The 55,874-nt window shown below is 74.4% G+C and carries 49 protein-coding genes, 1 pseudogene and 1 riboswitch (1 of these 51 running past the window's edge); of the genes and pseudogenes, 30 read left to right on the top strand and 20 right to left on the bottom strand.

The window, feature by feature from the left end; translation table 11 throughout:
* Both BM242_RS15605 and BM242_RS15600 read left to right on the top strand, forming a co-directional pair.
* Positions 1 to 1,028, top strand: partial view of a helix-turn-helix domain-containing protein gene (locus BM242_RS15605; protein WP_093839442.1) — the 3' portion only. Its footprint begins 223 nt before the window's first position; the window shows 1,028 of its 1,251 coding nt (coding positions 224-1,251); its start codon lies off the left edge, out of view; it ends in the stop codon at positions 1,026 to 1,028.
* Positions 1,029 to 1,127: 99 nt separating this feature from the next.
* Complete coding sequence (locus BM242_RS15600; RefSeq protein WP_093839441.1) at positions 1,128 to 1,730, top strand: hypothetical protein; 603 nt, start codon at positions 1,128 to 1,130, stop codon at positions 1,728 to 1,730.
* A 51-nt stretch (positions 1,731 to 1,781) separates the two neighbouring features.
* On the opposite strand, the gene BM242_RS15595 is transcribed toward BM242_RS15600, so the two are convergent.
* Together BM242_RS15595 and BM242_RS15590 are read right to left on the bottom strand one after the other, a co-directional pair.
* A complete protein-coding gene (locus BM242_RS15595; RefSeq protein ID WP_093839440.1) occupies positions 1,782 to 2,255 on the bottom strand; it encodes a Dps family protein in 474 nt (157 codons plus the stop codon).
* 127 nt (positions 2,256 to 2,382) lie between these two features.
* Positions 2,383 to 3,243 carry an NAD-dependent epimerase/dehydratase family protein gene (locus tag BM242_RS15590; protein WP_093839439.1) on the bottom strand — a complete coding sequence of 287 codons (861 nt, stop codon included), beginning with the start codon at positions 3,241 to 3,243 and terminating at the stop codon, positions 2,383 to 2,385.
* Positions 3,244 to 3,390: 147 nt separating this feature from the next.
* Here BM242_RS15590 and BM242_RS15585 point away from each other — a divergent pair, with 147 nt between their 5' ends.
* On the top strand, positions 3,391 to 4,275 hold the full coding sequence (locus BM242_RS15585; RefSeq protein WP_093839438.1) for a helix-turn-helix transcriptional regulator: 885 nt from the start codon (positions 3,391 to 3,393) through the stop codon (positions 4,273 to 4,275).
* Between the two features lie 35 nt (positions 4,276 to 4,310).
* On the opposite strand, the gene BM242_RS15580 is transcribed toward BM242_RS15585, so the two are convergent.
* The 4 genes from BM242_RS15580 to BM242_RS15565 all read right to left on the bottom strand — a co-directional run bounded on the left by BM242_RS15580 (position 4,311) and on the right by BM242_RS15565 (position 7,869).
* Positions 4,311 to 5,189 (bottom strand): thioesterase family protein, encoded by an 879-nt coding sequence (locus BM242_RS15580; protein ID WP_093839627.1) that lies wholly within the window; start codon positions 5,187 to 5,189, stop codon positions 4,311 to 4,313.
* A 130-nt stretch (positions 5,190 to 5,319) separates the two neighbouring features.
* Positions 5,320 to 5,988, bottom strand: coding sequence for a trimeric intracellular cation channel family protein (locus BM242_RS15575; RefSeq protein WP_245834125.1), 669 nt, complete (start codon positions 5,986 to 5,988; stop codon positions 5,320 to 5,322).
* A gap of 46 nt (positions 5,989 to 6,034) precedes the next feature.
* Entirely contained in the window at positions 6,035 to 6,877 is an 843-nt protein-coding gene (locus tag BM242_RS15570; RefSeq protein WP_425443866.1) for an enhanced serine sensitivity protein SseB C-terminal domain-containing protein, read from the bottom strand.
* Between the two features lie 221 nt (positions 6,878 to 7,098).
* On the bottom strand, positions 7,099 to 7,869 hold the full coding sequence (locus tag BM242_RS15565; protein ID WP_093839436.1) for an enhanced serine sensitivity protein SseB C-terminal domain-containing protein: 771 nt from the start codon (positions 7,867 to 7,869) through the stop codon (positions 7,099 to 7,101).
* 220 nt (positions 7,870 to 8,089) lie between these two features.
* On the opposite strand from BM242_RS15565, the gene BM242_RS15560 reads away from it, so the two are divergent.
* The 8 genes from BM242_RS15560 to BM242_RS15530 all read left to right on the top strand — a co-directional run bounded on the left by BM242_RS15560 (position 8,090) and on the right by BM242_RS15530 (position 16,117).
* A complete protein-coding gene (locus tag BM242_RS15560; protein ID WP_093839435.1) occupies positions 8,090 to 9,076 on the top strand; it encodes a hypothetical protein in 987 nt (328 codons plus the stop codon).
* A 147-nt stretch (positions 9,077 to 9,223) separates the two neighbouring features.
* Positions 9,224 to 9,359: riboswitch (glycine riboswitch) on the top strand.
* Between the two features lie 193 nt (positions 9,360 to 9,552).
* Positions 9,553 to 10,716, top strand: a complete 1,164-nt coding sequence (gene gcvT, locus BM242_RS15555; RefSeq protein ID WP_093839434.1) for a glycine cleavage system aminomethyltransferase GcvT — start codon at positions 9,553 to 9,555, stop codon at positions 10,714 to 10,716.
* A 100-nt stretch (positions 10,717 to 10,816) separates the two neighbouring features.
* Positions 10,817 to 11,200: a glycine cleavage system protein GcvH gene (gcvH, locus tag BM242_RS15550; RefSeq protein WP_093839433.1), complete on the top strand. Its 384-nt coding sequence runs from the start codon at positions 10,817 to 10,819 to the stop codon at positions 11,198 to 11,200.
* 119 nt (positions 11,201 to 11,319) lie between these two features.
* On the top strand, positions 11,320 to 12,702 hold the full coding sequence (locus BM242_RS15545; protein WP_093839432.1) for an L-serine ammonia-lyase: 1,383 nt from the start codon (positions 11,320 to 11,322) through the stop codon (positions 12,700 to 12,702).
* A 656-nt stretch (positions 12,703 to 13,358) separates the two neighbouring features.
* On the top strand, positions 13,359 to 13,469 hold the full coding sequence (locus BM242_RS28555; RefSeq protein ID WP_107365135.1) for a keywimysin-related RiPP: 111 nt from the start codon (positions 13,359 to 13,361) through the stop codon (positions 13,467 to 13,469).
* Between the two features lie 28 nt (positions 13,470 to 13,497).
* On the top strand, positions 13,498 to 15,435 hold the full coding sequence (locus BM242_RS15540) for a lasso peptide isopeptide bond-forming cyclase (protein ID WP_093839431.1): 1,938 nt from the start codon (positions 13,498 to 13,500) through the stop codon (positions 15,433 to 15,435).
* A complete protein-coding gene (locus BM242_RS15535) occupies positions 15,432 to 15,686 on the top strand; it encodes a lasso peptide biosynthesis PqqD family chaperone (RefSeq protein WP_093839430.1) in 255 nt (84 codons plus the stop codon). The genes BM242_RS15540 and BM242_RS15535 overlap by 4 nt, the downstream gene beginning before the upstream one ends.
* A complete protein-coding gene (locus BM242_RS15530; protein ID WP_093839429.1) occupies positions 15,683 to 16,117 on the top strand; it encodes a lasso peptide biosynthesis B2 protein in 435 nt (144 codons plus the stop codon). The genes BM242_RS15535 and BM242_RS15530 overlap by 4 nt, the downstream gene beginning before the upstream one ends.
* Positions 16,118 to 16,183: 66 nt before the next feature.
* Here BM242_RS15530 and BM242_RS15525 read toward each other — a convergent pair whose 3' ends face one another.
* Positions 16,184 to 16,843, bottom strand: coding sequence for a type III effector protein (locus tag BM242_RS15525; protein ID WP_093839428.1), 660 nt, complete (start codon positions 16,841 to 16,843; stop codon positions 16,184 to 16,186).
* Between the two features lie 128 nt (positions 16,844 to 16,971).
* On the opposite strand from BM242_RS15525, the gene BM242_RS15520 reads away from it, so the two are divergent.
* Both BM242_RS15520 and BM242_RS15515 read left to right on the top strand, forming a co-directional pair.
* The gene (locus tag BM242_RS15520; RefSeq protein ID WP_093839427.1) at positions 16,972 to 17,403 is read left to right on the top strand and encodes an Hsp20/alpha crystallin family protein; all 432 of its coding nucleotides are present in this window, start codon (positions 16,972 to 16,974) and stop codon (positions 17,401 to 17,403) included.
* A 138-nt stretch (positions 17,404 to 17,541) separates the two neighbouring features.
* The gene (locus BM242_RS15515) at positions 17,542 to 17,979 is read left to right on the top strand and encodes a DUF2267 domain-containing protein (protein WP_425443865.1); all 438 of its coding nucleotides are present in this window, start codon (positions 17,542 to 17,544) and stop codon (positions 17,977 to 17,979) included.
* A 28-nt stretch (positions 17,980 to 18,007) separates the two neighbouring features.
* Here the strand turns inward: BM242_RS15515 and BM242_RS15510 are convergent, their stop codons facing one another.
* Positions 18,008 to 18,406 (bottom strand): hypothetical protein, encoded by a 399-nt coding sequence (locus BM242_RS15510; protein ID WP_093839425.1) that lies wholly within the window; start codon positions 18,404 to 18,406, stop codon positions 18,008 to 18,010.
* 162 nt (positions 18,407 to 18,568) lie between these two features.
* Here BM242_RS15510 and BM242_RS15505 point away from each other — a divergent pair, with 162 nt between their 5' ends.
* A complete protein-coding gene (locus tag BM242_RS15505; protein WP_093839424.1) occupies positions 18,569 to 18,868 on the top strand; it encodes a Thoeris anti-defense Tad2 family protein in 300 nt (99 codons plus the stop codon).
* A gap of 64 nt (positions 18,869 to 18,932) precedes the next feature.
* Here the strand turns inward: BM242_RS15505 and BM242_RS15500 are convergent, their stop codons facing one another.
* The 3 genes from BM242_RS15500 to BM242_RS15490 form a co-directional block, all read right to left on the bottom strand.
* Positions 18,933 to 21,152, bottom strand: a complete 2,220-nt coding sequence (locus BM242_RS15500; RefSeq protein WP_093839423.1) for an NADP-dependent isocitrate dehydrogenase — start codon at positions 21,150 to 21,152, stop codon at positions 18,933 to 18,935.
* A gap of 83 nt (positions 21,153 to 21,235) precedes the next feature.
* Positions 21,236 to 22,435 (bottom strand): sialidase family protein, encoded by a 1,200-nt coding sequence (locus BM242_RS15495; RefSeq protein ID WP_245834123.1) that lies wholly within the window; start codon positions 22,433 to 22,435, stop codon positions 21,236 to 21,238.
* 227 nt (positions 22,436 to 22,662) lie between these two features.
* A complete protein-coding gene (locus tag BM242_RS15490; protein WP_425443864.1) occupies positions 22,663 to 23,673 on the bottom strand; it encodes a S1 family peptidase in 1,011 nt (336 codons plus the stop codon).
* Between the two features lie 340 nt (positions 23,674 to 24,013).
* Here BM242_RS15490 and BM242_RS15485 point away from each other — a divergent pair, with 340 nt between their 5' ends.
* Positions 24,014 to 27,289, top strand: coding sequence for a UvrD-helicase domain-containing protein (locus tag BM242_RS15485; protein WP_217652506.1), 3,276 nt, complete (start codon positions 24,014 to 24,016; stop codon positions 27,287 to 27,289).
* Here the strand turns inward: BM242_RS15485 and BM242_RS15480 are convergent.
* The 3 genes from BM242_RS15480 to BM242_RS15470 all read right to left on the bottom strand — a co-directional run bounded on the left by BM242_RS15480 (position 27,286) and on the right by BM242_RS15470 (position 29,691).
* Positions 27,286 to 28,440: an LLM class flavin-dependent oxidoreductase gene (locus BM242_RS15480; RefSeq protein WP_093839624.1), complete on the bottom strand. Its 1,155-nt coding sequence runs from the start codon at positions 28,438 to 28,440 to the stop codon at positions 27,286 to 27,288. The genes BM242_RS15485 and BM242_RS15480 overlap by 4 nt on opposite strands.
* A gap of 242 nt (positions 28,441 to 28,682) precedes the next feature.
* The gene (locus BM242_RS15475; protein WP_093839420.1) at positions 28,683 to 28,892 is read right to left on the bottom strand and encodes a hypothetical protein; all 210 of its coding nucleotides are present in this window, start codon (positions 28,890 to 28,892) and stop codon (positions 28,683 to 28,685) included.
* 4 nt (positions 28,893 to 28,896) lie between these two features.
* Entirely contained in the window at positions 28,897 to 29,691 is a 795-nt protein-coding gene (locus BM242_RS15470; protein ID WP_139238343.1) for a hypothetical protein, read from the bottom strand.
* Positions 29,692 to 29,909: 218 nt separating this feature from the next.
* On the opposite strand from BM242_RS15470, the gene BM242_RS15465 reads away from it, so the two are divergent.
* Complete coding sequence (locus tag BM242_RS15465; protein WP_093839623.1) at positions 29,910 to 30,242, top strand: DUF2087 domain-containing protein; 333 nt, start codon at positions 29,910 to 29,912, stop codon at positions 30,240 to 30,242.
* A 67-nt stretch (positions 30,243 to 30,309) separates the two neighbouring features.
* Here the strand turns inward: BM242_RS15465 and BM242_RS15460 are convergent, their stop codons facing one another.
* Positions 30,310 to 32,001, bottom strand: coding sequence for a SpoIIE family protein phosphatase (locus tag BM242_RS15460; protein WP_175541437.1), 1,692 nt, complete (start codon positions 31,999 to 32,001; stop codon positions 30,310 to 30,312).
* Between the two features lie 258 nt (positions 32,002 to 32,259).
* Here BM242_RS15460 and BM242_RS15455 point away from each other — a divergent pair, with 258 nt between their 5' ends.
* The 7 genes from BM242_RS15455 to cas6 are packed head-to-tail and all read left to right on the top strand — an operon-like array spanning position 32,260 to position 40,662.
* Complete coding sequence (locus BM242_RS15455) at positions 32,260 to 34,587, top strand: RAMP superfamily CRISPR-associated protein (RefSeq protein ID WP_093839417.1); 2,328 nt, start codon at positions 32,260 to 32,262, stop codon at positions 34,585 to 34,587.
* Positions 34,584 to 36,092 (top strand): Cas10/Cmr2 second palm domain-containing protein, encoded by a 1,509-nt coding sequence (locus tag BM242_RS15450; RefSeq protein ID WP_093839416.1) that lies wholly within the window; start codon positions 34,584 to 34,586, stop codon positions 36,090 to 36,092. The genes BM242_RS15455 and BM242_RS15450 overlap by 4 nt, the downstream gene beginning before the upstream one ends.
* Positions 36,089 to 36,712, top strand: coding sequence for an RAMP superfamily CRISPR-associated protein (locus BM242_RS15445; RefSeq protein WP_093839415.1), 624 nt, complete (start codon positions 36,089 to 36,091; stop codon positions 36,710 to 36,712). The genes BM242_RS15450 and BM242_RS15445 overlap by 4 nt, the downstream gene beginning before the upstream one ends.
* Positions 36,709 to 38,112, top strand: coding sequence for a type III-B CRISPR module-associated Cmr3 family protein (locus tag BM242_RS15440; protein ID WP_093839414.1), 1,404 nt, complete (start codon positions 36,709 to 36,711; stop codon positions 38,110 to 38,112). Before BM242_RS15445 ends, BM242_RS15440 begins: the two co-directional genes overlap by 4 nt.
* Positions 38,109 to 39,455 carry an RAMP superfamily CRISPR-associated protein gene (locus BM242_RS30840; protein ID WP_093839413.1) on the top strand — a complete coding sequence of 449 codons (1,347 nt, stop codon included), beginning with the start codon at positions 38,109 to 38,111 and terminating at the stop codon, positions 39,453 to 39,455. The genes BM242_RS15440 and BM242_RS30840 overlap by 4 nt, the downstream gene beginning before the upstream one ends.
* Positions 39,452 to 39,934 (top strand): hypothetical protein, encoded by a 483-nt coding sequence (locus tag BM242_RS15430; RefSeq protein WP_093839412.1) that lies wholly within the window; start codon positions 39,452 to 39,454, stop codon positions 39,932 to 39,934. Before BM242_RS30840 ends, BM242_RS15430 begins: the two co-directional genes overlap by 4 nt.
* Positions 39,934 to 40,662 (top strand): CRISPR system precrRNA processing endoribonuclease RAMP protein Cas6, encoded by a 729-nt coding sequence (cas6, locus tag BM242_RS15425; RefSeq protein ID WP_093839411.1) that lies wholly within the window; start codon positions 39,934 to 39,936, stop codon positions 40,660 to 40,662. Before BM242_RS15430 ends, cas6 begins: the two co-directional genes overlap by 1 nt.
* A 76-nt stretch (positions 40,663 to 40,738) precedes the next feature.
* Here the strand turns inward: cas6 and BM242_RS15420 are convergent, their stop codons facing one another.
* Both BM242_RS15420 and BM242_RS28930 read right to left on the bottom strand, forming a co-directional pair.
* On the bottom strand, positions 40,739 to 42,157 hold the full coding sequence (locus BM242_RS15420) for an ATP-binding protein (RefSeq protein WP_093839410.1): 1,419 nt from the start codon (positions 42,155 to 42,157) through the stop codon (positions 40,739 to 40,741).
* Positions 42,158 to 43,010: 853 nt separating this feature from the next.
* Positions 43,011 to 43,193, bottom strand: a complete 183-nt coding sequence (locus tag BM242_RS28930) for a nuclear transport factor 2-like protein (protein WP_139238340.1) — start codon at positions 43,191 to 43,193, stop codon at positions 43,011 to 43,013.
* Positions 43,194 to 43,328: 135 nt separating this feature from the next.
* Between BM242_RS28930 and BM242_RS31190 the strand changes: the two are divergent.
* Positions 43,329 to 43,577: pseudogene (locus BM242_RS31190) on the top strand (Scr1 family TA system antitoxin-like transcriptional regulator); the annotation flags it as partial.
* Positions 43,578 to 44,019: 442 nt separating this feature from the next.
* Here BM242_RS31190 and glgX read toward each other — a convergent pair.
* Positions 44,020 to 46,320, bottom strand: coding sequence for a glycogen debranching protein GlgX (gene glgX, locus BM242_RS15410; RefSeq protein WP_425443863.1), 2,301 nt, complete (start codon positions 46,318 to 46,320; stop codon positions 44,020 to 44,022).
* A 371-nt stretch (positions 46,321 to 46,691) separates the two neighbouring features.
* Here glgX and BM242_RS15405 point away from each other — a divergent pair, with 371 nt between their 5' ends.
* From BM242_RS15405 to BM242_RS15395, 3 genes are all read left to right on the top strand, one after another.
* Entirely contained in the window at positions 46,692 to 47,933 is a 1,242-nt protein-coding gene (locus BM242_RS15405) for a L,D-transpeptidase (protein WP_245834121.1), read from the top strand.
* A gap of 95 nt (positions 47,934 to 48,028) precedes the next feature.
* Positions 48,029 to 48,799, top strand: coding sequence for an enoyl-CoA hydratase/isomerase family protein (locus BM242_RS15400; RefSeq protein ID WP_093839406.1), 771 nt, complete (start codon positions 48,029 to 48,031; stop codon positions 48,797 to 48,799).
* Positions 48,800 to 49,149: 350 nt separating this feature from the next.
* A complete protein-coding gene (locus BM242_RS15395) occupies positions 49,150 to 49,629 on the top strand; it encodes an ATP-binding protein (RefSeq protein ID WP_093839622.1) in 480 nt (159 codons plus the stop codon).
* A 25-nt stretch (positions 49,630 to 49,654) separates the two neighbouring features.
* Here BM242_RS15395 and BM242_RS15390 read toward each other — a convergent pair whose 3' ends face one another.
* Positions 49,655 to 49,960, bottom strand: a complete 306-nt coding sequence (locus tag BM242_RS15390) for a hypothetical protein (RefSeq protein ID WP_093839405.1) — start codon at positions 49,958 to 49,960, stop codon at positions 49,655 to 49,657.
* A 152-nt stretch (positions 49,961 to 50,112) separates the two neighbouring features.
* Between BM242_RS15390 and BM242_RS15385 the strand changes: the two genes are divergently transcribed.
* Complete coding sequence (locus BM242_RS15385) at positions 50,113 to 51,945, top strand: ABC transporter ATP-binding protein (RefSeq protein WP_093839621.1); 1,833 nt, start codon at positions 50,113 to 50,115, stop codon at positions 51,943 to 51,945.
* On the top strand, positions 51,942 to 53,867 hold the full coding sequence (locus BM242_RS15380) for an ABC transporter ATP-binding protein (RefSeq protein WP_093839404.1): 1,926 nt from the start codon (positions 51,942 to 51,944) through the stop codon (positions 53,865 to 53,867). Before BM242_RS15385 ends, BM242_RS15380 begins: the two co-directional genes overlap by 4 nt.
* 117 nt (positions 53,868 to 53,984) lie before the next feature.
* On the opposite strand, the gene BM242_RS15375 is transcribed toward BM242_RS15380, so the two are convergent.
* Entirely contained in the window at positions 53,985 to 54,572 is a 588-nt protein-coding gene (locus BM242_RS15375; protein ID WP_093839403.1) for a TetR/AcrR family transcriptional regulator, read from the bottom strand.
* 72 nt (positions 54,573 to 54,644) lie between these two features.
* Here BM242_RS15375 and BM242_RS15370 point away from each other — a divergent pair, with 72 nt between their 5' ends.
* Complete coding sequence (locus tag BM242_RS15370) at positions 54,645 to 55,532, top strand: NAD(P)-dependent oxidoreductase (RefSeq protein ID WP_093839402.1); 888 nt, start codon at positions 54,645 to 54,647, stop codon at positions 55,530 to 55,532.
* Positions 55,533 to 55,874 lie beyond the last annotated feature (342 nt).

The following is a 55,874-nucleotide window of genomic DNA, read 5'->3' as shown; positions in this document are numbered from 1 at the left end:
CAGGCGATCAGTCCATGCCTGCCACCGCACTGTTCATTGGCCCCGGCCACCAGCGACTGCCCGCCGTCCGCGCCGCCGTCAACGCTTTCCCCGTTCCGGCCACCGGTCGGGAAGCGCCCCCTGTGGCGCACCTGCGTCACCGACTGGCCCGTGCCTGGTCCTCCCGCCACGCCTCGCCCGCGCACCGCGATGTCGTCGGTGCGCTGTTGCCGGACCTGATCCGGGACGGGCAACTCGCGGTGCGGCAGGCCGCCACGGTGGCCGGTCGACAGGCCGCCCAGGCGATCCTGTCCGAGACGTACTGCCTGGCTCAGTTCTTTCTGGCCTATCAGCCTGAGTCCGCGCTGCTGTGGCGGGTCGCCGAGCGTGGCATGGTTGCCGCGCAGGAATCCGAGGATCCACATGCGATCGCCGTCTCCGCCTGGCTGCTGGCCGAAGCGCACCGCGATGCCGGCCAGGCGCACCTGGAGGCCGCCGACCGCCTGACGTCCGAGACGCTGCGCTACTTGGCGCCGCTGCTGCCGGACGCCGCCGATGACCTCCTGGCGATGGCCGGCGCGCTGCGGGCAGCGGCCGGCTACACGGCTGCTCGCCGAGGCGACACCGGCAGCGCATGGGGCCACTGGGACGCCGCCCGCCGCACAGCCCGACGCCTGCCGGCCGGCTACTACCATCCGGTCACGTCCTTCGGCAGGGCCATCATGGGCGCGCATGCCGTGACGATCGCGGTGGAGCTGCACGCCGGGGGCGAGGGCGTGCGACAGGCCGCGGCGGCCGACGCCGAGGTGATCCCGTCGCGTCCACGCCGTGCCCGGCATCGGATTGAGGAGGCGCGAGCGCATCAGCTCGCCGGTGAGGCGGAGACGGCGCTGGCGGCTCTGGAGCGGGCGCACGAAGCGGCGCCGGAGACGGTGCAGTACAACGGCTACGCCAGGCGGATCTTGCTGGAGGAGACGGAGTCGCGGCGGCCGGTGCTGCGGCAGCGAGCGGCGGCGCTGGCGGTGAAGGTCGGCGTACTGGCTGCATAGTTGTGCGAAGGCACGTACGAGGGGCAGATTCTCTGCCCCTCGATTTCACGGCCCAGTCCTACGGTCGGTGATCACGTACTCACTGGAACGGAGGCCGTGATGCCCGATTCCCAGGACCGGCCCGCGGAGGCGGACTCGCCCGTCATCGCGGCAACCACCGCGCCGCGGCGGATGTGTGCGCACTGCCGGCAGTGGACCGGCGAGCCGGTCGTCGTCGGCGGGGTGGAGCGGGACTCCGGGCCGGGCTGGTTGGTCTACGCCTGTCCGGAGCATGCGCACCGTTACCGCGGCAAGGGGGAGCTCTGGGCGGCGTTGCTGGATCACGCGCTGGGCTGCGCGAGTTGCAGGATCGACGGGGCGGACTGTGCGGTGGCCGGGGCGCTGCGGCGGGCGCATGCCGCGGCGGCCAGGGCCCGGGAGTCCGGTGCCGCGCCGTTGCCTCCGGCCGCACCGCCGCTGCCGGAGGGTGTCGATCCCCGGCGGATGAGCCTGGTGCAGCTCCGGGGGCTGGTGTGCGCGCTGTGCCGGCAGGGGCTGTGGGAGGACCGGCTGCTGGGCGTGTGGAACGAGCCGCTGCTGGGCGGCCGGGTCAGCGAGCTGCGGGCGTGCGCCGACATCGGGGCCTGCATGGAACGGTGCGCGGAACGCGGACTCCCGTGGCCGGGCGCCGCCGCCCCGTCCCACCCGGCCACGGACCAATGAGCCGCCTCCCCCGGCCGGGAGCGGCACCGGCCGAGGGGACCGCCTGCGGCCTCAGCCGTTGTTCTCGGCCTGGAACATCCAGTGGTGCTTTTCGAGGTCCTTCACGAACTGGATGAAGATGTCCTCGGTGACGCTGTCCACCTTGCCGACCGCGTCCATGCGTTCGCGGTTGCGCTCGACGACCGCGCCGAGTGCGTCCACCAGGGTCTGCACCGCCTGGTCGTCCTTCTGCCAGCTCTCCGGTGCGGTCTTGATGCTGGTGGTGTGGGCCACGGTGGCCGCCCGGCCGTCGGGCGACAGGCCCAGCGCGGCGGCCCGTTCGGCGACGGTGTCGGAGTGGGCGCGGGCGCTGTTCACGACGTCGTCGAGCTGGAGGTGGACGGAGCGGAACCGGGGGCCGATCACATTCCAGTGGGTCTGCTTGGCGACCAGGGACAGGTCGATCAGATCGGCCAGCGCGCCCTGCAGTGCCTCGCCCACGACCTTGAGGGTGTCATCCGGCAGCGTGCTCTTCACGGCATACATGCAATGCCCTCTTTCGTACGCTTTTGCGGCCTTCTCGTTGGCCAGCGTACCGCCGGGTCCGCACGGCCGCCTGCGAGGACGGGACGCGTGGTCACCCCTCCGGTTCCGTCCGCGACGGCCCGGCGGTTCACAGCGCACCGGCGTCCATGGCGCTGCGCAGCGAGGGATGGCGGGGGCGCCACCCGAGGTGGTCGCGGGCCAGATCGTTGGCGGCGATGCCGTGCCAGGGGTCGGGGTCGGTGCGTCCGGCCATGCCCTCCGGCACCGGCAGCGCGAGCAGGGTGAGCAGCTCCACGGCGCTGACCGGCGCGTCGTCGGCGAAGTTGTAGGCCGGTCCGGGGGCGGCGGGGGCACGCAGCAGGCGCCACAGCCCGCGCGCGGCATCGGCCTGGTGCACCAGCTGCAGCCGCTTGTGGGCCGGCCAGGCGGTGATCCAGCGCGGCGCCGCCGCCAGATGGCCGTCGCCCTCGCCGTAGACGAAGGCCAGCCGCCCGATGCGGACGTCCAGCCCGTCCAGCTCCCGCAGGTCCTGCTCGGCGGCCCATTTCGACTGCGGATACGCGCCCCACAGCGGTCCGGCGACGGGCACCGGCCGGTCGCTCTCCAGATGCGGACGCCCGCGCCCGGCGCCATAGACCAGATTGGTGCTGACCTGCACGAAGCGGGTGACGCCCGCCGCGCGGGCGGCCCGGCCGAGGGCCACGGCCGCGCGGTGGTTCACCGCCCATGCCGCGTCGTCCGGCACGTCCCGGAAGGCGGCGGCCAGGTTGAGCACGGCGTCCATGCCCGCCACCGCCGCCGGCAGGCCGTCCTCGCGGGTGAGATCGCCGGGCACCACGCGGGCGCCCCGGGCGGCGAACGCGGCGCCGCGCGCCTCGTCCCTGACCAGGACGCGCACCTCGGCGCCGGGTGCGTCGTTCCAGGACAGCAGCCGGGGCAGCAGCCGCCGCCCCACGCTGCCGGTCGCGCCGGTGACCAGAATCCGCATGGCTCGCTCCTTCGTCCGACGGGCAGGGGCCGGGCCGGGTCCCCGGGGGCCCAGCCTGGGCGGTGGGCCGGCGGCGGGGAAGGGACACCCGATCCTGGTACCGGCCGTCCCTGGCCACGGGTGCGGTGCGGGGGCGAGACTGGCCGGATGGACCGCGCCGCGCTCGCCGACTTCCTGCGCCGCTCCCGTGCCCGGCTCAACCCGGCCGAGGCCGGCCCCGCCCTGCCGGCGACCGGCGGGCGGCGGCGCCGCACGCCGGGTCTGCGGCGGGAGGAGGCCAGCGCACTGGCCGGCATCTCGGTGGACTACTGGATCCGGCTGGAGCAGGCCCGCGGCCCACGCCCGTCACCGCAGGTGCTGTCGGCGCTGGCCCGCGCGCTGCGGCTGCGCCCGGACGAGCGCGACCATCTCTTCCGGCTGGCCGGCCAGGCGCCGCCGCCCCGGCCCGCGCCGCCGGAGACGGTGGCTCCCGGGCCGGCCCTGGTGCTGGCGCAACTGACCGACCTGCCGGGCGTGATCCTCACCGACTACGGGCAGGTGCTGGCGCAGAACGCCCTGTCCGTGGCGCTGGGCGGGGATCTGCTCGCCGGGCCGCCGGGCTTCGGGCGGAATCTGGTGCACCGGTTCTTCACCCGGCCTCCGGCCCGGGAGATCCTCCCGGCCGAGGACCGCCCGCGCCACGCGGCGGCCATGGCGGCCGAGCTGCGGGCGGTGTGCGCGGCGCGGCCGGACGACCCGCGGCCGGCCGCGCTGGTGCGGGAACTGCTGGCGGTCAGCGAGGAGTTCGCGGCGTTGTGGCGGGAGCACCGGGTCGGCGTCCGGCGCGGGGACCGCAAGCGGTTCCGCCACCCGGCGGCCGGGCTGCTGGAGCTGGACTGCGAGACGCTGCTGGCGCCGGACGGCGAGCAGCGGCTGGTGATCCATTCGGCCCGGCCGGGGACGGACAGCCACCGGCGGCTGCGGGCCCTGGCCGCCGCGGCGGCGGAGGCGGGGGCAGCGGCAGCCGCCGGGGCGGGGGCCGGGGCGGGCTGAGCGCGGGGCGGGCCGGGGTCCGGCGGCGCGGCCGTTCAGCCGCGCGGTGCGCGGGCGAGCTGGCGGGACTGGGCGACCAGCCGGTCGGCGCTGTCCCATATCTCGGCGTCCTCCTCCAGGAAGCCGCCGGCCAGATTGCGGGTGCTGATGGCCACCCGGACCGGCCCGGGCGCGGGCAGCGCCCGCACATGGGTGGTGTATTCGATGGTCGGCACCCAGCCGCCGGCCAGCCCCAGATCGAAGGCGGTGGGCGGCAGCGCGTCACCGACCAGCAGCAGGGCGAGCGGATCCAGCTCCCGGCCGTCGGCCAGAGCGAACCAGCCGCGCACCTCGCCCCGCCCGGAGGGCCGGCCCAGGGCCCAGCCGACGGTGTCCGGGTCGAGCCGGGCGGCCAGCCGGTCCAGCATGGTGAGGTCGCCGGGCAGGGCGCCGTCGGGCGCGTCGGCGACCGGGACGCACTGCTCGGGCGGGGGCAGGACGGGCGGCTTGGCGCTGGTCCGCACGGAGTCGCTGAGCCGGGTGAGGTCGCCGTAGGTGCCCAGCAGCCGGATGCGCTCGGTTTCCCGGCCGTGCTCGTCGGTCTGGTGGAGCGAGGCGGAACCGGTGGAGAGGGTGGTGCCGGTGCGGGCCACCGAGGTGCGGATGACGGCCGGGCCCGGGCGGGTCGCGGTCAGGAAGTGGGCGGTGACGGTGAAGGGGTGCGGATGCGGAAGGGTGCCGGCCAGGGCACGGCCGAGCATGGCGGTGAGATAACCGCCGTTGACCGCGCTGACGATGGACCACCCGCCGGAGACCTCGGCGTGGTAGACGCCGGGTTCCTTGAGCGTCAGCGCGGTGTCGCGGTCGAACTCGGACTCGAACTCGGACTCGCGCTCGCGCTCCCCCGGGCCGGCCGCGGCGGACGCGGCGGGCATCTGCTCCTCACCCATGGCGGCACCCTATCACCGGACCTTACTAAGCGGTAGCTTTTCGATGCACGGCAGGCCGCCCCCGGACGAAGCCCGGGTTGCCGGGCGCGAGCGGGAAGGACCGGCGGGCGGGCGCTCAGCGCTCCCGGCCGCCGTCCCCCTCGGCGGTGGCGCTGCGGCGGTGCCAGGCACGCGGCGCCCGCCAGCCGTAGTGCAGCGCGGCCAGCCGCAGCCCGAAGGCGAGCAGCACGCACAGCGCCATGGTCAGATCGCCGAACGCGTCGTAGTGCAGCAGCAGGGCCACCGAACCGGCGCCCACCATCGCCGGAACGGCATAGATCTCCCGGTCCCAGCGCAGCAGCAGCGGCACCTCGTTCGCCAGCACATCACGCACCACACCGCCGCCGGCGGCGGTCGCCACGCCCAGCGCGGCGGCGGCGAAGGAACCGAGCCCGTACTCGTGCGCCTTGATCGTCCCGACCACGCAGAAGAAGCCGAGTCCGGCGGCGTCGAAGATCTGCACCGCCCGGTTGATCCGCTCCACCTGGGGGTGGAGGAAGATCACCAGCACGCTGGTGAGCAGCGGCGTGAGGAAATACCCGAGATCGCGGAAGGCGGCCGGCGGCACCGCGCCGATCACCAGGTCACGGAAGATGCCGCCGCCCAGTCCGGTGGCGAAGGCCAGCACGGCGATGCCGATGACGTCGAAGTTCTTCCGCACCGCCAGCAGGGCGCCGGAGATGGCGAACACGAAGATCCCGGCCAGATCGAGCCAGCGCTGGAGGTCGGGAGTGAAAAGCTGCACCCCGCGATTCTCACCTCCCGGCCGGCACCGGCCGGCGCCGGCCGCCTCAGGGGCCGGGCAGCGGGTGCGGGTAGCCGTAGCCCTGGCGGGCGGCCGGGCCGGCAAGCGGCGGGTAGGCGCCATGGCGGGGCGCGGGCGCGGGGGCGTCCCGGTCGTAGAACGGCCGGGTGTTGGCGCGCAGCCACATCGCCACCGGGTCATAGGCGTCGGCCATCGCGACCGTGCCCACGGCCAGCCCTTCGGGCACGGCCGCGATCGCCCGGCGCATCATGCCCCGCACGGACTCGGCCGCCTCCGCGCCGCCGGACTCGTCCACCTCCAGGCCGATGACCAGGTACGGCGCCCCCACCGCCGGCTGCACCCAGGCCCGGCGCAGGCTGCGCAGCGCCCGGGTGCGCAGCGCCTGACGGACCAGCTCGTCGTAGAAGGGCTGCGCGGCCACGCTCGGCTCGCCGATGCGCAGCGGACCGGCCGGCAGCCGCTCCAGGCCGCCCGCGATGCGGCGCAGATCGAGCCAGGGCACGCCCAGCCCGCCGCCCGCGGCGTGCGGATTCAGCCACAGCCCCCAGTGGTCGCGGTAGAGCGCCGCCGCGATGTCCCGCCCCCGGACGACCTCGACCGCCCGGTTCCAGCCGCTGGCGGCGAGTTCCCGTTCCGAGGTCACGCACGGCGCGTAGCCGTGCCCGGCCACCTCCAGGCTGCCGTACTGGGCGTCCTCCGCGCCGGGCCGGCCGTGCCAGAGCAGCATCCACACCTCGCCCTCGGCCAGGGCGGCGAGCAGTGCTTCGTAGACGTGCAGATGCTCGGTGGTGACATGGGGCAGCAGTTCCTCGACGCCATGCCCCGGGCCGTCCCCGCCCGCCGCGCCGTCCCCGCTCGCCGTGCTCACCCGCTCCGTCCTCCTCGCCGCCCGTGCGGGGCCCGCTCCGCCCCCGCCGCCGTCCGCCGTCGCCGCTCCACGCGTCCGTGCATCCCCGCGCCTCCGCGTCCCCGTGCCTCCGCGTCCCCGCGCCTCGGCGCGGCCTCAGGCGCCTGCCCCTCCCCGCCGGCGGGGCAAGGGCCGCGCCGCGCCCGCGCCGCCCGCGTTGCGGGCCGGGACTCCCGCGGAACTCACCGGTCGCGGTCGTAGAAAGGCGTGATGCACTGGCGCATCCAGTGCACCACCGGGTCCTCGGCGGCGTCCAGCAGCAGCAACTGCACCGGCCAGCGCACCGGCTGCCGGGCCAGCGCCCGGCCCAGCGCACCCTGCACCATCACCCGGATCTGCGGCTCCAGCAGGTCGGTCTCCACCCCGAGGTACAGGGCCGGCGGCCCGCCCTCCGCGCTGGCCAGCCCCCGGCGGGCGGTACGGACCCAGCCCAGCGCCGCCAGTTCACCGGCCGCCGCGCCCAGGAAGTCGACCGGTTCCTCCTGCCAGTCGGGCTCGAACAGCCGCATCCGGGCGCCGCTGGACCGGCCGGGCAGCCGCTGCCCCGGCGTGGCCCGGCACAGTTCGGCGACGGCCTTGGGCGGCACCGGCGCGCCGATGGTGCCGCCCGGGTTGACCACGATGCCGGCCTGCGGCGGCAGGCCGCGGGCGAACTCCCAGCCCGGGGCGATGGCGTAGGACAGATGCGGACCGGCGCCGATCATGAACTGCTCGGCGGAGCTGAAGACCGGCACATACACCCCGCCGTCGATGGCCAGGGTGGGCAGGCTGAGGGAAGGGCTGTCCGGGCCGCCGCCCTCCGGCAGCGGCACCCACAGCGGGCTGCGGGCCAGCACCTGGAGCAGCCGCAGACCGGCGTCCGGCAGGCCGACCGCCTGGTCGAGGGTCTGCTCCAGCTCGTTGCAGGGCCACGAGGTGGCCTGTGTGCCCGCTCCCGGCGCCAGATCTGTCATGGCTCGCACCTTAGACGAGCAAGGACGGGTGACGCACCGGCCGTTCACCGGCGGCACGGTCCCGGGCCGGGACGCCGGCCGGCCGCCGGACCCCGCCCACCCGAATGGCCACGCTGTGCAGCGCTCCGATTGCGAGGCGTGCGCACGGGCCGCACGCTGACGGAATGCGGGACCCCCGCACCCCTTCCGTTCCCCGACCAGGACCAGACGGAGGCTCCTGATGCGCGCTCACCGCAGAAAACCGGCCACCACGACGACGGCGCTGATCGGAACCGCCGTGGCCGCCGCCGCGACGGCCGGCGCCGTGCTCCTCGGCTTCGCCGGACCGGCCATGGCCGCGGCCACCGGAGGTGATGCCACACAAGTGGCCGCACCGGCAGTGGCCGCACCGGCAGTGGCCGCACCGGCCCCGGCCGCCGGGGCGGAGGACCGGGCCGGGGACGCCGCCCGGGAGGCCGTCAGCGCCGAAGCGGCGCAGGCGGTCCGGGAGGTCGAGCAGACCCGGGAGCGGGTGCTGGGATCGCTCCGGCCGCTGCTGGAGCGGCAGGCCGCGAAGGCCGGCGGGGATTCCCCGCGGAATGCGGAGCAGCTGACCGCGCCGCTGGAGGAGGACTTCGCGGCGCTCTCGGCCGCGGTGGCCGTCGCCGACCCGAACACCACGCTCGACCTGATCGACGAGATGCTGCGCACCCTGTTCGATCTGCTGACGGCCATGCTGGACGGCATCCTCGCCGGGCTGCCGGTCGACCTGGACCTGCCGGATCTGGGCAGCCTGCTGCCGGATGTGGACACGCTGCTGCCCGACCTGCCGGAGCTGCCGGGGCTTCCCGGAATCCCGGAGACTCCCGGGGTGCCCGAGATCCCCGGGATTCCGGGGCTGCCCGAGATCCCCCTCCCGGACGCACCGGTCACCGCACCCGAGCTGGACGGGCTGACCGGTGCGGAACGGCCCGGCACCGCCGGGCTCCAGGACCCGGCCATGCTGCCGGCGCCGGCGCTCCCGGGGCCGGACCCGGCGGAACCGGCCGGCACGGACGTGCCGGTCACCGCGCTGCCGGCACCGGACCGCGGCACCCTGGACCGGCCCGCCCCCGCCCGGCCCGCGGCAGAACGCCCCGCGGAGGAACGCCCCGCCGGGGAGCGGCCGGGCACCGACCGGCCCGTGCCGGAGATGCCCGACGGGCTGCCGCTGTCCCGCCCGCCCTGACGCCGACGGCCCGCCGCACGCCGCCCGCGGCGTCCGCCCCTCCCGCGCCGGACGGCCCGTCGTCCCCGGACCCGCCGGATGACGGGCCCGCGGCATGGAGCGGCGCGCACCGTGCGATGATGAGCACACAACCGAACACCGGCCGCTCGACCGCGCGCGGGAGAGTCCCCGGCCCCGGACACCCCTCGGACCGCCATGGCCCGGCGGACGTCCGGCACCGCCGGGGCGCCGAAGGAGCAAGTCCTCCCTTGAATCTCTCAGGCCCACCCACCGCGTACGGAAGGCAGATCTGAAAAGCGGACCGCGCCCGGCTCGTCGCGGACGGTCCCACCCACGGTGCAAGCCACCGCCCGCAGCGCGGCACCACGCGGGATGTGGCGAACCTCTCAGGTGCTGATGACAGATGGGGAGGACGAGAAGACGGGTGCGTCCGCGCACCCCTCGCCCCGTCCCCGACCACCCCTGGGAGCCGTCCCATGACCGCCGCCCCCGTTCCCGCCCCCGAGCCCCGGCCGACGGCGGCCCCGCGCGCCACCCCGCTGGACGCCGTGCACCGTTCCCTCGGCGCCACCATGACCGACTTCGCGGGCTGGCTGATGCCGCTGCGCTACGGCAGCGAGCGCGAGGAGCACCAGGCGGTGCGCACCCGGGCGGGCCTGTTCGACCTCTCCCACATGGGCGAGATCACGGTCACCGGCCCGGCCGCCGGCGCCCTGCTGGACTACGCCCTGGTCGGTCACCTCTCCGCGCTCTCCCCCGGCCGCGCCCGGTACACCATGATCTGCGACGCCGACGGCGGCATCCTGGACGACCTGATCGTCTACCGCACGGGCGGCACGGAATACCTGGTCGTCGCCAACGCCGCCAACGCGGGGACCGTGCTGGAGGCGCTGCGCGAACGGCAGGCCGGCTTCGACGCCGCGGTGCGCGACGACCGCGACGCCTTCGCGCTGCTCGCCGTCCAGGGCCCGGCCGCCCAGGGCATTCTGGCCCGGCTCACCGACGCCCCGCTGGACAGTCTGAAGTACTACGCCGGGCTGCCCGGCACCGTGGCCGGGGCCGGGGCGATGATCGCCCGCACCGGGTACACCGGCGAGGACGGCTTCGAACTCTTCACCGCCCCCGAGGACGCCGAGCCGCTGTGGCGGGCGCTGACCGGGGCCGGTGCCGGGGACGGGCCGGTGCCGTGCGGTCTGTCCTGCCGCGACACCCTGCGGCTGGAGGCCGGCATGCCGCTGTACGGGCACGAACTGACCCGCCGGACCACGCCGTTCGACGCCGGGCTCGGCCGGGTGGTGAAGTTCGGCAAGCCCGGCGACTTCGTGGGGCGGGCCGCCCTGGAGGAAGCCGCCGCCAGGGCCGGGTCCGCTCCGCCGCGCAAGCTGGTCGGCCTGGTCACCGAGGGCGGCCGGGTGCCGCGGGCCGGCCACCCGGTCACCGGACCGGACGGCACGGTGATCGGCGAGGTGACCTCCGGCGCGCCCTCGCCCACCCTCGGGGTGCCGATCGCCATGGCCTATGTGGAGGCCCGGTACGCGGCTCCCGCGCCGGCCGACGCCTCGGGCGTGGCCGTGGACATCCGCGGCACCCGCCGGCCCGCCGCGGTGACCCGGCTGCCCTTCTACCGGCGCGGGCGCTGAGCCCGGCCGGCCCGCCCATGCGCCCGCGTGCGCCCGTTGATTTCCCCCACCTGCGTATTCACCCCCTTTCGCACCTTCTTCATCCGGGAGAATCCACCTCATGAGCAACCCCGAGCAGCTCCGCTACAGCAAGGAGCACGAGTGGCTGTCCCCCGCCGAGAACGGCGTGGCGACGGTCGGCATCACCGCCCACGCCGCCGAGGCGCTGGGCGATGTGGTCTTCCTCGAGCTTCCCCGGGCCGGCAGCACCGTGCGGGCCGGCCAGACCTGCGGCGAGCTGGAGTCCACCAAGTCGGTCAGCGACCTCTACTCCCCCGTCAGCGGCGAGGTCACCGAGGTCAACCAGAACGCGGTGACCGACCCGTCGCTGGTGAACTCCTCGCCGTTCGAGGGGGGCTGGCTGTTCAAGGTGCGGGTGGACGCCTCCGCCGGCGATCCCGAACTGCTCACCGCCGAGGAGTACACCGAGTTCCTCAGCGAGTGACCCGCGCGCCGACGCCCCGCCGCCGGACCCACCCCCGTCCGGCGGCGGCCCGGCCGTAGCCGGCACCCCGGCACGCACCCAGGCACGCACCCCGGCAACCGGACAAAGGAGTCCGTCCCATGGCCCTCTCCGCCTTCGACCTGTTCTCCATCGGCATCGGGCCGTCCAGCTCGCACACGGTCGGCCCGATGCGCGCGGCCCGGATGTTCGCCCGCCGGCTGAAGGAGGAAGGGCTGCTGGCCGTCACCGGCGCGCTGCGCGCCGAGCTGTACGGCTCGCTCGGCGCCACCGGGCACGGGCACGGCACGCCCAGGGCCGTGCTGCTCGGCCTGGCGGGTCATGCCCCGGACACCGTGGACATCGCGCACGCCGACACCGCCCTGGAGCGCACCCGCTCCGCCGGCGTCCTTCCCCTCCTGGGCGCCGAGCTGGGCGACGCCCATCCGGTCCCCTTCTCCCCGGACCGGGACATCGTGCTGCACCGCCGCCGCTCCCTGCCCCAGCACGCCAACGGCATGGTGCTCACCGCCTTCGACGCCGCCGGCGCCCCGCTGCTCGCCAGGACCTACTACTCGGTCGGCGGCGGCTTCGTGGTCGGCCAGGACGCCATCGGTGCGGGCCGCATCACGCTGGACGACACCCGGTTGCCCCACCCCTTCCGCACCGGAGACGAACTGCTGCGCCTGACCCGGGAGACCGGGCTGTCCGTCTCCGCCCTGATGCTGGAGAACGAGAAGGCCTGGCGCACCGAGGCGGAGATCCGCGCCCGGCTCCTCCGTATCTGGCACACCATGCGGGACTGCGTGGACCGCGGACTGTCCCGGGAGGGCATCCTGCCCGGCGGCCTGAAGGTCCGCCGGCGGGCCGCGCACTCCGCCCGCCAGTTGCGCGCCGAGGGCGAGCGCGCGGAGAGCGCCATGGAGTGGGTGACCCTCTACGCGATGGCGGTCAACGAGGAGAACGCGGCCGGCGGCCGGGTGGTGACCGCCCCCACCAATGGCGCGGCCGGCATCATCCCGGCGGTGCTGCACTACTACACCCGCTTCGTGCCGGGCGCGGACGACGACGGCGTGATCCGCTTCCTGCTCGCCGCCGCGGCCATCGGCATGCTGTTCAAGGAGAACGCCTCCATCTCGGGCGCCGAGGTGGGCTGCCAGGGCGAGGTCGGCTCGGCCTGCTCCATGGCGGCCGGCGGCCTGGCCGAGGTGCTGGGCGGCACCCCGGAACAGGTGGAGAACGCCGCCGAGATCGGCATCGAGCACAATCTCGGCCTGACCTGCGACCCGGTCGGCGGCCTGGTCCAGATCCCGTGCATCGAGCGCAACGGCATGGCCGCGGTCAAGGCCATCACCGCCGCCCGCCTCTCCCTCCGCGGCGACGGCCGCCACCACGTCTCCCTCGACAAGGCCATCAAGACCATGAAGGAGACCGGCGCCGACATGAAGATCAAATACAAGGAGACCGCCCGCGGCGGCCTCGCCGTCAACGTCGTCGAATGCTGACCGGCCGGCCCGGGGAGGGAAGCGCGCGGCGACGGTGCCGAGCGGCTGCACGGCGTGGCGCGGACGGCCGGAGTCAGGATGCGGCACGGACCGTTCGGCGGCCTCGCGCGGTTCCCTGATGACGGTCGGCGCACGCGAGTGAACCACTTGCGGCACAGGTGCCGCTGCCGGTGTGCCTCCGGATGGCCGGGGGCGCGCCGCACCGCCGCCTCGAAGCGGTACCGGCCTGTTCCGGCGGCGCCCGCAGGCGGCGGGACGGGTGCGGGCCTCCCGGGCGTACGCGACCTGGCGGGCCCCGGCCAGTCCGGGCGCTCCCCGGTTCCGCTCCGCGTGCGCCTCCGTGGTGAGAAAGCGCGGACCCCGGGCCGAATGCGCGGAGCGGGATGGCCGCAACCGGCGCGCACCGGACGCGCGTCCGGCCGGGAAGGGATGTTCTCCCACGTCAAGGGCGCTTGCGGACCGCCGGTCGAGGACCGGCGATCCGGCCGGAAGTTGACGGGGAGCCAGGCCCGCCGCCCAATACCAACTCTCCATCCCATATGACTTATTTCCCCTCCCCCTTGTCCGCTCCGCGGCTCCTCCACTACGTGTGCCTACATCCCGTTCCGCCGGAACCGCGACCGGCACAACGGCACGCCGAGAAACCAGGAGGAAACATGAAGAAGGCCTATGAAGCGCCCACGCTCACCCGGCTGGGCGCCTTCCGCAAGAAGACCGGACTGCTCCAGCGCAGCGGCAACGACCGGCTGATCCTCAGCAAGAACTGACCGGGCCGGCCGACGGATCGCCATCCGCATGCACCGGGCGCATTCCAGCGCCGGACCCGGGCCCGGCGACGCGTATCTCGTGGTCCTTCCCGACCACCCCGATGCCGCCGCCGCGGCCCGGGCCCTCCGGCTCCCCGGCTCCACCGTGCTACGGCACGCCTCCGGCCGCCCCTGGCTGATCGGCCGGTGGGCACCCGGCGAACTGGTCACCGGCCGGGCCGGCCCGGCCGCCGCCCTCGCCCTGCTCGGCGGCACCGCCCCGGGCGGCCCCGCCGGACTCGCCCGCCACGCCGCCCGCCTTCGGGACCTCGCCGAACTGGACACCCTCGCCCGCACCCTGCCCGGCAGCACCCATCTGATCGCCGCCCTGGACGGCCGCCTCCGGGTCCAGGGCACCGCCTCGGGCCTGCGGCTGGTCTTCCACGCGGCCGTGCACGGCTGCCGGGTGGCGGCCACCCGCGCCGACGTGCTGGCCGACGCCCTGGACGCCGCGCCGGCGGCCGAACGGCTGGCCGTCCAGCTCCTCTGGCCCGTCCCGCACCCGCTCCCCGAGCAGCCGATGTGGACCGAGGTCGAAGCCGTCCCGCCGCACGAGGCGCTGTACATCTCGCCGGACGGCCGCGGCGCCCGCCACTCCCGCTGGTGGCACCCGCCGGACCCGGTCCGGCCGCTGGCCGGGGCCGCCGACGGGATCCGCGAGCGGCTGGCCGAGGCCGTCCGGCTGCGTGCCCACGGGCGGCCGGTGATCAGCGCCGACCTCTCCGGCGGCCTGGACTCCACCTCCGTCTGCTTCCTCGCCGCCGGCCCGGCGGCGCCCGATCCGCCGGGCCGGCTGATCGCCGCCACCTGGCCCGGCCGCGACCCGGCCGACACCGACCTGCACTGGGCACGGCAGGCCGCCGCGCACCTCCCGGGAACCGAGCATGTGGTCTGGGAGGCCGAGGCGTCCCCGCTGGTATACACCGGGCTGCTCGGCATCGACGACCTGCTGGACGAGCCGACCATCGGCGTCATGGACCGGGCCCGGGCCCTGCACCACCTTCCCGAACTCGCCGCCCGCGGCAGCCGGATCCACCTCACCGGCATCGGCGGCGACCATGTCGCCTGGTGCTCCGAGGCGTACTACCACCGGCTGCTGCGCACCCGGCCGCTGTTCGCGCTGCGCAGGCTGCGCGGCTTCCGGGCGCTGTGGGAGTGGCCGGCGGGCGGCATGGTGCGCGCCCTGGCCGACCGCCGCCCGTACCGCTCCTGGCTGGCCGGGGCCGCCCGCACGCTGCGCCGGCCCCCGGCGCCGTCCGTCGCCTCCGGGCTGGGCTGGGGCGTACCGCCCCGCCTCTTCCCCTGGGTGACCCCGGAGGCCGAGGAGCCGGTGCGGCGGGCGCTGCTCGCCGCCGCCGAGGAGGCCGGGCCGCTCCACCCGGACCGCGGCATGCACGCCGACCTGGAACAGATCCGCGCCTGCGGCCGGATCGTCCGGCAGTGGGAGGCGATGGCCCATCGGGCCGGGCTGCCCATGGCCTCGCCCTTCCTGGACGACCGGGTGATCGAGGCGTGCCTGGCCGTCCGCCCGGCCGAGCGCGTCACCCCCTGGGCGTACAAGCCGCTGCTCACCACCGCCATGCGGGGCGTCGTCCCGGACGTGTGCCTGCGCCGCACCAGCAAGGCGGAAGCCTCGCTGGACGCCGCCGACGGGCTGCGCCGCCACCGCGGCGACCTCGCCGAGCTCTGGCGCGACTCCCGCCTGGCCGAGCTGGGCCTGGTGGACGGCGAGGCGCTGCGCCGCCTCGCCCGGCGCCCCTCGGCCCCCGGCCTGCGGGACGCCATCCTGTACTCCACCATCGCCTGCGAAGTCTGGCTGCGCTCCGCCTCCCGCACCCGCCGCCCCCTCCCCTGCTCCCCCTCGTCTCCCTCCTCTCCCTCGTCCCCCTCGTCCACCTCTGCCGCCGGCCGAAAGGGCGCCCGATGACTCTCCGCTTCGCCTCCGGCGTCTCCACCGCCGAGACCGACTACGGCACCGTGCTGCTCAACGAACGCACCGGCGACTACTGGGAGCTCAACCCGACCGGGGCGGTGGTGGTCTCCGCCCTGCTGGCGGGCGGTGACGAACAGGCCGCGGTCACCGCCCTGACCGCCGAGTTCGACGTCACCCCGGAGGAGGCCCGGCAGGACGTCACCGCCCTGATCGGCGACCTGCGCGGCTCGGGACTGCTGGCATGACCACCCCCAGCGCGCTGGAACGCCCGGGCGGCGTGCCGCCGCGGCACCGCCTGGCCGCCCGGCTGGTGCTGCTCCCGGCTCTGCTCCTGGCCCGGCTCCCGCCGCACCGGCTGCGCTCCGTGCTCACCCTCCTGCGCCGCGGCGCCGCCCCGGCCTCCGCCGCCCGGACGGCCGGGGCCCGTGACGCCATGTGCGCGGTCAGCCTGCGCTGCGCGGGACCGCGCGGCTGCCTGCCGCGCTCCCTGGGCGCGGCCCTGCTCTGCCGCCTCGGCGGCACCTGGCCCACCTGGTGCGCGGGGGTCCGCCGCCTCCCGCCCTTCGCCGCCCACGCCTGGCTGGAGGCCGAAGGCCGCCCCATAGGCGAAGCGGTCCCCGACGACTACTTCCGCCCCCTCCTCACCATCCCCCCGTCCTCCTCCGCGCCGGGCTGAGCCGGAACCCGCCCGCCGCCCGGCGCCCCGGCCGCTCCCCGGCGCGGGCGCGGGCACGCCGCCGGGTCAGGGGGGTGTGAGGGTGTCCAGTCGGGCGACGAGATCGGGGTGGGTGGCGGCGAGGTAGGGGCGGGTGGCGCGGAGCGGGTGGATGAGGTCGGCGGGGTTGTCCTGGGCGAGGGCCGCGTGGAGTTGGCTGAGGGGCAGGCGGGCGGCGTCCGGCAGGCCGGCCAGGCCGGTGATCTGGCCGGCGAGGCGGCGCAGGTCGGCCGCGTTGCGGCGGGCCCAGGCGGCGGTGGTGCGCTCGGCGGCGCGGCGTTCGCGGGTGGCCCGGACTCGTTGTTCGCCGGTGGTTCCGGCGGGGCCGGGCCGGTTGCGCAGATAGCGGCGTTCGGCGGCCTGGCGGCTGGCGACGCCGAGGGGGTGGGCGAGGTCGGCCCAGCTCGCTCCGGCGTGGCGGGCCGTTTCGATCAGGCCGGTCTCCCATTCGGCGAGCTGCTCGCGCACCCGGCGCAGCAGCAGCAGGGAGGCCAGGGCCTGTTCCGCGCCGCCCTCGGGAACCTCGGGAACCTCGGGAGTCCCGGAGGTCTGGGGGGTCTGGGGGGCCTCCTGCCGGGCGGCGCGCAGGGCGTCGTCTATGGCCCGCAGGGCTGCCGCCGCCGCGAGGAACGACGCCGGGCTGTTCGCACCGGCGCTGGGTGAGGCCGGCTGGTCGGCCGGGGTCATGGGCACCTCCCTCTGCTCGTCATCCACTGGACGACACCTCCATTTGTCATCCATTGGATGACATGCTACAACGGTCTCAGTGAGGCGCATTGGCAGCAACTGGCCAAACCTTCTGGAGGTGCTTTCCGATGTTGATGCGCACTGACCCCTTCCGTGAGCTCGACCGGCTTGCGCAGCAGCTGATGGGCCCGGGCACCTGGTCGCGGCCGACCGCGATGCCCATGGACGCCTACCGCGAGGGTGACCAGTACGTGGTGGCCTTCGACCTCCCCGGCGTCAGCGCGGACGCGATCGACATCGACGTCGAGCGGAACATGCTGACCGTCAAGGCCGAGCGCCGCCCCCTGGCGAAGGCCGACGACGTGCAGATGGAACTCTCGGAGCGGCCGCTGGGCGTCTTCTCCCGTCAGATCGTGCTGGCCGACACGCTGGACACCGAGCACATCCGGGCCGACTACGACGCGGGGGTGCTCACCCTGCGCATCCCGATCGCCGAGCGCGCCAAGCCCCGCAAGATCGCCATCGGCGTCGGGGCCGGCCACAAGGAGATCTCCGGCTGAGCCGGACGGCCGAGCGCTCAGCAGCGGCGGAGGACGGGCATCCGGTCTCCCCTCCCCCCGTCCTCCGCGGGCGCGCCCACCCGGGTGACCGCGCCACGGGATCACGACCCTGGTGACAGAAAGGCAACTACCGCAGTGATGTCCGACCGGCACACAACGCTCCGGCGTCCCCACGACAGCGCGTACGAGCAGATGCTGGAGAAGGTCCGCTACGACGGCGCCTACCCCACCCGCGAGAAGGCCGAGGAAACCGTCCGCCTGGTCCTCGCGGGACTGGGACGCCAGCTCACCGGCGACGAACGCACCGAGCTGGCCGCCTGCCTCCCCGCCGAAGCCGCACGCATCCTCACCGCCCAGATACCCGACTCCCGGCCGCTGACCGGCTGGGCCTTCGTCAAAGACCTCGCCGCCCGCACCGGGGGCTCCCTGGCCACCACCCGGTGGGACACCGGCTCCGTCTTCTCGGCCGTCGCGGCCCACGCCGGTACCGACCTGATCACCCGCATCCTTCAGCAGCTCCCCCCGGGGTACGCGCTGCTGTTCGGCCGCGCCGAACTCATCACCCCCGCCGCGTAAGGCGGCGGCGCGGCGAGCGGGCGCGGGGTCAGCCGGGGGAGCAGACGTCGGTGAGGGAGTCGGAGGCGTCCAGGACCGGGGTCAGGTCGGGGGCCGGGTCGCCGGACTCTATGGCGGCACGGACGTTGTCGACGGCCGTCCGGAGGTCTTCGGTGGCCTGGCCGACGTCGGCGCCCTCGGTCTGGTCCCCGAGTTCGTCGAGGTTCCGGTCTATCTCGTCCAGGGAGGCCAGCGCCTGGGCCGGGTCCTCGTCCAGGCTTGCGACGGCGGCCTGGAGCTCGTTCACCGTCTCCGCGATGGTGACCGCGGTGTTGGCGCAGTCGATGGCGTTGGAGATGACGTCGCAGGCGGTGAGGGAGAGCGGAACGGTCAGGGAGAGGGCAAGCGTGGTGACGGCGAGTCGCGGCGCGCGGCGGCGGCTGGGCATGCGGGCGGGTCCTTTCTGGCGGGCGGAGCCGAGATATGCCTGCCCCGGTTGTGCAGACCGCACGCCCCCCGGGGGTGCGGCGCGGGGAGGCGCGGCCTGGCGAAGGGTAGCGGAGATGTTCACCCGCTTGGGCGTAGTAAGCGGTCTCTCTAACCTGGCCGCATGAACTACTCAGAGGCGCTGAGCGCGCTCAAGGCCGGACGACGCATCGCCCGCCGGTCCTGGATAGAGCCGGGCAAGTGGGTCTCGTGGAAACCGGCCGAGGAGGTCACCGCCCCCGACGGCACGGTGTACACCCAGGTGGCGCATGCCCTGTTCTGGCGCCCGAACAAGGGGACCACCGAGCCGTGGCTGCCCAGTTTCGACGCCCAGGCCGGCGACGACTGGTACGACGTGGACGCCGAGGAGTCAGGGGCGTCGGCGGAGTCGGCGGAGGCGGGGCAGGCGTCGTCCGGCACCTGATGCCGGGCGGACGGGCGGCGGGCCGGGAACGTCACCGACGGCGTTCCCGGCCCGCCCGGGGTGCTCAGCCGAGCGCGTCCAGGGCCTGGTTGAAGGTCGCGGAGGGACGCATCACCGCGGCGGCCCTGGCCGGGTCGGGCCGGTAGTAGCCGCCGATGTCGGCGGGCGAGCCCTGGACGGCCAGCAGCTCCTCCACAATGGTCCGCTCCTGGTCGGTCAGGGTCTTGGCGAGCGCGGCGAAGGCGCCGGCCAGTTCGGCGTCCTCGGTCTGCGCGGCCAGCTCCTGCGCCCAGTACAGGGCCAGGTAGAAGTGGCTGCCGCGGTTGTCGATGCCGCCGAGCCGCCGGGTGGGGGACTTGTCCTCGTTGAGGAAGGTGGCGGTGGCCCGGTCCAGGGTGTCGGCCAGCACCTGGGCGCGGGCGTTGCCGGTGGTCCGGGCGTAGTGCTCGAAGCTGACCGCCAGGGCCAGGAACTCGCCCAGGCTGTCCCAGCGCAGGTAGTTCTCCTTGACGAGCTGCTGCACATGCTTGGGCGCGGAGCCGCCGGCCCCGGTCTCGAACAGCCCGCCGCCGTTGATCAGCGGCACCACCGAGAGCATCTTGGCGCTGGTGCCCAGCTCCAGGATGGGGAAGAGGTCGGTGAGGTAGTCGCGCAGCACATTGCCGGTGACGGAAATGGTGTTCTCGCCGCGGCGGATGCGCTCCAGGGAGAAGCGGGTGGCCTCCACCGGGGCCATGATCTCGATGGTGAGGCCGGTGGTGTCGTGCTCGGGAAGGTATGCGCGGACCTTCTCGATCAGCCGGGCGTCGTGGGCGCGGCCGGCGTCGAGCCAGAAGACGGCCGGGTCGCCGGTGGCGCGGGCCCGGGTGACGGCGAGCTTGACCCAGTCACGGATGGCCAGGTCCTTGGTCTGGCACATGCGCCAGATGTCGCCGGCGCCCACCGCATGCTCCAGCAGCACCGCGCCGGAGGCGTCGGTGACCCGGACGGTGCCGGTGGCCGGGATCTCGAAGGTCTTGTCGTGGCTGCCGTACTCCTCGGCCTTCTTGGCCATCAGGCCGACATTGGGCACCGAGCCCATGGTGGCCGGGTCGAAGGCGCCGTTGGCCTTGCAGTCGTCGATGACGGCCTGGTAGACGCCGGCGTAGCTGCTGTCCGGCAGCACGGCCAGGGTGTCGGCCTCCTGGCCGTCCGGGCCCCACATGTGGCCGGAGGTGCGGATCATGGCCGGCATGGAGGCGTCCACGATGACGTCGCTGGGCACGTGCAGGTTGGTGATGCCGCGGTCGGAGTCGACCATGGCCAGGGCCGGGCCCTCGGCCAGCTCGGACTCGAAGGAGGCCTTGACGGCGTTGCCCTCGGGCAGATCCTCCAGGCCCTTGAGGATGGCGCCGAGACCGTCGTTGGGGCTGAGGCCGGCGGCGGCCAGGGTCTCGCCGTGCGCGGCGAAGGTCTTCGGGAAGAAGGCGCGCACCGCATGGCCGAAGATGATCGGGTCGGAGACCTTCATCATGGTGGCCTTGAGGTGGACGGAGAACAGCACGTCCTCGGCCTTGGCCCGGTCCACCTGGGCGGCGAGGAACTCGCGCAGCGCGGCGACCCGCATCACCGCGGCGTCGATCACCTCGCCGGCCAGCACGGGTACGGACTCGCGCAGCACGGTGACCGTGCCGTCGTCGCCGTGCAGGGTGATGCGCAGCGCGCCGTCGGCGGCGACCACCGCGGACTTCTCGGTGGAGCGGAAGTCGTCCACGCCCATGGTGGCGACGGCGGTCTTCGACCCGGGGGTCCAGGCGCCCATCCGGTGCGGGTGGTTGCGGGCGTAGTTCTTGACCGAGGCGGGGGCGCGGCGGTCGGAGTTGCCCTCCCGCAGGACGGGGTTGACGGCGCTGCCCTTGACCTTGTCGTAGCGGGCGCGGATGTCCCGCTCCTGGTCGGTCTTGGGGTCGTCGGGGTAGTCGGGGAGGGTGTAGCCCTGCGTCCGGAGCTCGGCGATGGCGGCCTTGAGCTGCGGGATCGAGGCGGAGATGTTGGGCAGCTTGATGATGTTGGCGCCGGGGGTGCCGGCCAGTTCGCCGAGTTCGGCGAGGGCGTCGTCGATCCGCCGGCTCTCGTCCAGGTATTCCGGGAAGCTCGCGATGATCCGGCCCGCCAGCGAGATGTCCCTGGTCTCCACGGCGACCCCGGCGGTGGCGGCGTAGGCCTGGACCACCGGCAGGAACGAGTACGTCGCCAGGGCCGGCGCCTCGTCGGTGTGGGTGTAGATGATGGTCGAGTCAGTCACCGGATGCTCCGCTCCAGGTTTTGTCCGTCACTTTGCTCGACATCAAGATATCTCGCCGGGGGCGGGCATGCGCCAGGGGCCCGTCAGGGCGCGGCCGGGCCGGCAACGGAGCCGGGAGCGGGGATGGGGACGCGGGCGAAGGTCAGGGTTTCGTAGGAGGCGGCGCGGCCGGTCTCGTAGAGCACGCCGACCGTGTCGCGGCCGAGCCGGACGAGGTCGGAGTAGCCGGCCGGGCCGGGCGGCAGCCGCTTCGGGTCGGACAGGTCCCGCCAGGTGCGGCCCTGGTCGGCGCTGATCCGCAGGGTGAGGTCGGCGCGCCGCCGCGGGTCGGCGGGCGCGGAGTGGATCAGCAGGCCGGGGCCGTCCAGGTGCAGCAGCCCGGCCTGGACGACGGGCCCGCGCAGCGCGGGCTGGGGGGTGAAGGGAGTGAGCAGGGCGGTGCCGCCGGGCGCGAGCAGGGCGGCGGCCCGGGTGGCGGGCGAGGTGCCGTACTGGTTGCGGGCGCCGGCGTAGATCCGGCCGTCCGGCAGTTCGGCGAGGGCGGTCTCGCTGAGCCGCAGCGCGTCGCCGGGCGGCTGGGCGAGATAGCCGAGATGCCAGGTCCGGCCGCCGTCGTCCGAGTAGAGGGAGTGGGCGCCGTGCCGGGTCTCGCCGCCGGGCGCGCGGTAGGTGTGGTTGGCGGGGAGGAGCAGCCGTCCGGGGTGCGGGCCGTGGCGCAGCACCAGGGCGTGGCCGGGGCCGGTGGCGTACCACTGCCAGCCCTCCGGCTTCACCTGGCCGGTGATCTCCCGGGCGGGCGAGAAGGTGGCGCCGGCGTCGTCGCTGTGCTGGACGAAGACCCGCCGGGGCAGTACCGAGTCCGATGGGTTGCGGCAGGTCAGCAGGGTGATCCGGCCGGTGAGGGGGTGGACGGCGGGGGTCGGGTTGCCGGCCGTGTCCCGGCCCGCGTCGGTCACCACCCGCAGCGGGCCCCAGGTGCAGCCGCCGTCCGGCGAGCGGCGGGCGACGACATCGATGTCGCCGTGGTCGGCGAAGGAGTCCCGGCGGCCCTCGGCGAAGGCCACCAGTACCCGCCCGGTGCGCACCACCGCCGGAATCCGGAAGCCGTGGTAGCCCTCGGTTCCGGAGACGAACGGCACCGAGGTCTCGCACCTCCCCGGCCCCGCGGGCGCCGCCGGTGCCGGGTCCGCAGGTCCGGCGGCGGCGGCGTGGCGGGGGGCCGGGAACAGGCCGAGCACGGCCGGCACGGCCAGCACCGCGAGCGCCGCGAGCACGGCAGGCACCGCGCGCACGGGGCGCCAGGGGCGCGGGGCGAGCGCGGCGCACGGCGGCGGGCCCGGGCCCGCCGCCGCCCGTCGGGCCGGCTTCGGCTTCGGCTTCGGCTTCGCGGTCGTCCCGGTATCTCTCGGCATCACCGCAGCAGTGTGGTCCGGCCCGGCCGGGCGGCGGCGGGCGACACGGCGGGCCGGTCGGCCGTACGGAGCACCGGCGGGCCCGGTCCGGTGCCCGGTCAGTAGACGTACATGCCGTAGGCGTCGAGGGCTTCGACGACGGGCTGGAAGAAGGTCGTTCCGCCGAAGGAGCAGTTGCCGCTGCCGCCGGAGGTGAGGCCGAGCGCGGTGGAGCCGGAGTAGAGCGGGCCGCCGCTGTCACCCGGTTCCGCGCAGATGTTGGTGCGGATCAGGCCGTGCACGATGTCCCCGCCGCCGTAGTTGACCGAGTAGTTCAGACCGGTGACGATGCCGCACCGCACCTGGGTGGTGGCGCCGCTGCGGCAGGCGCGCTGGCCCACATACGGGTTGGCCGCGTCGCTGATCTCCTGGTACGACCCGTTGTGGAGGGAGACGTTGCCGGGACGGGAGACGCCGGAGTCGTACCGGCCCAGTCCGTAGTCGTCGCCGGGGAAGGACGACGCCTGGGTGTAGCCGAAGTAGTTGCCCGGGGTGGCCGGCAGCGCGGTGTGCCAGTGGGGGTACGGCGGGGTCGGCCCGTAGGGGTCGTCGGTGCAGTGCCCGGCGGTGAGGAAGTAGTCGCCGGCCGGGTGGACGGAGCCGTCGGAGCGGACGTTGAAGCCGAGCGAGCAGCGCCAGCCGAGGTCGGCGAAGATGGCCTCGCCGCCGCTGAGGTAGCGCCGCAGGGTGCCGCTGGTGCGTTCCACCTGCACGGCGTCGGCGAGTTCGCCCGCGCCGCGCCGGATCCTGGCGAGTTCGGCCCCGGTCACCGTGGCGTCGGCGACCACCACGACCTTGCCTGCGGCCCGGTCGACCGCCCAGGCGGTGCCGCCGATGTCCGCGTCCAGCACGGCTTCGCCGGCCGCCGCCAGTTCGTCCGCGCTGTAGCCGCGGGCGGAGTCCGCGGCGCCGGCCGGGACGGCGGCGTGGGCGGCGCCCGGAAGGAAGCAGGCGGCCAGGGCGAGCAGTCCGGTGGCGGCGGCGGTCAGCCGCCCGCGGCGGGCCGGGCGGCGCGGGGTGCGTCGTGGTGGGCGGTGGGGGGTGCGGGCTTGTGTGCCATTGCTTGTCACGGAACGTCTCCTCCCGGGGGATTCCGGCGCCCGCCGGGTCCCGGCGGGGGCATGAGGCGTGGGGACCGCCTGCGGGAATCCGGCTGGCTGGTGACGTGTACTCGTCAGTACGCGTCTGTTCCGATCGTCGGCAAGCCGCACCGCCGTGCCAAGTACGCCCTCCGGACAGCGGACACGATCACAACAAGGGCATCTCCGCAGGCCGGCAGCCAACTCCGGGCATCTCCCAGGAACCTTCGGACAACACCGCACACAGCCGTCGCAAAGGTCCGGGAAGCGCGGTGTTGACGGGTCGTTGGCCGCTACAGCCGGGCAGGGGTGACCGGGTGGGAGGCGTGGCATGATGCGCCCCGTGCGCTTCCATGCCGATCTGCATATCCACTCCAAGTTCTCCCGCGCGTGCAGCAAGGACTGCGATCTGGAGCATCTGACCTGGTGGGCCCGGCGCAAGGGGATCACCCTGGTCGGCACCGGAGACTTCACCCACCCGGCGTGGTTCGCGCATCTCAGGGAGACCCTGGAGCCCGCCGAGCCGGGCCTGTTCCGGCTGCGCCGCGATCTGGACCGGCAGATCGACCGCACCCTGCCGGGCGGCATCGCCGGGGCCGAGGTGCGGTTCATGCTCTCGGTGGAGATCTCCACCATCTACAAGCGCGGCGAGCGCACCCGGAAGATCCATCACCTGGTCTACCAGCCGGACTTCGCATCGGCCGAGGAGTTCAGCCGGCGGCTCGGCAAGATCGGCAACCTCGGCTCCGACGGCCGTCCGATCCTCGGTCTGGACAGCCGCGATCTGCTGGAGATCACCCTGGAAAGCGGCAACGGCCACGGCTATCTGGTGCCCGCGCACGTGTGGACGCCGTGGTTCGCGGTGCTCGGCTCCAAGGCCGGGTTCGACCGCATCGAGGACTGCTATCTCGATCTGGCGCACCACATCTTCGCCCTGGAGACCGGCCTGTCCAGCGACCCCGCCATGAACTGGCGGATCTCCGGCCTGGACGGGTACCGGATGGTCAGCAACTCGGACGCGCACTCCCCGCCCATGCTGGGCCGGGAGACCACCCTGTTCGACACCGGGCTGGACTTCTGGGCGGTCAAGCGGGCCCTGGAGACCGGGCGGGGCCACCTGGGGTCCGTCGAGTTCTTCCCGGAGGAGGGCAAGTACCACGTGGACGGGCACCGCAAGTGCGGGGTCCGGATGGCGCCCGCCGAGACCCGGGCGCACGGCGGGCGCTGCCCGGAGTGCGGCCGGCCGCTGACGGTCGGGGTGCTGAGCCGGGTGGAGGAGCTGGCGGACCGTCCGGAGGGCCACCGGCCGGCGGGCGCCCCGGACTTCGTCAGCCTGGTGCCGCTGCCGGAGATCATGGGCGAGATCCTGTCGGTCGGGCCGAAGAGCAAGACGGTCCGCCGGGAGACGGACCGGCTGACCGCGGCGCTCGGCCCGGAGCTGGCCATCCTGGAGCGGGTTCCGGTGGACGACATCGGGCGTCACTCACCGCTGCTGGCCGAGGCGGTGGCCCGGCTGCGGCGCGGCGAGGTGATCCGGGAGGCCGGGTACGACGGCGAGTACGGCGTGATCCGGATGTTCGAGCCGGCCGAACTGCGGCGCCGCCGGCAGGCGGTGGCCGCGCCGGGCCTGTTCGAGGAACCGCTGTCCGAGGACCCGCCGGCGGCCGGGCGGACGGCCGGACCCGACCCGGCACCGGCGCCGCCCCCTTCACCGGAACCGTCCCCGGCGCCGCCCCCCGCGGCGGCGACGCCCACGGTCGCCCTCCCCGGGCCGCGGCGGGCGGCGGACGCGTCGCCGCCGGCCCGCTCACTGCTGGACGGCCTGGACCCGGAGCAGCGGGCGGCGGCCGAAATGACGGACGGTCCGCTGCTGATCGTCGCCGGTCCGGGCACCGGCAAGACCCGCACCCTCACCCACCGGCTGGCCCATCTGGTGACCGGGCGCGGAGCCGCGCCCGAGCACTGTCTGGCGATCACCTTCACCCGCCGGGCCGCCGAGGAGATGGCGGACCGGCTGGCCGCCCTGGCCCCGCGCCAGGCCCCGGCCCTGACCGTCGCCACCTTCCATTCCCTGGGCCTGTCCATCCTGCGCGAGCAGCACGAACGTGCCGGGCTGCGGCCCGGTTTCGCCATCGCGGACGAGGCCGCCCGGACGGAGCTGGCCGCCGCGCTGACCGAGGGCGGCGGCGAGCGGCAGGCCCGGCGCCTGCTGTCCGCCGTCTCCCGGCTGCGCCGCACCGGCGAGGGCGCCGGGGACGAGACGGTGCGCCGGTACACGCGGGCGCTGCGGGAGCGGAATCTGGCCGACTTCGACGATCTGGTCGCCCTGCCGGTGGAACTGCTCTCCGCCGATCCCGCGCTGGCCGCCCGCTACCGCGACCGCTACCGGTGGATCTCGGTGGACGAGTACCAGGACGTGGACGAGCAGCAGTACCGGCTGCTGCGGCTGCTCACCCCGCCGGACGGCAATCTCACCGCGATCGGCGATCCGGACCAGGCCATCTACCGGTTCCGGGGCGCGGATGTCGGCTTCTTCCTGCGCTTCCGGCAGGACTTCCCGGCCGCCCGCACCGTGCGGCTCACCCGCAACTACCGTTCCGCGCCGGTGATCCTGTCCGGCGCCACCCAGCTGATCGCGCCGGCCACCCTGGTCCCGGACCGGGTGCTGCGGCCGATGACCGGCGGCGACGACGACAACGTCGGCGGCGGCGGGGCGGGCCGGTCCCGGACGATCGGCCTGTACCGGGCGGCGAACGAGCGGGCCGAGGCGTCCTTTGTGGCCCGCACCATCGAGAAGCTGCTGGGCGGCGCGTCCTTCCACTCCCTGGACAGCGGACGGGTCGGCGCGGACGACCTGCACGGCCCGTCCGATCTGAGCTTCTCCGACTTCGCCGTCCTGTACCGCACCGACCGCCAGGCGCAGGCGCTGGTGGACGGGCTGACCGTGACCGGGCTGCCGTTCCAGAAGCGGTCCCACGACCGGCTGGCCGGCCGCCCCGGGGTCGCGGCGGTGCTCGCCGCGCTGCCCGCCGTGACGCCTCCGGTGCCGGCGCCTCCGGTGCCCGTGGCCGAGCTGCTGCGGCGGGCCGCCGAGCATGCCCGGGCGGGCGGCGCGGACCCCGGGGACGCCGTCGGGCTGCTGGCCCCGCTGGCCGGCCGCTGCGGCGAGGACCTGGAACGCTTCCACGCCGAGCTGGCGCTCGGCGTGGAGGTGGACACCTGGGACCCGCGCGCCGACCGGATCTCGCTGCTCACCCTGCACGCCGCCAAGGGGCTGGAGTTCCCGGTGGTGTTTGTGACCGGCTGTGAGGAAGGACTGCTGCCGCTGCGCCTGCCCGGCGACCGGGCCGCCGCGGAGGGACCGGAGCAGCGGCGGGACCGGGAGGAGCAGGACCGGGAGGAGCGGCGGCTGCTGTTTGTCGGGATGACCCGCGCCCGGCGCCGTCTCTTCCTCACCCACGCCGCGGAACGCACCCGGCACGGGACCGCGCACCGGCCCGCCCGCTCCCCCTTCCTGGACGCGGTCCGGCCGGATGTGCTGCGCCCGCTGCCGGACCCCCCGGCCCGCCGCGCCGCCCGCGCCGCCACCCAGCTCCGGCTGCTCTAGCCGCCCCAGCGCGCGGCGTCGGCGGCGTCGGCGGCATCGACGGCGGCTTCCGCCTCGGCCGCCGCGGCCCTGGCCCGCTCCTCGCTCCGGGCCACCAGCGCGGTGTGGGTGGGGGCGTCGGGGACGGTGGCGGGGCGGTTTCCGGCGAACTCCTTGCGGAGCACGGGAACGACCTCCTCGCCGAGCATGTCGAGCTGTTCCAGGACGGTCTTCAGGGGCAGGCCGGCATGGTCGAGGAGAAAGAGCTGGCGCTGGTAGTCCCCGGCGTACTCGCGGAAGCCGAGGGTCTTCTCGATGACCTGCTGCGGCGAGCCCACGGTCAGCGGCGTCTGCTCGGTGAACTCCTCCAGTGAGGGGCCGTGGCCGTAGACCGGGGCGACGTCGAAGTAGGGGCGGAACTCGCGTACCGCGTCCTGGGAGTTGCGGCGCATGAAGACCTGGCCGCCCAGGCCGACCACGGCCTGTTCCTCGGTGCCGTGGCCGTGGTGGGCGAACCGGCGGCGGTAGAGCTCGACCATGCGCCGGGTGTGGTCGGCGGGCCAGAAGATGTTGTTGTGGAAGAAGCCGTCGCCGTAGTAGGCGGCCTGTTCGGCGATCTCCGGGGAGCGTATGGAGCCGTGCCAGACGAACGGCGGGACGGCGTCCAGCGGGCGGGGGGTGGCGGTGAAGCCCTGGAGCGGGGTGCGGAAGCGGCCCTCCCAGTCCACCGCCTCCTCGCGCCAGAGCCGGTGCAGCAGGGCGTAGTTCTCGATGGCCAGCGGGATGCCGTTGCGGATGTCCTGGCCGAACCAGGGGTAGACCGGGGCGGTGTTGCCCCGGCCCAGCATCAGATCCACCCGGCCGTCGGCCAGGTGCTGGAGCATGGCGTAGTCCTCGGCGATCTTCACCGGGTCGTTGGTGGTGATCAGGGTGGTGGCGGTGGACAGGATCAGCCGCCTGGTGCGCGCCGCGATCCAGCCCAGCATCGTCGTCGGTGAGGACGGCACAAACGGCGGATTGTGGTGCTCGCCGGTGGCGAAGACGTCCAGCCCCACCTCCTCCGCCTTCAGGGCCAGGGTGATCATGGCCTTGATCCGCTCGTGCTCGGTCGGGGTGCGGCCGGTGGTCGGGTCCGGTGTGACGTCCCCGACGGTGAATATCCCGAACTGCATGGCTCCCGCGGTCCCGGTCATGGCTGCCGCCTTCCTCCTCCGGTTGCCGGACCGCCCGCCCGGGGCCGTGGGCCGCCCGGGGCAGGCGGTTCAAGATCAGTCAAACATTCAACTGCCTCGGTGAACGCCTGCCGCGCTCCCGCTGCTCCTCCCCCCATTCCACCCTCCCGGCGGCTCGCGCGCACCGCGGCCGGAGCCACCGGGAGAGGCACCACCGGCAGCGGCGGTGCGCGACCGGGGCGTCAGCCGGTCCCGGCGGCCGGCGGGCCGGACGGCCGGGCCACCCGCTCCACACCCGGCCGGCGGTCCAGCAGCCCGCCGAGCCGGTAGGCGATCTCCTCGTGCGCGGTCTCCCGCTCCGCTCGCCGGCCGCCCGCGGTGATGTCGTCCACCCGGAAGACCTCCACCTCGCCGGTCTCGGCGTTGAAACGGAACTCCACCCGCACCCGCACGCGTTCAGACCTCCATCTCGAACCGGACGCTGATCACCCCGTCGTCCTCGGCGACCGTCAGCCCCTCGGCACCGTTTGCACGGGCATAGCCCACCACCGTGTCCCGGTAGGCGGCGGCCAGTACCTCGTGCACCGGCCGCAGAAAGCCGGTACGGCCGTCGGCCAGCCGCCGCGCCGCCTCCCGGCTCAGCTCCTGGTGGCGCCGCCGGCACGGACCGGCCAGCCGCCGCTCGGCGTCCCGCGCCGCCTCGGCGGCCAGCTGCTCCGCCTCCGCGGCCAGCCGCCGCCGGCCCGACCGCCGCTCCTCCTCCAGCCGCCGGCCCAGCTGGCGCCTGGCGTCCCGGTCCGCCTCGGCCTGGGCCTTGCACTCGGCCTCGCGCCGGGCCGACTCCCGGGTGAGATCCGCCCAGCCGTCCTCGAAGTAGCGGGCGCTGCTCTCCGCCGTGGTCTCCACATCCACCGTGCCGCGCACGGTGCGCACCGCCGCGCCACGGGCGGTCACCACATCGGTCAGCCGGAGCGTCATTTCCAGCTCCCCGCTTTCCGGGAAGTAGGCGATCCGGCCGCCGTCCGTCTCCATCCGGTACGCGCTGTCCCGCCACTCCCACCGGGTGTCCGAGCCGAGCGCGGTTTCAAATGCGTTACGGGCCGCCTTTCCCAGCAGGCCGCCGAATTCCTCGCGCAGCGTTGCCTCACCCGTGACAAGGGCGCTGGCCTCGCCGGTACGGGTGAGTTCCTCCTGCCACATCCGGGCCAGCCGGCTGGACGCCCGGACCCGGATGCGTCGCGCACTGCACATGGGACCCCCATGAAGATGCCCCGCGGCCGGCGGATTCGGCCGGGAGGCGTGGCACTTCGGCGATGATATCGGACCCGCGGCCGGCGGTTTCCGGATTCACCGCACGCCCTCACCGGAGGAAAAATGCGCGGCGCAATACATTCAAATTCCCGGCTGCGAATCCCCGGGGCCCGGAAAACCCTTTGCCACGGTCGCGGCGGGCTGCCATGGTGCCGGGCATGGCTGATGAGGTCCCCGGCACGGCGGAAGACGAGGCGCCCCGCGGCACCCCGGGCGGCACCCGGCGCGGCAGGAACCGCGGTCCGGCCGCCGGCCTGACGACCGCGGACGGACGGCTGACGGCGATCCCGCGGCGCACGGCCCGGCGAGATGCCCTGCTGGTGCATCTCGCCGAGACGCTGTTCGCCAGGGACCGGGTCTACTCCGAGCCCGAGGTCAACGCGGCGCTGCTGACGGTGCACGACGACTTCCCGGCGCTGCGCCGCCATCTGGTGGAGGCCGGCCTGCTGGCCCGGACCAGAGACGGCGCCGCCTACCGGCGCGTCGCCTGAGTCCGGTCCGGTCCGGGCCGCGCCGGATGCGGGCCCGGCACAGGCACCGCCGGGCACAGCCCGGGAGTCAGCGGCGCAGCAGCACCATGGCGGCGTCGTCCTGCCCCTCCCCCTCCCGGCCCGGGGTGGGCCGGCACAGCCAGGCCGCCAGCTCGTCCAGATCCTCCGGCCCCCGCGGCACCGCGGCGGCCAGCGCCCGCACGCCCTCCTCCAGATCGGTCCCGCGCCGTTCCACCAGCCCGTCGGTGAACATCAGCAGGGTCTCGCCGGGAACCATCTCCAGCGAGGTCATGGGATAGGCCGCGGCGGACAGCGGGCCCAGGCCCAGCGGCAGCGCCCCCAGCACCGGATAGCTGTGGCATTCCCCGCCCGGCGGCCACAGCAGCGGGTCCAGATGCCCGGCCCGGACCAGCCCGACCCGCCCGCTGGCCGGGTCCGCCTCGGCATACAGGCAGGTGGCGAAGCGGTCGGTGTCCAGGTCGCGGAGAAACGCGGAGGCCCGGACCATCACGATCGAGGCCGGCAGCCCCTCGGCCGCATAGGCGCGCAGCACGATGCGGAGCTGTCCCATCACCGCGGCGGCGTGTGTGTCGTGCCCCTGCACGTCCCCGATCACCGCCGCCACCCGCCCGCCGGGCAGCCGGATCACGTCGTACCAGTCGCCGCCGATGTCCCGGCCCTCCTCGGAGGAGCGGTAGCTGACCGCGGCCCGCATCCCGGCGATCTCGGGCACCGAGTGCGGCAGCATGGCCCGTTGCAGGCTCTCGGCCAGCTCCCGCCCCTGGTCGTAGAGCTTGGCGCGCTGCACGCTCTGGGCGACGGCGCTGGTCAGCGCGGTGATCAGGGTGCGGTCGGCGGGGTGGAACACCCGGCGGCCCTTGAACAGCAGCCCGATCGCGCCGATCGGCCGGCCCTGGGCGATCAGCGGCAGATAGGCCGCGGAGGTGACATCCAGCCCGGCGATGTGCGGCCACAGCGACGGATAGCTCTCGGCGAACTCCCGGCGGGAGCGGATCCAGCGCGGGCTCAGCGTGCGCACCACCTCGCTCAGCGGGTAGTTGTCGCTGATCCGGGTGAGCTCCAGCTCGGGGACGATGCTGCCCTCGTGGCCCTCGGCCACCTGGCGGATGTGGCTGCCCTCGACAAAGCCCAGGATCAGGGAGACCACGCCCAGCCGGCCGAGACCGCGGGAGCCGTGCAGCACGTCCAGCACGTCCTGCACGGTGCGGGCGTAGGCCAGCGCGGCGGTGGTCTCCTCGACCATCTGGGACTGCTGGTCGTGGTGGGATTCCAGGGTGAGCGGCCCGGGCGGCTGGGCCAGTTCCTGGCTGACGTCCCGGACCACGCCGATGATCCGGTAGGGACGGTCGGCGGCGTCGCGCAGGATATGGCCCTGGATGTGGGTCCAGCGCAGCTCGCCGTCGCGGCGGCGGATCTTGATGTAGGAACCGTAGCCCGGGCGGTGGTCCTTGATCGCGTGGGAGATGACCGCGTCCAGCCGGGCGCCTTCGGTGGGCGGCAGCCGGGAGCCGCCGATGTCCTCCACGGTCGGGGCGTAGCGGCCCGGTTCCAGATCGAAGACCTCCTCGGCCATCCGGTCCAGATGCATGAGGCCGTGGTCCAGATCCCAGTCGAACCGGCCGATCCGGTTCAGCGTCAGCGTGACGTCGGCCCCGGCCGGCCAGTCGGCCAGGGACGCGGCCGACGTCGTCCCGGGGTCGGGTGGAGCGGCCATCGGCACCCCCACTGCGGCGAGCACGGACATCTCTCACTGTGGCATCCGGCCCCTGCCGCCGCGACCCGGCGCCGGGGCGGGGCCGCCGCCGGGCGTCCCCGTCCGGACTTCGGCGTTCCCCGCTCCGCCACCGTCCGTTGTCGCTGGGCTCGGGCGAGCGACAGCCGGGAGCCGGGAAGGGAGACCCGGGCCGGGGACGGACGGGCCGGGAACGGGCCACGGGCAAGCCGGGGGCGAGCCGGGGGAGGCGAAGGCGTGGGGCGGAACACAGGGAACGCCGGGGTGCCCGGGGGCGGATCCGGCCCCGTACCTGGACGCCCGGGCGGCGCCCCGGAGCGGGACCGTCCGGAGACGGAGGCCTCCGGCGGCGCCGTCTTCGTCAACCCGTACACCTTCGTCCCACTGCCACGGTTCCCCGACGAGGACGGCACCGGCCACCGCCGCCCGCCGGCCGGTCACGAGCGACTGGCCCCGGACCGGCTCAGCGGCCGGATCGAGGTGGAGCTCACCGCCGCCGCCCCGCTGCTGTTACGCGGCATCCGCAAGGGCGAGGAGGAACGCTTCCCCCGCCGCGCGTTCCCGCCGCCCCCGGACCCGGCCGGCTCCCACGGTGCCCACGGTGCCCACGAGGTGCCCTTCCTGCCCGGCTCCTCCCTCGCCGGCACCGTGCGCGCGCTGCACGAGACGCTGGCCGGCGGCTGCCTGCGCGTCTTCGACGCGGACTTCCGCCCCGGCTACCGGGACGCCGCGAGAACGCGGCACCGGGGCTGGAAGCCGGCCCTGGTCACCGAGACCGAGCACGGCCGGCCGGCCGCCGTCCGCATGTGCACCGAGGTGGTGTGGGCGGACAGCGCGGATCTGGCCCGGGTGCTGGGCTCGCCGGAGCGGGTGGTCACCGGCGCCGAGGTCCGCGTCACCGGCTGGGAGCGCCACCAGCACTTCGGCCGCAACCACGCCCGGGGCGACCAGGTGGCCGCCGGTGACGGCTGGGTGGTGCTGGTCACCGACAGCGGGGCCCGCGAGGACAACCCCAGGTGCCACACCTACTGGTGCGCGGTGGGAAAGCTGCCCGCCGCCGACGCGCCCGCGCTCGGCGTTTCCGACGCCGCCTGGCAGGACTTCCAGGCCGCCGTCGCCGACGCCGAGGATGTCCGGGTCGCCCGCCGGGAGCACCGGCTGGACACCGGCAAGGCCGAGCGCAAGCCGGTCACCTGGCGCGGGGCACGGATCGGCGAGCGCCACGAGGCCCGCCCGCGGCTGTACCCCGGCCAGGTGGTCTGGGCGGCGGCGGGCGGCACTCCGCGCGCCGTCACCGGCCTGGCCCTGGCGGCGATCTGGCGCCACCCCGGCGGCTTCACGGCGGGCGAGCGGGTGCCCACCGCGCTGCTGCCCTGCACCGCCCCGGACGCGCTCTGCCCCTCCTGCCGCCTCTTCGGCTCGGCCGACACCGGCGGTGCCGACACCGCCGAGGCCCGGCAGTCCTCCTACCGTGGCCACATCCGGTTCGGCGACGCCCGCCCGGCCCCCGGCACCGGCGCGCCCCGCACCCGCCCGGTCCGCCTGGCCCCGCTGGGCGCGCCCCGGCCCGGCGCGGGGCAGTTCTACCTGGCCAACGATGCCAAGCGGCTGGAACCGGCCGCCGAGGGCGACCTCCCGCTGCGCGAATGGGGCTCCCCCGCCGACCACGCCCCGCCCCCGCGGAGCGCAAGGCGCGGCGGCCAGGACAAGAATCGGAAACAGAAACAGCCGAAGAACCGGGGCCGGTACGCCGACCAGAGCGCGGACCGGGCGGGGACGGGGCAGCGGCGGCCCGCCGCCCCACCGGTCACGGCCACCGGCCGCCCGTCCGCCGGGGCCGGTGCCCCCGGCGCGCCCGACGCGTCCGGCGCGCCCGGCAGCCCTGACGCGCCCGGCGGCCCACAGCCCCGCCCCCGCCCGCTGCGCGGCCGGAAACAGTACTGGCTGACCGCCCGCCACGCCGAACGCCCGTTCTTCCGCACCCGGCGCGGCCGGTGGGAGGGCGAGATGGCCCGGGACGCCGAACAGGTCGACGCGGGCGCCCGGTTCGTCTTCACCGTGTACGTCGACGGTTTGACCGCCGCCGAACTCGGCGGCCTGCTCGCCGCGCTGAACCCGGCACTGCTCTTCGACGACGCCCCGGACCCGGTCGGCTACGCGGTCGGCGGCGCCAAGCCGCTCGGCTTCGGCGCCTGTACCGCCCGTATCACCGGCCTGGATCTCACCGACGCCGCCGCCCGCTACACCACCGGCGGCCCGGCCACCCCGCCGCCCACCGCCGAGGAGGCCGTGGCCGCCTTCCGCGCACAGGTCCCGGCGGAGGTCACCGTCACCTGGAGGGCGGCCCGGGCCGCCCTCACCCTGGACCGGGTCCCGCCCGGCATCGTCTGGTACCCCCCGCAGAAGCCGATCCCGGACGGCGAGCTGCACCCGGACGACCTGGCGCCCGCCTTCCGGGGCTTCTGGAAGCACTCACGCGGCGAGGAACTCTCCCACTCCACCCGCCCGCTGATCCCGCTGCCCCGGGCCGCCGCGCCCGCCGACGAGCAGACCCTGCCCGTCCTGGACGACAAGGGGAAACCGGCACCGTGACCGCCCCCGCCGCGCCCGGCGCCTCACCCGCCGCTTCTGACGACACACCGCCCTCCGCGCACTCTCTCTACCTCGACATCTCCTGCGTCCGCATCCAGCGCTATCTCTCCCGCGCCGGCCGGCTGCGCGGCCGGCGCGGCGCCAGCGCCGCCATCCGCGCCGCCGGGCAGACCGCCGGGGGAACCGGCCGGACCGCCCCGTCCACGCCGTCCACGCCCTCCGCCCCGTCCGCCGTACGCAACCCGGAGGCCGGGACGGTGGACGGCGTGATCAGCCTGCGGCTGCACCCCGCCCCGGCCCGCGAGGAGGACGCGGACGCCGCCGCCCGGGAGATCGCCGCCCCGGTCCTCCGGCGGCTGCGCGCCGAACTCCCGGCCGGCGAGTTCCACGCCGTCTGGGGCACCGGCAGCGGCTATCTCGACGCATACCACCGGGTCCTCAAGCCCCGGCTGGAGCGCGGCGACGTGCTCACCGACCTGCCGCCGGTCCCCGAACTGCCCTGCGCCCGGACCTGCGAGGAGTGCCATCTCGACCCGGCGCAGCGGGAGTTCGTCTTCGGCAGGGAGGACGACGGCACGATCGGCAAGGGCTGGCTCTGCCCGGACTGCCTGATGCGCTTCTCCCGCGAGATCCGGGACACCGCCGACACCGCCGAGGAGGAACTCCGCGACGCCCTCGGCCTCGGCCGCTGTGTGGACACCCTGGCCGAACTGGCGGCGCTGGGCGCCACGGCCGGCAACCCGGACCTCTCCGAGCACAACCACATCGCCACCGTCCACATCGACGGCAACTCCTTCGGCGCGTTCTTCGACCGGCTCGCCGAGGCGGGCCCGGCACTGCCCCCGGAGGTGAAACGGGCTCTCTCCCGGGACCTCGCCGAGTGCGCCCGGGACGCCCTGGCCGAGGCCGCCCTCACCGTCTTCGCCGCCCCGGACGGAGACACCCTCGCCGTCGTGCCGCACCTGGTCGGCGGGGACGACGTCCTGGTCAGCCTGCCCGCCGGCCGGGCCTGGCGGTTCACCCGCGCCTACCTGGCGGAGTTCGGCCGGCGGGCCGCCGCCGCGCGGGCGGCGGCGGCCGAGCTGGTGCCGGACGGCCTGCCGGAGCTGTCCGCCTCCGCCGGGCTGGTCTTCGCCCGCCACAAGGAACCGTTCCACCTGGTCGTGGAGGAGGCCGGCCGGCGTCTGAAGGCGGCAAAACAGGCGGTGCGCGGCGAGGCCGCCGCCATCGCCTTCGCCGACCTCACCACCGGCGACACCACCGGCGAGGCCGTCAGCCTGGCCGTGCTGGAGCAGCAGGCGGCGGCCCTGGACGCGCTGGCCGCCCTGCCCGCCTCCTTCCGCTCCACCCTGACCGGCATCCTGAGCCGGGCCCCCGGCGAGACGGCCACCGCCGTCACCACCGCCCGCCGCCTCGGCCACCACCGGACCGTGGCCCCCTTCGCCTCCCCCGGCTCCCCGATCACCCTGCCCCAGGCCCTGCGCACCATCCGGTGGTGGCGATGACCGGCTCCCCCTCTCCTGACCCCTCCGCCGGCGACGGCCTGACGGTCCGTATCGACTTCCACGGCCCGTTCCGCATCGCCACCGGTTTGCCCGGCCGGGGCGCCGGCACCACCGTGGACCTGGCCGAGCCGCTGCCCGCGTCCTCCCTCAAGGGCCTGATGCGCGCCTCGGCCCGTGTCCTCCTCCCCGCCACCGAGGCCGCCGCCGGCTACCTGGACCAGGTCTTCGGCTCGGCCGCCGTCCCCTCCCCCTGGCAGTGGACCGGCGCCCGCTTCCCGGAGGACCACCCGCCCGCCGTGGTGGGCCGGGCCCGGATCGCCATCGACAGCGGCACCGGCACCGTCCGCCGCGACCATCTGCTGCTGGCCGAGGAGCTGTGGCCGCAGGCACCGGCCGTCTTCACCGTCACCCGGGGCGGCCACCTGCCACCCGGCCGGGCCGCCGAGCAGCTCACCGTGCTGGCCTGCGCCGCCGCCGGGGTGCACGCGCTGGGCGGCAGCCGGCGGCGCGGCCTGGGCTGGGTCACCTGCACCCCGGTCACCGCCGGCCCCGGCGACGGGTCCGCCGTGGACGACGCCCTGCTCGACCGCTTCGAGAACCTGCGGAGCCGCCTCGCATGACCCGCACAGCCGACACCACCGACACCACCGACACGGCCGAAACGGCCGACACGGCCGACGTCACCCTCCGCCTGGACCAGTCGGCGCAGCTCGGCCGCGCCCCGCGCGGCACGGCCCCCGTGGAGACCCACCGCCACCTGCCCGGCACGGTGCTGCGCGGCGCCCTCGCCGCCGCCTGGATCAGGGAGTCGGGCCCGCCCCAGCAGGCGCCGCCGGACCGGCGCGACGCCTTCCTGCACCTCTTCGAGGGGCCGGTCCGCTACGGCCCGCTGTTCGACCCGGCCTCGGATGTCGTCCCCCGCTCCGTGCTGCGCTGCAAGTACCGCCCCGAGCCCGCCTGCCACGGCTTCGCCTCCGACCGGGCCGCCGACGACGCCTCCCCCGCCTCATGCACCGTCTGCGGCGGGCGCACCGAACCCGGCAGCGGCGAAGTCGAGTTCTTCGGCCCCCGTGCCGTCCCCGACACCGTCCAGACCACCCGGGTACGGCTCACCGAGGACGAACGCGCCGAGGAAGGCCGGCTCTTCACCCGCCGCGCCCTGGCCGCCGCCCGCACCCTGGCCGGCCGGATCACCACCGACGACGGCAGTGCCCTGCCCGGCTGGCTGCTGCGCGGCCACCGGCTGCGCGTCGGCGCCCGCCGTTCCACCTCCGGCGCCGCCCGCTACCGCCCGGCCGCCCCCGCGGCAGTCTCCCCGGCCGTCCCCCCGTACTCCCCCGACGCCCTCGCCCCCGGCCTCCTCCTCACCCTCCGTCTGCTGTCCCCCGCCCTGCTGGTGGACGCGGCGGGCCGCCCCGCCGGCCGCCCCGACACCACCGTCCTCGGGGAACTGCTGGAGACCGGCCCCGGCGTCACCGTCGAACGGTCCTGGACCCGCCACGAACAGGTCGGCGGCTGGCACGCCCTGACCAACCTGCCCAAGCCGTCCGAGCTCGCCGTCGCCGCCGGCAGCGTCTTCCGCCTCCGCCTGCCCGCCCCGCCCACCGCGCGCGGCCTGGCCCGCCTCGCCGCCCACGGCCTGGGCCTGCGCCGCGCCGAGGGCTTCGGCTGGCTCGCCTACGGCCCCTGGACACCCCCCGCCGGCACCGACACCGACACCGCGCCGCTGCCCTCCACCGGGACCAAGGCCGCCCGCCTCACCCGCGAACTCCACCAACTCACCGCAAACCCCGCCTGGTTCCAGGCCAGACTGCGCGACTGTCTGCACGGCCGGCGGCGCGGCGAGGCCCCCGACCCGCGCTTCCTCGACCTGCCGCAGGCCGAGGTGCTGCACCGGCTGCGGGACGGCGCCCTCGGCGACGAACTGCGCCGCCTGGTCACCGACCCGGACCGGACCGCCGACCTGGAGGACACCGTGCGTGCCCTGGAGGCCCGGCTGCGAGAGGACCGGGACCGGTGACCGACCCGACAGGCGAGGCCCGGGCCGCTGCCCGCGCCGTACAGGAACGACGCCATCTCCTCCTCGCGGAAATCGAGTTCGAACTGACCGGCCCGGCGGCCATCGCCGCCCCGGAACGCCGGGCGGGCGAGACCGCCACCGTCCGGCCGCTGGCCCGGGACGCCTCCGGCGAGCCCTGGATACCGCCGACCTCCCTGGCCGGCTCCTTCCGCGCCCACCTCCCCGACCCCGTGCGCGGCGAGCTCATGGGCCACGGCGCGCCGCGCGGCGGCAGCACCGAGGACAGCCTGACCTCCCGCGTCCGCTTCCTCGCCACCGAACTGACCCTGCCCGAGGGCGGTTCCCCGGTGCACCGCACCCGCACCGCCATGGACGCCCGGCGCGGCGCCGCCGCGGCCGGCACCCTGCGCACCGCCGAGTATCTGGCCAGCGGAACCCGGGTGCGGTGCCGGCTGTGGGTGCACGGCGAGGAGGAACACCACCGGCCGGTGCGGGAGGCGCTGCGCACCTGGCGGCCCGTCATCGGCGGCGGACGCTCCACCGGCCACGGAACCGTCCGGCTGCTGGCGCTCCGCCACGCCGTTGTCGACCTCACCACCCGCGCCGGACGCGCCCTGTGGCTCACCCACGGCGGCCCCGCCCTCTTCACCGCCGCCGGCCTCCGGCCCGTCCCCCTCTCCCCCGCCAACCCCACCGCCTCGCCCTCCGCCTTCCTCCCCGCCCTCCCCTGGCAGCTCACCGACCCCCTGCACGTGGGCAGCGGCGAACGCCGCCCCACCGAACCCTCCCGCATCCTGCTGGACGACACCGGCCGCCCCCTGATCCCCGGCACCGCCTGGAAAGGCATCCTCCGCGCCCGCACCGGCTACGTCCTGCGCTCCCTCGACCGCCCCGCCTGCCCCGGCATGGCCGACTCCTGCGGCCGGTGCTCCCTCTGCACCACCTTCGGCTGGACCGGCCCGGACGCCACCGGCGCCCGCGGTCTGCTCCGCTTCCCCGACACCCCGGTCGAGGACGCCCCACCGCCGGCCGTCCGCAACCACGTCGCCATCGACCGCTTCACCGGCGGCGCCCGCGACGGGCTGCTCTACCAGGACGAAGTCATCGAATCCGGCACCTTCACCCTCACCCTCACCCTCACCACCGACCCCGCCCGCCAGGGCCCCGCCGCCACCGTCCCGCCCGAGGCCCGCGCGGCGCTCGTCCTCGCCCTGTGGGACCTGCACGAAGGGCTGTACGGGCTGGGCGGCGGCACCACCCGCGGCTACGGCACCGTCCGCTGCACCGACCCCGCCACCCTGGCCGCTCTCCGCGCCGACGCCCGAAAGGCCCTCACCCCATGACGCCCGCCGCCGGCCCGCTCCCCCTGTACGGCTACGGCCGCATCCCCTGGGACACCGCCCGCCCGCTGCTCGACGGCTGCGCCTGCACCTGGACCGACTTCGACGGCCTCCACCTCACCGACACCCCACCGCCGGACCTGCCCCGGGCCGCCACCCACCTGTGGGGCTGGACCGCCGACGGCTCCCGCCTGGTCCGCCTCCGCTTCGACACCCCGCCGTACGTCTACGCGGCCGTCCTCGGCGCCACGCTGCCACCGGCGCCGGAGCCGATGGACCTCGTCATCCCGATCCGCCGCCCCGTCGTCCTGCGGCCCGGCAGGCAGCAGAGCACGCGATCCGGGACATCCGACGCGCCCGCCGATCTCCAGGCCGCGCCGCTGCCCGACGCCTTCACCGCCCTCCGCTGGGAACTGGCCGAAGTCCCGGGCACCGCCCCCGTCACCTTCGTCCGGGCCGTCCCGAAGGAGACGGCCGCCTGATGCCCTCCCGCTGGACCCTCACCCTCGCATCCCGCGACCCCGGCCGCCCGGAACGGCCCGTCACCCCGGCCCAGCTCCACGGCCTGGCCGCCACCCTCCTCGAAGGCACGGACGCCGACCACCACGCCCAGCACAAGCCCCACACCGTCTCCCCCCTCCTCGCCTCCCCCCACCCGGGCACGGCCCTTCTCCGCCTCGGCTGGCTCCCGGACCGCCCCCGCCCCGACCTCACCCTCCTCCTCGGCCAGGAACTGCGCCTGGGCGCCCAGTTCTTCACCGTCCGCGACGCCGACGAGGAACACACCCCGTACGAACTCCTCCGCCACGCCCCGCCCGCCGAGCGGGCCATCCTCCGCTTCCGCTCCGTCACCTACTTCTCCCGCCGGGGCCACTGGTACCCGCTCCCGGACCCGGGCCTCGTCTACGGCGGCCTCATCCGCCGCTGGAATCTCCACGCCCCGCCCCAGGCCCTCATCACCGAGGAGGACGGCAAGCGTTTCCTGCCCCTCCTCGCCCTCTCCGCCCACGACATCGCCTCCGCCCCGGTCGACCTCGGCCCCTCCGCCGGCCGCATCGGCTTCACCGGCACCGCCGCCTTCCGCCTTGTCGGCCCGGCCACCGGCACCGACCGCCGCCTGCTGTCGGCCCTCACCCTCTACGCCACCGCCGCCGGCATCGGCGCCCAGACCACCCACGGCCTCGGCACCGTAGAAACCGAACTCGAATAACGCCCACCCGAAGGGCACAGAAGCTCCGACTTGTCCCGTCCCGCCTGCCGGGGCAGGGCGGTGGTGCCCGGGGCAGTCAGGCGTGCCAGGCGGTGAGCAGGTCGGCCGGGCCCAGGGTCGCCGCCAGGCCGGTGACGGTGACTCCGCTGCGGGAGACGGCGAGCAGCGGCACGGGCCGGTCGGTGAGGGCGGCGCGGTGTTTGTGCAGGGCGGCCAGGTCGTGGCCGTCGAAGGGGGCGTTCTCCAGCCATTTCACCGAGCCGAGGAACAGCAGTTCCCGGGCGACGGGTTCGCGGTCGGCGCCGACGAGATCGATCTCCACCTCGTTGCCGCGCGTCCAGTAGCCGCCGATGACAGGCACCGCCGGGAGTTCGCCCAGCGGCAGCAGCCGGGCCAGCGCCTCGCGGACCAGCGGTTCCACCGCCCGGCCCCGCCAGCTCGTCCACTGCCGGCGGATGCGGTGCAGGACCAGATCGCCCCGGGTGCGTTCGATCTCCGGCAGGTGCGGTCCGAGGAACCGGAGCCAGAACCGCAGATAGCTGTCGGCGACCCGGTACCGGCGCTCCTTGGAGGGGCGGGTGGAGAGCGGCAGTTCCCCGGCCACCACCCGCTTCTCCATGAGCACCTCCAGGGCGCGGGAGAGAGTGGTGTGTGCGATACCGCCGGCGGCCCGGGCGATGTTGGTGAAGGTGCGCTCGCCGCTGCCGATGGCCCGCAGCACCTGGCGCGCCATCGCCTGGTCGGGGAACTCGGCCGCCAGGGACCGCTCCGCCGAGACCAGCAGCGCGGACAGCGGATCGCGCAGCGCCTGTTCCAGGTAGCCCCAGGTGTCCTGCCCTGCGGGCCACTCCAGGCAGACCAGCGGCAGCCCTCCGCTGATCAGCGCGGCGTCGACGGCTTCGGCCGGCCCCAGATCCAGCATCCGCCCGACCTCGGCGGGATTCAGCGGCCCGACGACCATCTCCCGGCCGCGCTGGTGGAACGGCCGCCGGTAGCTGTTCAGGGCCTCCATCATCGACAGGTCGGAACCGATGAGCAGCAGGAGCACCGGTTTGCGGCTCAGCAGCCGGTCCCAGTCACGCTGGAGGATGCCTTCAAAGCCGTCCACGGCTGCCATCAGATAGGGCACCTCGTCGATGACCACCACACTCGGCCGGTCGTCGGGGAGCGCCTGGGCGAGCGCGCGCAGGGCCGTTCCCCAGCCGGTGGGCGGCTCCTCCAGCAGCAGATCACGGTCGGGCAGGGTGCTCTCCTCGGCCGCGATCGGCCACTGGGCGAGTTCTTCCTCGGCCGGGGCTCCACTGGCGGTGAAGAAGAGGTACGGCGCCTGTGCCGTCCGCAGGAACTCCTCGACCAGCCGGGACTTCCCGATGCGCCGCCGGCCGCGCAGCAGGACGCACTGTCCGGGCCGGGACGGATCGGAGGGCTCCTGCACCCGCGCCAGCGCCGAGCCCAGCACCTCCAGCTCCCGCCGCCGCCCCACAAACCCTGCCATCACGCACCTGCCTTCGACGACACTGTCGAGCACTGGATAAGTAGCGCACCTAAGACTATCCCCATCGATACTATCGGAAGCGCAACTATAGAGCGCGACGAGCGCCGGGGCACCTCCACCCCGCCCGGCACCGGGCCCGGCCAGCTGTTCACCCTCGACAGCCACCGCATCGAAGCACACGCCAACTTCCGGGTACCGTGACACCTGCCATCTACCGCCACTCCGACAGCAGTTACCGCGCTCCGGCCATGAACTTCCGAACCCGCCCTCCGCGCAACCCGTCCCCGCAGGTCAACGCCACCGACCATCCAGCATGTGACCCAGCGCAACACCCCGACGCCCTACCGCCACACTTCCGCGGACCAGGCACCCGGAAGCCAGCCGACATTCCCACACCAACGCCCACCCCAAGGGCATAGAAACCGCCCGCACGAGCGCGTCGGTGACGGTGGGGCGTCCCCCGATTCCAGCCAACGCCCGCCCGAAGGGCATAGAAACGGCTTGCCGAGGGAGTGGTCGAGCAGGAAGTGCCGGTCGGCGAGTTCCACCTCACGGCGTTCCGCACCCAACGCCCCTCAGGGGCATAGAAACTACTTCGGAGACGGCCGGCCGGCGTCGGCGGGAGGAGACTCCCGGATACCGAGCTGCAAGACCGACTTCACGTGACCGGCAGAACGTAACTGCGGATCTCGGTGATCTTCGCCGTCCTGGCCGTCCCCGGGAAACGGAGCACATGGCAGAAGGCATACCGCGTGCCGTCGGCCGCCTCGATCGTGCCGTCAACGCCCGCCTCCCGGCCATGAGTGAGCAGGGAGCCGAAGGTGACCTCCTTGGCTTCCGGCAGGCCGCCCGCTCAGGCGCGCACGGCTTCACGTCCGCGGAGGACCGTCTCGCCCACCAGGCTCCATGCCACGTCCTCGCCGACAAGCGCGGCCACGGTCTCGTCGTCTCCTTCGGCGAGGGCGACCACGAGATCGCGGAGTACCTCTTTACGGGGAGCATTGCCGCAGTCCGGGGTGGAGCGGATCATCACCATGTGCCGAGTCTATGACCGTCCGGCGGCACAGACCGGGCTCGCGATGCCCCTGCGACTCCTCCCGAAGTCCACGGATGTCCTGGATTTCCGGCACATGCATGCCCGGCAGGAACCACCGGACAGGCCCACGCAGCCGCCCTGACCCGTGCCGCACGGCCGGACGACTGCGGGGAGCGGATACGCGCACGTGCCGCGGTCCGGCCCGCGCGGCAGGCGGTAGTGTTCGGCGAGGACCCGCCGCGGTACCGAGCCGTGATCGATCAGGTGGCACCGGCACGTCGCGTGGGGCCCGCTCCGGATACAACGGAGCAGCCCGGCTCACTGGCGACATTGGCCGCATCGTTCCCGAAGGCCCACTCCGGGCATGGACACCCGTGGACGTGATCCCGAAGCTGGTAGCCTCAACGCCCGCTCCAGGGCATGGAGTTGTCTCCCGCTCCTCGCGGCCGGCCGGCCCTCGCCGCGCCCCGCCCTCGGCGCGGAACGCCATGGCATATGCCGCCACCGAATAGTTGTCATGGGCATTGACGGGGCAAGTCCCCCTCTGGCTTCATGATGCGGTCACACGGGAGCCGCACCCGGATGGCGAAGCCGAGGGGGGCCTCCTCGGAGAACGACCGGATTGTCGCCGACTACCCCTGGCCCGCGCCGCCGGGTCAGGGGTACCGTACTCAGTAGCGGGAGCGCTCCCACGAATCGCGCGGCCGTTTCCTATCCGTCCCCGCCGCTAAGGGCTTCGTGAGTTGGGAGCGCTCCCACTTCTTTGCTCTGGTGACGTTGCTCCAGCTTCGGCTCCAGCCCCGGCTCCGGCCGAGGCCGGCCGAGGTCAGGAGCCGCCTGCCGAGGCGGTGGCGGGCGGGCCGCTGAGGGTGCGCAGGACGAGGACGGAGCGTTCCGGGAGGGGGATCTCGGTGCCGGCCCGGTACTGGGTGCCGGGCGGGCGGGTCTGGTCCTCGCGGGTGGTGTCCACGATCAGCTGGTAGTGGTCGGCCCATGGACCGGCCGGCAGCCGGAAGGACGTGGGCCGGTGGTGCGCGTGCAGCAGCACCAGGAAGCTGTCGTCCTCCACCGGACGGCCGCGCTCGTCGCGCTGCGGGATGTCCCGGCCGGAGAGGAACATGCCCAGCGTCAGCCCGGGGGCGTACCAGTCCTCGGGGGCCATCTCCTTGCCGTCCCGCCGGAACCAGGCCAGGTCGCGCAGGCCCTCCGGCCCGGTGCGGCGGCCGGAGAAGAAGGCGCGGCGGCGCAGCACCGGGTGGTCGCGGCGCAGCCGGATCAGCCGGGCGGTGAGGTCGAGCAGGGGCCGCCACTGCGGGTCGTCCCGCAGGGACCAGTCGATCCAGCTCGTCTCGTTGTCCTGGCAGTAGGCGTTGTTGTTGCCGCCCTGGGTGCGGCCCATCTCGTCGCCGGCCACCAGCATCGGCACGCCGGTGGAGAGCAGCAGGGTGGTGAGCATGTTGCGCAGCTGGCGGCGGCGCAGCGCGGTGACCTCGGGGTTGTCGGTCGGGCCTTCGGCGCCGCAGTTCCAGGAGCGGTTGTCGTCGTTGCCGTCCCGGTTGTTCTCGCCGTTGGCCTCGTTGTGCTTGCGCTGGTAGGAGACCAGATCGCGCAGGGTGTAGCCGTCGTGCGCGGTGATGAAGTTGACGGAGGCGTACGGGCGGCGCCCGCCCCAGGAGTAGAGGTCGCTGGAGCCGGCCAGCCGGTAGCCGAGGTCCCGCACATCGGGGATGGCGGCCCGCCAGTAGTCGCGGACGGTGTCCCGGTAGCGGTCGTTCCACTCCGTCCACAGCGGGGGGAAGGCGCCGACCTGGTAGCCGCCGCTGCCCACGTCCCAGGGCTCGGCGATCAGCTTCACCCGGCGCAGCACCGGGTCCTGGGCGATCACGGCCAGGAAGGGCGAGAGCATGTCGACGTCGTGCATGGAACGGGCCAGCGCCGCGGCGAGGTCGAAGCGGAAGCCGTCCACGCCCATCTCCTGCACCCAGTAGCGCAGCGAGTCGGTGATCAGCCGCAGCACCTGCGGCTGGACGACATGCAGGGTGTTGCCGCAGCCGGTGTAGTCGGCGTAGTAGCGGGGGTCCTCGCCGAGCCGGTAGTAGCCGCGGTTGTCCAGGCCCTTGAGGGAGAGGCAGGGGCCGAGCTGGCCGGCCTCGGCGGTGTGGTTGTAGACGACGTCGAGGATCACCTCGATGCCGGCCCGGTGCAGGGCGCGCACCATCTCCTTGAACTCGCCGACCTGCTGGCCCCGGGTGCCGGAGGAGGAGTAGGCGCCGTGCGGGGCGAAGTAGCCGATGGAGTTGTAGCCCCAGTAGTTCTTCAGCCCGCGGCGCAGCAGATGGTCCTCGCTGGCGAACTGGTGCACCGGGAGGAGTTCCACGGCGGTGACACCGAGCCGGGTGAGGTGTTCGACGGCGGCCGGGTGGCCGAGCCCGGCGTAGGTGCCGCGCAGTTCCTCCGGGATGCCGGGGTGACGCATGGTGAAGCCGCGCACATGCAGTTCGTAGATGACGGAGTCGGCCCACGGGGTCTTGGGGCGGCGGTCGTCGGCCCAGCTCTCCTGGTCGTGCACCACGACGCCCTTGGGTACGTGCGGGGCGGAGTCGCGGTCGTCGCGCACGGTGTCGGCCAGTTCCTGCTGCGGCCAGTCCCGGACATGCGCGTACACCTCGGGCGGCAGCGCGTATTCGCCGTCCACGGCCCGGGCGTAGGGGTCGAGCAGCAGCTTGGCGGGGTTCCAGCGGGCGCCGGTCCACGGGTCCCAGCGGCCGTGCACCCGGTAGCCGTAGCGCTGGCCGGGGGCGATGCCGGGCAGGAAACCGTGCCGGATCTCGTGGGTGTTCTCGGTGAGCGCGACGCGGATCTCGCGGCCGTCGTCGGCGAAGAGGCACAGTTCGACGCCCTCGGCGCCGCCGGCCCAGACGGCGAAGTTGGTGCCCGGCACGCCGCCGGGTCCGGTGGTGAACCGGGCGCCCAGCGGGTTGGGCGCGCCGGGCCAGACCTCCTGCCGCACCGAGGGCCCGGCGACCAGTCCGGCCGGCCGGCCGCCCGGCAACGGGAAGCCGCCGACGATGAGGCCGGCGCCGCTCTCCACTCCGAGGGCGGCACCTTGCTCGAATGCCTGGGACACCTGCCCGCCTCCTGCCCCTCACCCGGTGACGCCCGGGTTGCCGTCATGGTGGTGACTTGTTTCCTTTTTCTTCTTTCTTCCCGGTGGCCGGGCCGCCGTACCGGGCCGTACCGCACGGGAAGCCACCCGACATTCCATCAGATTTCCCGGGGATGTCACGCTGCGCAGCCACCCGGTACGTCTCCGCCACCCGTCCGGCTTCTCCTGTCCCCCGGCGTCCCGCGGGTGGCCCGGGCCGGCCGCACCCTGGCGGAGGCTGGAACGAAACGGTGACAATTCCGGGGCCTGGACGCGGGAAACGGTGTGATTACCTGGCTGTACGGCGCATAGAAGATCGTCTGCGCCGCGGGCAGTGTCGAGGGGAGAGCGACGTGAGGACGCAGCCGCGCAGCAGAGGGCTCACCGGGGCGGTCGCCGCGCTGCTGGGTGTCGTGCTGCTGCTGGTATCCGCCTGCACGGGCAGCAGCCAGGCGGGGGAGAAGGACAGCTCGGGCGGCGGCGGTGGCGGCGGAGGGAAGGAGACCGCGGCACCGGCGGTGGAGATCCGGATATCGCCCGAGGACGGCGCCGATTCGGTGGCCACCACGGGCGAGCTGAAGGTCACCGCGGCGAACGGCACACTCACCGAGGTGACCGTGACCGGCGGTCCCGAGGACGAGCAGGGCGAGGTGCCCGGCGAGCTGTCCGAGGACAAAACGGGCTGGGAGCCGGCCGAACCGCTGGCCAACGGGTCTCAGTACACGGTCGTCGCGAAGGGGCAGAACCCCGAGGGCGAGACCGTGGAGCAGACCTCCACCTTCACCACGGTGGCCGCGGAGGCCACCTTCGACACCCAGAGCCTGCTGTGGAACTGGGTCGAGGACGGCGGTGAGGTGGGTGTCGGCACCATCATCTCCATCACCTTCACCGCTCCGATCGAGAACACCGACGCGGTGCGGGACGCCATCGAGGTGGTCACCGAGCCGGCGGTGGAGGTCAAGGGCCACTGGTTCGGCAACCAGCGGCTGGACTTCCGTCCGGAGACCTACTGGGAGCCGGGCACCGAGGTGACCGTGAAGTTCCGCACCCGCGGGGTGGAGGGCGCGCCGGGCGTCTACGGCACCCGGTACAACGAGCGTTCCTTCGTGGTGGGCCGCAGCCAGGTCTCCACGGTGGATGTGGCCGCCAAGCAGATGGATGTGGTGCGGGACGGCGAGAGCATCAGGACGATCCCGGTGACCACGGGCGCCCCGGGCATGGACACCTGGAACGGCAAGATGGTGATCTCCGAGAAGTTCAAGGAGACCCGGATGAACGGCGACACCGTCGGCTACGGCGGTGAGTACGACCTGGACGATGTGCCGCACGCCATGCGCCTGTCCAACTCGGGGACCTTCATCCACGGCAACTACTGGGCCAGCCCGTCCACCTTCGGCAATGCCAACGTCAGCCATGGCTGCGTGGGCCTCCAGGACAAGCAGGGCGCCGACGACTCCTCGATGCCCGGCTACTGGTTCTACGAGAACTCGCTGATCGGTGACGTGGTCGAGGTCATCAACTCCAACGACCGCATCCTGGACCCGGACAACGGCCTGAGCGGCTGGAACATGGCCTGGTCCGAGTGGGGCGGGTGACCGCCGGCTGCCGACGACGGCCGGACGGGGCCGGTGCGCTGCTGTGAGCAAGCGCACCGGCCCCGCCGCTGTGAACGGCGGCTAACCTGACGCGCATGACTGTGCATCTGGATGTGACGGACGGCGTCGGCACGCTCCGCCTGGACCGGCCGCCGATGAACGCCCTGGACATCGCGGTCCAGGACCGGCTGCGCGAGCTGGCCGGGGAGCTCTCCCGCCGGGCGGACGTGCGGGCGGTGGTGATCTGGGGAGGCGAGAAGGTGTTCGCGGCCGGCGCGGACATCAAGGAGATGCGGGCCATGGACCACGCGGCCATGGTGAGCCGCTCGCGCGGGCTGCAGGACGCCTTCACCGCCGTGGCCCGGATTCCCAAGCCGGTGGTGGCCGCGGTCACCGGCTATGCCCTGGGCGGCGGCTGCGAGCTGGCGCTGTGTGCCGACATCCGGATCGCCGCGGAGGACGCGAGGCTGGGCCAGCCGGAGATTCTGCTGGGCCTGATCCCGGGGGCCGGCGGTACCCAGCGGCTGGCGCGGCTGGTGGGCCCGGCGCGGGCCAAGGACCTGATCTTCACGGGGCGTCAGGTGCAAGCCGGGGAGGCGCTCGCCATGGGGCTGGTGGACCGGGTGGTGCCGGCCGGGGAGGTGTACCGGGAGGCGCACGGCTGGGCGGCCCGGCTGGCCGGGGGGCCGGCCATGGCGCTGCGGGCGGCCAAGGAGTGCGTGGACACGGGGCTGGAGGCGGACATCGACTCTGGTCTGGCCCTGGAGCGGAGCTGGTTCTCCGCGCTGTTCGCCACCGAGGACCGGGAGATCGGCATGCGCAGCTTTGTGGAGGAGGGACCCGGCAAGGCCAGGTTCACCCGCTGAGCCGCCCCAGCTCCCCGGTGCCGCGCCGGTCACCGGCCGTCCGCACGGTGACCGGCGTATGGCGGAAAACCGCCTTGGAGCCACACAGGTGTGCCCATAAGCGAACAGAGGTTCCTCAACTGCGACTCAGGGGCGGCTCGGCCACACGCCCGAATCGGGGCGCGGCCACGCCGTTCCGCACCACTGGCGATCACTCACCCGCGGGCTGTCATGGCTGGTCAACACGGTGATCAAGGCTTCAACTGCCGGTGGCATATGTATGCGGCAGCGGAAGAAATCAGTCAAATCGTAATGTTGAGTTGCCGTCGAATCGGCCCCAGGCATGGCATATGCACGCCATCATGGACGGCATGGCAGCAACGGCGCAGACGGCTCCTCTCGGCGGCAGCGGCGACGACGGTCTCCTCGGCACACCGGGGAGCCGCAGACCCGATCCGGCGGAAGGCGAGATGCGGCTGCTGTCCAGACCCGAATCCGCGGGCCTGGCCCGCCGCCTCACCCGGCATCAGCTCCAGGTGCGCTGGCTGCTGCCGGCCCAGCTGACCGAGGACGCGGTGCTGCTGGTGTCGGAGCTGGTCGCCAACGCCGTGCAGCACGCCGGGGCCCACGCCTTCAGCCTGCGCTTCCGGCGCCGCCGGGGCTGGATCCGGGTGGAGGTGCACGACCCCTCCCGCGCCCTGCCCTGCCTGCTGCCGCCCGACCACCGGACGCTCACCGGACGCGGGCTGATCGTGGTCAACCACCTGGCCGGCCGCTGGGGGGTGGACCTGAAGCCGCACGGCAAATCCACCTGGTTCGAGCTCCGGGTCACCGGCGGCGGCCGGTCCTGAGACGGCCGGTCCCGGGGCGGCCCGCTCAGGCGGAGCGCCGCCGCGCGCCCGCACGGCGACGGCGGTCATTGCACAACAGGCACCTGCCCCAGCCCGGCGGCAGCGGATCCTCCTTGTCGCCGTGGAGCGGATCCACCGGTCCGTACGGATGCACGCTGCAGCCGGTGTCGCCCGGCCCGTCGCGCAGCGCCAGCGCGGCCGACACCGCCCGGCGCAGCGCGTCCACCAGCACCTCGGCCTGCTCGCCCTGCGGCCGTTCCTCCAGAAAGGCGATGTCGGAGGCGGTGCGCAGGGCGGTCTGCAGGGTGTGCCACTCGCTCTGCTGACTCATGCGTCCAGCCTAGGACCGCCCTCCGACAGCCGTATCCCGGCCCGGGCGCGGCGGGGGGGGGCGCAGGACTCCGGTCCCGGGTCCGGGGACCGATCCGGTCAGCCGAAAATCCGAGTGAGAAGTGTCAGGGGCTATACGTAAGCTCGGTGCTGATGTCTGCCTCAGCCCATGCCCCCGAAGACGCCCCTGCCCGAAAACGCTCCGTCGTCCGCTCCCTGCTGCGGTTGTGGCCCTATGTCCGGCCGGTCCGGGTCCGCCTGTTCACGGCCGCCGGGGTCGCCATCGTGGCTGCCGGCATGAGCCTGGTCTTCCCGCTCGTGCTGGGCTGGATCGTGGACGGCCCGATCGCCGACGGGGACACCGGCGGCGTGCTGGCCGGCGGCCTGCTGCTGCTGGTGGTGGGGCTGGCCGAGGCGCTGCTGTTCGGCTTCCGCCGCTGGCTGGTGGCGCGCCCGCTGGCGGGCGTGGAGGCGGCCATGCGGGCCGACATCTACCGGCATGTGCAGCGGCTGCCGGTCGCCTTCCATGACCGCTGGCCGTCCGGGCAGCTGCTCTCCCGCGCCACCGGCGATCTGACCCAGCTCCGGATGTTCCTCGCCTTCCCGCTGACCTTCCTGGTGGTCAACGCCACCATGATCGTCGTGGGCTGCGGGCTGCTGCTCCACCAGGACCGGGTGCTCGGCCTGGTGGTGATCGCCCCGGTGATCCCGCTGATCGTGGTCTGCCTGGTGTTCGAGCGCCACTACTCGGTGGCCTCCCGCCGCTCCCAGGACCAGATCGGCGACCTGACCACCGTGGTCGAGGAGTCGGTGCTCGGCATCCGGATCATCAAGGGCTTCGGCCGGCACCGCAGCCAGGCCCGGGCGTTCCGTGAGCTGTCGCAGCGGCTGCGCAGCACCGAGCTGCGCAAGTCCAGGCTGCTCGGGGCCATCATGGCCGTGATCTACGGGCTGCCCGAGTTCTTCCTCGGCGGCGCGCTGGTGCTCGGGGTGCTGCGGGTGGCGGACGGCAGCATCACGGCGGGCACGCTGGTGGCCTTCATGGCGGTGGCGCTGGCGCTGCGCTGGCCGGTGGAGTCGATGGGCTTCCTGCTGGCGCTGTGCAACGAGGCGGCCACCGCCACCGACCGCTACTTCGAGGTGATGGACGAGCCCCTCCCGGCCGACGACCCGCCCTCCCCCGCCGCCGGGGCCGCCGCCCGGGCCGCCGCCGCTTCCCCGGGGCCGGGCGCGGCGGGCGGCATGCGCTTCGAGAACGTCACCTTCCGCTTTCCGGACGCGCCGCCCGGCACCCCGCCCGTACTGGACGGCATCGATCTGCACATCCGGCCCGGCGAGACCATGGCCCTGGTCGGCGGCACCGGCAGCGGCAAGACCACGCTGATCAATCTGGTGCCCCGGCTGCACGAGGTCACCTCGGGCCGGATCACCCTGGACGGCGAGGACATCGCCGCGCTCTCCCGCGCCCAGGTGCGGCAGCGGGTCGCCGTCGCCTTCGAGGAGCCGACCCTGTTCTCCGCCACCGTGCGGGAGAACGTCCTGATGGGAGCCGAGGAGGCCGGCTCCCGGGAGTTCGCCCGCGCCCTGCGGGTCAGCCAGGCGGACGACTTCGTGGCGGCCCTGCCCGCCGGACCGGAGACCCAGGTCGGCGAGCAGGGCATGTCGCTCTCCGGCGGGCAGCGGCAGCGCCTGGCGCTGGCCCGGGCGGTGGTCGGCCGCCCGCCCTTCCTGGTGCTGGACGACCCGCTCTCGGCGCTGGATGTGCACACCGAGGCCCGGGTGGAGGCCGCGCTGCGCGAGGTGCTGGCCGACACCACGGCGCTGGTGGTGGCGCACCGGCCGTCCACGGTGCTGCTCGCCGACCGGGTGGCGCTGCTCTCCGGCGGCCGGATCGCCGCCGTGGGCACCCACAACGAGCTGCTGAACAGCAGCGACGAATACCGCTATCTGCTGACCGGCGAGACCCGGGGGGCCCTCGTCCGATGAGCACCACAGTCGAGGAGAAGGACCGGCCCCGCCAGTCCGGTGCCACCCCGTCCGGCGGCGGGCCGGCGGGCCCGGCCGAGGCGGCCGGCCCGGCGCCGGGGACCGGCGGCGGCACCGCGGCCGGAGAGTCCGACGGCTTCGACCAGGATCTGCTGCCCGCGCCGCGCAACGCCCCGCGCAGGCTGCTGCTCTCCCTGGTCCGGCCGCACCGGGCCACCGTGGCCCTGGCCGCCGTCCTGCTGCTGCTCCAGCAGGCGGCCGTGCAGGCCGGTCCGCTGCTGGTGGCCATCGCCATCGACCGGGCCGTCCCGGCCGCGGCCGGGGGCGACTACGGCCCGGTGACCGCCGTCGCGCTGGTCTATCTGGCCTGCGCCGCCGGTTCCGGCGTGCTGCTGTACGGCTTCATCACCGTCTCCGCCCGGGCCTGCCAGGGGCTGCTGCTGGATCTGCGCGGCCGGATCTACCGCCAGGCCCAGGCGCTGTCCCTGGACTTCCACGACCGCTACACCTCCGGCCGGCTCATCTCCCGTTCCACCAGCGATGTGCAGTCGCTGCGGGACCTGATGGACGAAGGGCTCCAGGAGCTGGTCATCGTCACGGTGTCGGTGGTCTACATCGTGGCCCTGCTGTGCTACCTGGACATCGGGCTGGGCGGGGCGGCGCTGTTCTCCTTCGTGCCGCTGGCCCTGCTGGTGCGCGGCTTCCGGCGCCGCTCGGGCGTGCTGTTCAGCCGCCGCTCCTCGGCCATCGCCACGGTGATCGTGAAGTTCAACGAGACGCTGAACGGCATCCGGCCGGTGCAGGCCTTCCGCCGCGAGCGGCGCAACGACGAGGAGTTCCGCACGCTCAACAAGCACCACGAGCGGGTCAACGGCGGAACGATTCTGGAGCTGGCCCGGTTCGTGGTCACCTCCCGGCTGATCGCCAACACGGTCACCGCGGGTGTGGTGCTGTGGGGTGCCTACCGGGTGGCCGAGGGAGAGCTCGCCCTGGGCGTGCTGGCGGCGGGCGCGCTCTACCTGCGCCGGCTGTACGACCCCCTCGACCGCTTCGCCATGATCCTCAACTACTACGAGTCGGCGACCGCGTCCCTGCACAAGATCGCGGGCCTGCTGGCCCAGCGGCCCGACGTCCCCGAGCCGGAGCGGCCGGTCACCCTTCCCGGGCGACCGGCCGACCGCCCGGGCCGGGAGGTGGTCTTCGAGGACGTCTCCTTCTCCTACCGCACCGGCGGCGAGGTCCTGCCGCGGTTCTCCCTCACCCTGCGGGCCGGGGAGACCACGGCCGTGGTCGGCGCCACCGGCGCCGGCAAGTCCACCCTGGCCAAGCTGCTGGCCCGGTTCTACGACCCGACCGGCGGCCGGGTGCTGATGGACGGGACCGATCTGCGGGAGCTGACCACCCCCGAGCTGCGGCGCGGGGTGGTGATGGTCACCCAGGAGGCGTTTCTCTTCTCCGGGACGGTCGCCGAGAACATCGCGCTCGGCAAGCCGGACGCCACCCGGGAGGAGATCGAGGCGGCGGCCCGGGCGATCGGCGCCCACGAATTCATCACCGCCCTCCCCGAGGGCTATGACACCGATGTGCGCAAGCGCGGCGGCCGGATCTCGGCCGGCCAGCGCCAGCTGGTCGCCTTCGCCCGGGTGCTGCTGGCCGACCCGTCCGTCGTCATCCTCGACGAGGCCACCTCGTCACTGGACATCCCCGGGGAGAAGGCGGTGCAGCGTGCCATGGCCACGGCCCTGCGCGGCCGTACCGCGCTGGTCATCGCGCACCGCCTCTCCACGGTGGTCACCGCCCACCGGGTCCTGGTGATGTCCGCCGGCCGGATCATTGAGGACGGCTCCCCGGCCGGCCTCATCGCCGACGGCGACGGCCAGTTCTCCGATCTGCACCGCGCCTGGCGGGACAGCCTGGTCTGACCGGCCTGACCGGCCTGACCGGTCCGACTGGTCCGACTGGTCCGGCCGCCCGGTGATCCCGGGCGGGACCGCAGCACCGGCCGCGCACCGGCCGCGGTCCGGCCGTCCCGCCCGGGATCACCCCACGGCCGCGTCCAGCAGCGGGCCCAGTTCCGCCGCCACCGTCTCCAGGGCGCGGACGCTGTGCTCGGCGCGGGCCAGGACGATGGCGCCCTCCAGCGCGCTGATCATCAGCGTGGCCAGCGGGCCGGCCCGGCCGGCCGGCACGCCCATCCCGGTCAGCGCCCCGGCCACCGCCCCGGTCCACTCGGCGAAGGCCGCCTCCGCGGCCTGCCGGGTGGGTTCGGCGGCGTCCGCCCGGTCGGCCGTGGCGGCCACGACCGGGCAGCCCCTGGCATAGCCGTCCCGCTGGTACTCGTCGATCCACTGCCCCGCCATGGCGGCGAACAGCCCGCTGGGCGTGGGCCGGTCCATCGCGGCGACAAAGCGCGCGACGCGCCCGGCCGCATACCGTCCGGCCCAGGCCACGGCCTCGTTGACCAACTGCTCCTTGCCGCCGGGGAAGTGGTGCTGGAGCGAGCCGCGCGGTGCGGCGGCCTCCGCCACCACCTCCCGCATGCCGGTGGCGGTCACCCCCTGCCGTCGGATCAACTGCGCGGCGGCGAACACCATCCGTTCCCGGGGACCGCGCGCACCTGTCGCCATCAGCTCGCACCCCCTACTATGACGACCGTCATAGAAACGCAGTTCAACACCGCCACAGAGGGGTGACAGCGGATGGGATGGACCGAACGGACGGGGTTCCTCGGGCTCGGGGTCATGGGACAGCCGATGGCACTCCGCCTGGCCCGGGCGGACACCCCGCTGATCGTCTGGAACCGCACCCCGGAGCGCTGCGAACCGCTGCGTGCCGCCGGGGCGGCCGTGGCCGGCTCGCCCGCCGAGGTCTTCGGCCGGGCCGGCACGGTGCTGATGATGCTGGCCGACGAGGCCGCCATCGACGCCACCCTGGGCCGGGGCACCCCGGCCTTCGGCCCGCTGGTCCGCGGACACACTCTCGTCCACATGGGCACCACCTCGCCGGACTACTCGCGCTCGCTCCAGGCGGACATCCTCGCCGCCGGCGGGGCGTATGTCGAAGCCCCGGTCTCCGGCTCGCGCGTCCCGGCCGAGGAGGGCCGCCTGGTCGCCATGGTCGCGGGCGAGGAGTCCGCGCGCGCCGCCGTCCGCCCCCTGCTGGCCCCCGTGTGCGGCCGGTCCTTCGACTGCGGACCGGTCCCGGGCGCGCTGCTGATGAAGCTGGCGGTGAACATCTTCCTGATCACCACGGTGACCGGCCTGGCCGAATCATTCCACTTCGCCGAACGGCACGGCCTGGACCCGGAACAGTTCCTGGCCGTGCTGGACGCCGGGCCGATGGCCAGCGCCGTCTCCCGGATGAAGGCCCCCAAGCTGCTCACCCGGGACTTCTCCGTCCAGGCGGCCATTCCGGACGTACTGAAGAACAACCGGCTCATCGCCGAGGCCGCCCGCACGGCCGGCGTGGCCTCACCGCTTCTGGACGCCTGCCACGCCCTCTACGCCGAAACCCTGGCCCTGGGCCACTCCGACGCCGACATGGCCGCCGTGCTGCACGCCCTGGAGGCCCGCACCGGCCACCTCTAATGGGGCTCAGCGGGCCGTAGGAGAGACTACGGTCCGTAGCCGCCAGCAGGTGAGCACTCACCACCTCGGAACCACTGCGAGTTCTGCGGTCAGACCGTGCCCCAGCTGGTCGGCCGGGAGGCCTGACTGCTTATGGGATGGCGTGCCCGCCGGACAGATTGGCGTGAGCACTGGATCCATTAGGGCGCGAGCCGTGCTTTCCGCTGGCTGCGCGCAAGGATCGTATGAGAGCGAAGGGCTGGGGTGCTGGTGCTGTTCATCGGTGATGACTGGGCCGAAGACCACCATGACGTCGAGGTGCAGGACGCGACGGGCCGCAGGCTGGCCGCAGCGCGGCTGTCC

The organism is Streptomyces aidingensis, assembly GCF_900112355.1.
GTDB classification, from domain to species: Bacteria; Actinomycetota; Actinomycetes; order Streptomycetales; family Streptomycetaceae; genus Streptomyces; species Streptomyces aidingensis.
This window is presented reverse-complemented; position numbering and strand designations above follow the sequence as displayed.

Coding starts and splice junctions, on each gene's coding strand:
- BM242_RS15600 (WP_093839441.1), top strand. CDS start 1,128: ATGCCCGATTCCCAGGACCGGCCCGCGGAGGCGGACTCGCCCGTCATC.
- BM242_RS15595 (WP_093839440.1), bottom strand. CDS start 2,255: ATGTATGCCGTGAAGAGCACGCTGCCGGATGACACCCTCAAGGTCGTG.
- BM242_RS15590 (WP_093839439.1), bottom strand. CDS start 3,243: ATGCGGATTCTGGTCACCGGCGCGACCGGCAGCGTGGGGCGGCGGCTG.
- BM242_RS15585 (WP_093839438.1), top strand. CDS start 3,391: ATGGACCGCGCCGCGCTCGCCGACTTCCTGCGCCGCTCCCGTGCCCGG.
- BM242_RS15580 (WP_093839627.1), bottom strand. CDS start 5,189: ATGCCCGCCGCGTCCGCCGCGGCCGGCCCGGGGGAGCGCGAGCGCGAG.
- BM242_RS15565 (WP_093839436.1), bottom strand. CDS start 7,869: ATGACAGATCTGGCGCCGGGAGCGGGCACACAGGCCACCTCGTGGCCC.
- BM242_RS15560 (WP_093839435.1), top strand. CDS start 8,090: ATGCGCGCTCACCGCAGAAAACCGGCCACCACGACGACGGCGCTGATC.
- gcvT (WP_093839434.1), top strand. CDS start 9,553: ATGACCGCCGCCCCCGTTCCCGCCCCCGAGCCCCGGCCGACGGCGGCC.
- gcvH (WP_093839433.1), top strand. CDS start 10,817: ATGAGCAACCCCGAGCAGCTCCGCTACAGCAAGGAGCACGAGTGGCTG.
- BM242_RS15545 (WP_093839432.1), top strand. CDS start 11,320: ATGGCCCTCTCCGCCTTCGACCTGTTCTCCATCGGCATCGGGCCGTCC.
- BM242_RS28555 (WP_107365135.1), top strand. CDS start 13,359: ATGAAGAAGGCCTATGAAGCGCCCACGCTCACCCGGCTGGGCGCCTTC.
- BM242_RS15540 (WP_093839431.1), top strand. CDS start 13,498: ATGCACCGGGCGCATTCCAGCGCCGGACCCGGGCCCGGCGACGCGTAT.
- BM242_RS15535 (WP_093839430.1), top strand. CDS start 15,432: ATGACTCTCCGCTTCGCCTCCGGCGTCTCCACCGCCGAGACCGACTAC.
- BM242_RS15530 (WP_093839429.1), top strand. CDS start 15,683: ATGACCACCCCCAGCGCGCTGGAACGCCCGGGCGGCGTGCCGCCGCGG.
- BM242_RS15525 (WP_093839428.1), bottom strand. CDS start 16,843: ATGACCCCGGCCGACCAGCCGGCCTCACCCAGCGCCGGTGCGAACAGC.
- BM242_RS15520 (WP_093839427.1), top strand. CDS start 16,972: ATGTTGATGCGCACTGACCCCTTCCGTGAGCTCGACCGGCTTGCGCAG.
- BM242_RS15515 (WP_425443865.1), top strand. CDS start 17,542: ATGTCCGACCGGCACACAACGCTCCGGCGTCCCCACGACAGCGCGTAC.
- BM242_RS15510 (WP_093839425.1), bottom strand. CDS start 18,406: ATGCCCAGCCGCCGCCGCGCGCCGCGACTCGCCGTCACCACGCTTGCC.
- BM242_RS15505 (WP_093839424.1), top strand. CDS start 18,569: ATGAACTACTCAGAGGCGCTGAGCGCGCTCAAGGCCGGACGACGCATC.
- BM242_RS15485 (WP_217652506.1), top strand. CDS start 24,014: ATGATGCGCCCCGTGCGCTTCCATGCCGATCTGCATATCCACTCCAAG.
- BM242_RS15480 (WP_093839624.1), bottom strand. CDS start 28,440: ATGCAGTTCGGGATATTCACCGTCGGGGACGTCACACCGGACCCGACC.
- BM242_RS15470 (WP_139238343.1), bottom strand. CDS start 29,691: ATGTGCAGTGCGCGACGCATCCGGGTCCGGGCGTCCAGCCGGCTGGCC.
- BM242_RS15465 (WP_093839623.1), top strand. CDS start 29,910: ATGGCTGATGAGGTCCCCGGCACGGCGGAAGACGAGGCGCCCCGCGGC.
- BM242_RS15445 (WP_093839415.1), top strand. CDS start 36,089: ATGACCGGCTCCCCCTCTCCTGACCCCTCCGCCGGCGACGGCCTGACG.
- BM242_RS15440 (WP_093839414.1), top strand. CDS start 36,709: ATGACCCGCACAGCCGACACCACCGACACCACCGACACGGCCGAAACG.
- BM242_RS15430 (WP_093839412.1), top strand. CDS start 39,452: ATGACGCCCGCCGCCGGCCCGCTCCCCCTGTACGGCTACGGCCGCATC.
- cas6 (WP_093839411.1), top strand. CDS start 39,934: ATGCCCTCCCGCTGGACCCTCACCCTCGCATCCCGCGACCCCGGCCGC.
- BM242_RS15420 (WP_093839410.1), bottom strand. CDS start 42,157: ATGGCAGGGTTTGTGGGGCGGCGGCGGGAGCTGGAGGTGCTGGGCTCG.
- BM242_RS28930 (WP_139238340.1), bottom strand. CDS start 43,193: ATGGTGATGATCCGCTCCACCCCGGACTGCGGCAATGCTCCCCGTAAA.
- BM242_RS15400 (WP_093839406.1), top strand. CDS start 48,029: ATGACTGTGCATCTGGATGTGACGGACGGCGTCGGCACGCTCCGCCTG.
- BM242_RS15395 (WP_093839622.1), top strand. CDS start 49,150: ATGGCAGCAACGGCGCAGACGGCTCCTCTCGGCGGCAGCGGCGACGAC.
- BM242_RS15390 (WP_093839405.1), bottom strand. CDS start 49,960: ATGAGTCAGCAGAGCGAGTGGCACACCCTGCAGACCGCCCTGCGCACC.
- BM242_RS15385 (WP_093839621.1), top strand. CDS start 50,113: ATGTCTGCCTCAGCCCATGCCCCCGAAGACGCCCCTGCCCGAAAACGC.
- BM242_RS15380 (WP_093839404.1), top strand. CDS start 51,942: ATGAGCACCACAGTCGAGGAGAAGGACCGGCCCCGCCAGTCCGGTGCC.
- BM242_RS15375 (WP_093839403.1), bottom strand. CDS start 54,572: ATGGCGACAGGTGCGCGCGGTCCCCGGGAACGGATGGTGTTCGCCGCC.
- BM242_RS15370 (WP_093839402.1), top strand. CDS start 54,645: ATGGGATGGACCGAACGGACGGGGTTCCTCGGGCTCGGGGTCATGGGA.